The organism is Bacillus sp. LBG-1-113, from assembly GCF_020708615.1.
In the GTDB taxonomy this organism is placed as follows: Bacteria; Bacillota; Bacilli; order Bacillales; family Bacillaceae; genus Bacillus; species Bacillus mojavensis.
In genome coordinates this window covers 1-57267 of the sequence record NZ_JAJFDG010000002.1, presented here as the reverse complement: position 1 = coordinate 57267, position 57267 = coordinate 1, and the positions used below count along the sequence as shown (strand labels likewise).

55 protein-coding genes, 17 tRNA genes, 2 rRNA genes, 3 pseudogenes and 1 riboswitch (1 of these 78 only partly in view) are annotated in these 57267 nt (G+C 43.9%); of the genes and pseudogenes, 13 read left to right on the top strand and 64 right to left on the bottom strand.

Features of this window, described 5'->3' with window-relative positions:
* From LJF29_RS06365 to LJF29_RS06315, 11 genes are all read right to left on the bottom strand, one after another.
* Positions 1–973: the 5' portion of a phospho-sugar mutase gene (locus tag LJF29_RS06365; RefSeq protein ID WP_229147614.1), read on the bottom strand. The gene continues 773 nt to the left of window position 1, outside the view; only the first 973 of its 1746 coding nucleotides appear in the window; it begins with the start codon at positions 971–973; its stop codon lies beyond the left edge, outside the window.
* Positions 974–1105: 132 nt separating this feature from the next.
* A complete protein-coding gene (glpD, locus tag LJF29_RS06360; protein WP_229148167.1) occupies positions 1106–2773 on the bottom strand; it encodes a glycerol-3-phosphate dehydrogenase in 1668 nt (555 codons plus the stop codon).
* 140 nt (positions 2774–2913) lie between these two features.
* On the bottom strand, positions 2914–4404 hold the full coding sequence (gene glpK, locus LJF29_RS06355) for a glycerol kinase GlpK (protein WP_010333529.1): 1491 nt from the start codon (positions 4402–4404) through the stop codon (positions 2914–2916).
* A gap of 16 nt (positions 4405–4420) precedes the next feature.
* The gene (locus LJF29_RS06350; protein ID WP_229147613.1) at positions 4421–5245 is read right to left on the bottom strand and encodes an MIP/aquaporin family protein; all 825 of its coding nucleotides are present in this window, start codon (positions 5243–5245) and stop codon (positions 4421–4423) included.
* 169 nt (positions 5246–5414) lie between these two features.
* Positions 5415–5990: a glycerol uptake operon antiterminator GlpP gene (gene glpP, locus LJF29_RS06345; protein WP_029441192.1), complete on the bottom strand. Its 576-nt coding sequence runs from the start codon at positions 5988–5990 to the stop codon at positions 5415–5417.
* A gap of 30 nt (positions 5991–6020) precedes the next feature.
* A complete protein-coding gene (locus LJF29_RS06340) occupies positions 6021–7373 on the bottom strand; it encodes an aspartate aminotransferase family protein (RefSeq protein ID WP_229148166.1) in 1353 nt (450 codons plus the stop codon).
* Between the two features lie 134 nt (positions 7374–7507).
* Positions 7508–8422, bottom strand: a complete 915-nt coding sequence (locus tag LJF29_RS06335; RefSeq protein WP_229147612.1) for an AEC family transporter — start codon at positions 8420–8422, stop codon at positions 7508–7510.
* Between the two features lie 113 nt (positions 8423–8535).
* Positions 8536–10077 carry a bifunctional GNAT family N-acetyltransferase/carbon-nitrogen hydrolase family protein gene (locus LJF29_RS06330; protein ID WP_229147611.1) on the bottom strand — a complete coding sequence of 514 codons (1542 nt, stop codon included), beginning with the start codon at positions 10075–10077 and terminating at the stop codon, positions 8536–8538.
* A 15-nt stretch (positions 10078–10092) separates the two neighbouring features.
* Positions 10093–10755 (bottom strand): HAD family hydrolase, encoded by a 663-nt coding sequence (locus LJF29_RS06325; protein WP_010333524.1) that lies wholly within the window; start codon positions 10753–10755, stop codon positions 10093–10095.
* Between the two features lie 122 nt (positions 10756–10877).
* Positions 10878–11300, bottom strand: coding sequence for a CBS domain-containing protein (locus LJF29_RS06320; RefSeq protein ID WP_229147610.1), 423 nt, complete (start codon positions 11298–11300; stop codon positions 10878–10880).
* A gap of 137 nt (positions 11301–11437) precedes the next feature.
* Positions 11438–11833 (bottom strand): YhcU family protein, encoded by a 396-nt coding sequence (locus LJF29_RS06315; RefSeq protein ID WP_229147609.1) that lies wholly within the window; start codon positions 11831–11833, stop codon positions 11438–11440.
* 111 nt (positions 11834–11944) lie between these two features.
* Here LJF29_RS06315 and LJF29_RS06310 point away from each other — a divergent pair, with 111 nt between their 5' ends.
* Positions 11945–12853, top strand: coding sequence for an RluA family pseudouridine synthase (locus tag LJF29_RS06310; RefSeq protein WP_010333521.1), 909 nt, complete (start codon positions 11945–11947; stop codon positions 12851–12853).
* Positions 12854–12885: 32 nt separating this feature from the next.
* On the opposite strand, the gene srtA is transcribed toward LJF29_RS06310, so the two are convergent.
* Positions 12886–13482, bottom strand: coding sequence for a sortase SrtA (gene srtA, locus LJF29_RS06305; RefSeq protein ID WP_229147608.1), 597 nt, complete (start codon positions 13480–13482; stop codon positions 12886–12888).
* On the bottom strand, positions 13479–17051 hold the full coding sequence (locus tag LJF29_RS06300) for a 5'-nucleotidase C-terminal domain-containing protein (RefSeq protein ID WP_420709687.1): 3573 nt from the start codon (positions 17049–17051) through the stop codon (positions 13479–13481). The genes srtA and LJF29_RS06300 overlap by 4 nt, the downstream gene beginning before the upstream one ends.
* Positions 17052–17195: 144 nt before the next feature.
* Here LJF29_RS06300 and LJF29_RS06295 point away from each other — a divergent pair, with 144 nt between their 5' ends.
* Entirely contained in the window at positions 17196–17852 is a 657-nt protein-coding gene (locus LJF29_RS06295; protein WP_229147607.1) for a spore coat protein, read from the top strand.
* Here the strand turns inward: LJF29_RS06295 and LJF29_RS06290 are convergent.
* Both LJF29_RS06290 and LJF29_RS06285 read right to left on the bottom strand, forming a co-directional pair.
* Positions 17778–18753 (bottom strand): annotated as a pseudogene (locus tag LJF29_RS06290) (hypothetical protein); the annotation flags it as partial. The gene LJF29_RS06295 and the pseudogene LJF29_RS06290 sit on opposite strands and share 75 nt — an antisense overlap.
* 122 nt (positions 18754–18875) lie before the next feature.
* Positions 18876–19445: a YhcN/YlaJ family sporulation lipoprotein gene (locus LJF29_RS06285; protein WP_010333516.1), complete on the bottom strand. Its 570-nt coding sequence runs from the start codon at positions 19443–19445 to the stop codon at positions 18876–18878.
* A gap of 154 nt (positions 19446–19599) precedes the next feature.
* Here LJF29_RS06285 and LJF29_RS06280 point away from each other — a divergent pair, with 154 nt between their 5' ends.
* Positions 19600–20034, top strand: coding sequence for a hypothetical protein (locus LJF29_RS06280; RefSeq protein ID WP_229147606.1), 435 nt, complete (start codon positions 19600–19602; stop codon positions 20032–20034).
* 42 nt (positions 20035–20076) lie between these two features.
* On the opposite strand, the gene LJF29_RS06275 is transcribed toward LJF29_RS06280, so the two are convergent.
* Positions 20077–21468: an L-cystine transporter gene (locus LJF29_RS06275; protein ID WP_229147605.1), complete on the bottom strand. Its 1392-nt coding sequence runs from the start codon at positions 21466–21468 to the stop codon at positions 20077–20079.
* A 172-nt stretch (positions 21469–21640) separates the two neighbouring features.
* Between LJF29_RS06275 and LJF29_RS06270 the strand changes: the two genes are divergently transcribed.
* The gene (locus LJF29_RS06270) at positions 21641–22720 is read left to right on the top strand and encodes a diguanylate cyclase (protein WP_229147604.1); all 1080 of its coding nucleotides are present in this window, start codon (positions 21641–21643) and stop codon (positions 22718–22720) included.
* Positions 22721–22722: 2 nt separating this feature from the next.
* On the opposite strand, the gene LJF29_RS06265 is transcribed toward LJF29_RS06270, so the two are convergent.
* Positions 22723–23553 carry a MetQ/NlpA family ABC transporter substrate-binding protein gene (locus LJF29_RS06265; protein WP_229147603.1) on the bottom strand — a complete coding sequence of 277 codons (831 nt, stop codon included), beginning with the start codon at positions 23551–23553 and terminating at the stop codon, positions 22723–22725.
* A gap of 446 nt (positions 23554–23999) precedes the next feature.
* On the opposite strand from LJF29_RS06265, the gene cspB reads away from it, so the two are divergent.
* Entirely contained in the window at positions 24000–24203 is a 204-nt protein-coding gene (cspB, locus tag LJF29_RS06260; RefSeq protein WP_010333511.1) for a cold shock-like protein CspB, read from the top strand.
* A gap of 92 nt (positions 24204–24295) precedes the next feature.
* Here the strand turns inward: cspB and LJF29_RS06255 are convergent, their stop codons facing one another.
* The 18 genes and pseudogenes from LJF29_RS06255 to queG form a co-directional block, all read right to left on the bottom strand.
* Complete coding sequence (locus LJF29_RS06255; protein ID WP_168747275.1) at positions 24296–25237, bottom strand: ABC transporter permease; 942 nt, start codon at positions 25235–25237, stop codon at positions 24296–24298.
* Complete coding sequence (locus LJF29_RS06250; RefSeq protein ID WP_229147602.1) at positions 25230–26147, bottom strand: ABC transporter ATP-binding protein; 918 nt, start codon at positions 26145–26147, stop codon at positions 25230–25232. Before LJF29_RS06250 ends, LJF29_RS06255 begins: the two co-directional genes overlap by 8 nt.
* Before the next feature lie 16 nt (positions 26148–26163).
* On the bottom strand, positions 26164–26862 hold the full coding sequence (locus LJF29_RS06245; RefSeq protein WP_229147601.1) for an ABC transporter ATP-binding protein: 699 nt from the start codon (positions 26860–26862) through the stop codon (positions 26164–26166).
* Positions 26859–27230 (bottom strand): GntR family transcriptional regulator, encoded by a 372-nt coding sequence (locus LJF29_RS06240; protein ID WP_010333507.1) that lies wholly within the window; start codon positions 27228–27230, stop codon positions 26859–26861. The genes LJF29_RS06245 and LJF29_RS06240 overlap by 4 nt, the downstream gene beginning before the upstream one ends.
* 5 nt (positions 27231–27235) lie before the next feature.
* Complete coding sequence (locus LJF29_RS06235; RefSeq protein WP_229147600.1) at positions 27236–28015, bottom strand: hypothetical protein; 780 nt, start codon at positions 28013–28015, stop codon at positions 27236–27238.
* Positions 28016–28184: 169 nt separating this feature from the next.
* Entirely contained in the window at positions 28185–28559 is a 375-nt protein-coding gene (locus LJF29_RS06230) for a hypothetical protein (protein WP_010333505.1), read from the bottom strand.
* A gap of 12 nt (positions 28560–28571) precedes the next feature.
* On the bottom strand, positions 28572–29102 hold the full coding sequence (locus LJF29_RS06225) for an NAD(P)H-dependent oxidoreductase (RefSeq protein WP_010333504.1): 531 nt from the start codon (positions 29100–29102) through the stop codon (positions 28572–28574).
* 22 nt (positions 29103–29124) lie between these two features.
* The gene (locus LJF29_RS06220) at positions 29125–30729 is read right to left on the bottom strand and encodes an MFS transporter (protein WP_010333503.1); all 1605 of its coding nucleotides are present in this window, start codon (positions 30727–30729) and stop codon (positions 29125–29127) included.
* Positions 30730–30769: 40 nt separating this feature from the next.
* Positions 30770–31436: pseudogene (locus tag LJF29_RS06215) on the bottom strand (HlyD family efflux transporter periplasmic adaptor subunit).
* Between the two features lie 35 nt (positions 31437–31471).
* A complete protein-coding gene (locus tag LJF29_RS06210; RefSeq protein ID WP_010333501.1) occupies positions 31472–31936 on the bottom strand; it encodes a MarR family transcriptional regulator in 465 nt (154 codons plus the stop codon).
* Between the two features lie 159 nt (positions 31937–32095).
* Positions 32096–33274, bottom strand: coding sequence for a sporulation protein YhbH (gene yhbH / locus LJF29_RS06205; RefSeq protein WP_010333500.1), 1179 nt, complete (start codon positions 33272–33274; stop codon positions 32096–32098).
* A 178-nt stretch (positions 33275–33452) separates the two neighbouring features.
* Positions 33453–35348: a serine/threonine protein kinase PrkA gene (gene prkA, locus LJF29_RS06200; RefSeq protein WP_010333499.1), complete on the bottom strand. Its 1896-nt coding sequence runs from the start codon at positions 35346–35348 to the stop codon at positions 33453–33455.
* A gap of 357 nt (positions 35349–35705) precedes the next feature.
* Complete coding sequence (locus LJF29_RS06195; RefSeq protein WP_229147599.1) at positions 35706–36413, bottom strand: hypothetical protein; 708 nt, start codon at positions 36411–36413, stop codon at positions 35706–35708.
* Between the two features lie 10 nt (positions 36414–36423).
* Positions 36424–37137 (bottom strand): bactofilin family protein, encoded by a 714-nt coding sequence (locus LJF29_RS06190; protein ID WP_010333496.1) that lies wholly within the window; start codon positions 37135–37137, stop codon positions 36424–36426.
* Entirely contained in the window at positions 37128–37769 is a 642-nt protein-coding gene (locus tag LJF29_RS06185) for a YhbD family protein (protein ID WP_229147598.1), read from the bottom strand. The genes LJF29_RS06190 and LJF29_RS06185 overlap by 10 nt, the downstream gene beginning before the upstream one ends.
* A 116-nt stretch (positions 37770–37885) precedes the next feature.
* Entirely contained in the window at positions 37886–38368 is a 483-nt protein-coding gene (trmL, locus tag LJF29_RS06180; RefSeq protein ID WP_168747270.1) for a tRNA (uridine(34)/cytosine(34)/5-carboxymethylaminomethyluridine(34)-2'-O)-methyltransferase TrmL, read from the bottom strand.
* A gap of 38 nt (positions 38369–38406) precedes the next feature.
* Positions 38407–39336, bottom strand: coding sequence for an amidase domain-containing protein (locus LJF29_RS06175; protein ID WP_229147597.1), 930 nt, complete (start codon positions 39334–39336; stop codon positions 38407–38409).
* Positions 39337–39415: 79 nt separating this feature from the next.
* The gene (gene queG, locus LJF29_RS06170) at positions 39416–40561 is read right to left on the bottom strand and encodes a tRNA epoxyqueuosine(34) reductase QueG (protein WP_229147596.1); all 1146 of its coding nucleotides are present in this window, start codon (positions 40559–40561) and stop codon (positions 39416–39418) included.
* Between the two features lie 83 nt (positions 40562–40644).
* Here queG and LJF29_RS06165 point away from each other — a divergent pair, with 83 nt between their 5' ends.
* Positions 40645–41268 (top strand): hypothetical protein, encoded by a 624-nt coding sequence (locus LJF29_RS06165; RefSeq protein ID WP_229147595.1) that lies wholly within the window; start codon positions 40645–40647, stop codon positions 41266–41268.
* A 90-nt stretch (positions 41269–41358) separates the two neighbouring features.
* Here the strand turns inward: LJF29_RS06165 and LJF29_RS06160 are convergent.
* Positions 41359–41432, bottom strand: a tRNA-Gly gene (locus tag LJF29_RS06160).
* Between the two features lie 193 nt (positions 41433–41625).
* On the opposite strand from LJF29_RS06160, the gene LJF29_RS06155 reads away from it, so the two are divergent.
* Positions 41626–41826, top strand: a complete 201-nt coding sequence (locus LJF29_RS06155) for a helix-turn-helix transcriptional regulator (protein WP_168749409.1) — start codon at positions 41626–41628, stop codon at positions 41824–41826.
* Between the two features lies 1 nt (position 41827).
* The gene (locus LJF29_RS06150) at positions 41828–42301 is read left to right on the top strand and encodes a hypothetical protein (RefSeq protein ID WP_229147594.1); all 474 of its coding nucleotides are present in this window, start codon (positions 41828–41830) and stop codon (positions 42299–42301) included.
* Positions 42302–42318: 17 nt separating this feature from the next.
* Here LJF29_RS06150 and rpsN read toward each other — a convergent pair whose 3' ends face one another.
* The 6 genes and pseudogenes from rpsN to LJF29_RS06120 all read right to left on the bottom strand — a co-directional run bounded on the left by rpsN (position 42319) and on the right by LJF29_RS06120 (position 47088).
* On the bottom strand, positions 42319–42588 hold the full coding sequence (gene rpsN / locus LJF29_RS06145; RefSeq protein WP_229147593.1) for a 30S ribosomal protein S14: 270 nt from the start codon (positions 42586–42588) through the stop codon (positions 42319–42321).
* 108 nt (positions 42589–42696) lie between these two features.
* Positions 42697–43228: pseudogene (locus tag LJF29_RS06140) on the bottom strand (hypothetical protein).
* Between the two features lie 90 nt (positions 43229–43318).
* A complete protein-coding gene (gene ssuD, locus LJF29_RS06135; protein WP_010333487.1) occupies positions 43319–44455 on the bottom strand; it encodes an FMNH2-dependent alkanesulfonate monooxygenase in 1137 nt (378 codons plus the stop codon).
* A 19-nt stretch (positions 44456–44474) separates the two neighbouring features.
* Positions 44475–45308 carry an ABC transporter permease gene (locus LJF29_RS06130; protein WP_229148164.1) on the bottom strand — a complete coding sequence of 278 codons (834 nt, stop codon included), beginning with the start codon at positions 45306–45308 and terminating at the stop codon, positions 44475–44477.
* A complete protein-coding gene (locus LJF29_RS06125) occupies positions 45302–46303 on the bottom strand; it encodes an aliphatic sulfonate ABC transporter substrate-binding protein (RefSeq protein WP_229147592.1) in 1002 nt (333 codons plus the stop codon). Before LJF29_RS06125 ends, LJF29_RS06130 begins: the two co-directional genes overlap by 7 nt.
* A 17-nt stretch (positions 46304–46320) precedes the next feature.
* On the bottom strand, positions 46321–47088 hold the full coding sequence (locus LJF29_RS06120; RefSeq protein WP_229147591.1) for an ABC transporter ATP-binding protein: 768 nt from the start codon (positions 47086–47088) through the stop codon (positions 46321–46323).
* Positions 47089–47486: 398 nt separating this feature from the next.
* On the opposite strand from LJF29_RS06120, the gene katA reads away from it, so the two are divergent.
* The gene (gene katA, locus LJF29_RS06115) at positions 47487–48938 is read left to right on the top strand and encodes a catalase KatA (RefSeq protein WP_010333483.1); all 1452 of its coding nucleotides are present in this window, start codon (positions 47487–47489) and stop codon (positions 48936–48938) included.
* A 39-nt stretch (positions 48939–48977) separates the two neighbouring features.
* Here the strand turns inward: katA and LJF29_RS06110 are convergent, their stop codons facing one another.
* The 3 genes from LJF29_RS06110 to LJF29_RS06100 form a co-directional block, all read right to left on the bottom strand.
* Positions 48978–49163: an FbpB family small basic protein gene (locus LJF29_RS06110; protein ID WP_229147590.1), complete on the bottom strand. Its 186-nt coding sequence runs from the start codon at positions 49161–49163 to the stop codon at positions 48978–48980.
* Between the two features lie 142 nt (positions 49164–49305).
* Complete coding sequence (thiC, locus tag LJF29_RS06105; RefSeq protein ID WP_010333481.1) at positions 49306–51078, bottom strand: phosphomethylpyrimidine synthase ThiC; 1773 nt, start codon at positions 51076–51078, stop codon at positions 49306–49308.
* Positions 51079–51210: 132 nt separating this feature from the next.
* Positions 51211–51318: riboswitch (TPP riboswitch) on the bottom strand.
* Between the two features lie 68 nt (positions 51319–51386).
* Positions 51387–52079, bottom strand: coding sequence for a Type 1 glutamine amidotransferase-like domain-containing protein (locus LJF29_RS06100; RefSeq protein ID WP_229147589.1), 693 nt, complete (start codon positions 52077–52079; stop codon positions 51387–51389).
* Positions 52080–52180: 101 nt separating this feature from the next.
* Here LJF29_RS06100 and LJF29_RS06095 point away from each other — a divergent pair, with 101 nt between their 5' ends.
* The 3 genes from LJF29_RS06095 to LJF29_RS06085 are packed head-to-tail and all read left to right on the top strand — an operon-like array spanning position 52181 to position 53918.
* Positions 52181–52405, top strand: coding sequence for a hypothetical protein (locus LJF29_RS06095; RefSeq protein WP_010333480.1), 225 nt, complete (start codon positions 52181–52183; stop codon positions 52403–52405).
* Complete coding sequence (locus LJF29_RS06090; protein ID WP_211090770.1) at positions 52402–52761, top strand: spore coat protein; 360 nt, start codon at positions 52402–52404, stop codon at positions 52759–52761. Before LJF29_RS06095 ends, LJF29_RS06090 begins: the two co-directional genes overlap by 4 nt.
* Before the next feature lie 20 nt (positions 52762–52781).
* The gene (locus tag LJF29_RS06085) at positions 52782–53918 is read left to right on the top strand and encodes a zinc-dependent alcohol dehydrogenase (protein WP_168747259.1); all 1137 of its coding nucleotides are present in this window, start codon (positions 52782–52784) and stop codon (positions 53916–53918) included.
* A 40-nt stretch (positions 53919–53958) separates the two neighbouring features.
* Here LJF29_RS06085 and LJF29_RS06080 read toward each other — a convergent pair whose 3' ends face one another.
* Complete coding sequence (locus LJF29_RS06080) at positions 53959–54156, bottom strand: hypothetical protein (RefSeq protein ID WP_010333477.1); 198 nt, start codon at positions 54154–54156, stop codon at positions 53959–53961.
* A gap of 152 nt (positions 54157–54308) precedes the next feature.
* Here LJF29_RS06080 and spo0M point away from each other — a divergent pair, with 152 nt between their 5' ends.
* A complete protein-coding gene (gene spo0M, locus LJF29_RS06075) occupies positions 54309–55085 on the top strand; it encodes a sporulation control protein Spo0M (RefSeq protein ID WP_168747258.1) in 777 nt (258 codons plus the stop codon).
* A gap of 95 nt (positions 55086–55180) precedes the next feature.
* On the opposite strand, the gene LJF29_RS06070 is transcribed toward spo0M, so the two are convergent.
* From LJF29_RS06070 to LJF29_RS05985, 18 genes are all read right to left on the bottom strand, one after another.
* Positions 55181–55262: transfer RNA gene (locus tag LJF29_RS06070), tRNA-Leu, on the bottom strand.
* A gap of 254 nt (positions 55263–55516) precedes the next feature.
* Positions 55517–55605 (bottom strand) — tRNA-Leu (locus tag LJF29_RS06065).
* Between the two features lie 7 nt (positions 55606–55612).
* Positions 55613–55683, bottom strand: a tRNA-Cys gene (locus LJF29_RS06060).
* A gap of 5 nt (positions 55684–55688) precedes the next feature.
* Positions 55689–55763 (bottom strand) — tRNA-Gly (locus tag LJF29_RS06055).
* A gap of 47 nt (positions 55764–55810) precedes the next feature.
* Positions 55811–55882 (bottom strand) — tRNA-Gln (locus tag LJF29_RS06050).
* 9 nt (positions 55883–55891) lie between these two features.
* Positions 55892–55967: transfer RNA gene (locus LJF29_RS06045), tRNA-His, on the bottom strand.
* Positions 55968–55991: 24 nt separating this feature from the next.
* A tRNA-Trp gene (locus tag LJF29_RS06040) sits at positions 55992–56065 on the bottom strand.
* A 5-nt stretch (positions 56066–56070) separates the two neighbouring features.
* Positions 56071–56155: transfer RNA gene (locus tag LJF29_RS06035), tRNA-Tyr, on the bottom strand.
* Between the two features lie 22 nt (positions 56156–56177).
* A tRNA-Thr gene (locus LJF29_RS06030) sits at positions 56178–56250 on the bottom strand.
* 5 nt (positions 56251–56255) lie between these two features.
* A tRNA-Phe gene (locus tag LJF29_RS06025) sits at positions 56256–56331 on the bottom strand.
* Positions 56332–56343: 12 nt separating this feature from the next.
* Positions 56344–56420 (bottom strand) — tRNA-Asp (locus LJF29_RS06020).
* Between the two features lie 59 nt (positions 56421–56479).
* A tRNA-Met gene (locus LJF29_RS06015) sits at positions 56480–56556 on the bottom strand.
* 7 nt (positions 56557–56563) lie between these two features.
* Positions 56564–56639 (bottom strand) — tRNA-Val (locus LJF29_RS06010).
* Positions 56640–56648: 9 nt separating this feature from the next.
* A tRNA-Glu gene (locus LJF29_RS06005) sits at positions 56649–56720 on the bottom strand.
* A 34-nt stretch (positions 56721–56754) separates the two neighbouring features.
* A tRNA-Ser gene (locus tag LJF29_RS06000) sits at positions 56755–56846 on the bottom strand.
* A gap of 5 nt (positions 56847–56851) precedes the next feature.
* Positions 56852–56926, bottom strand: a tRNA-Asn gene (locus LJF29_RS05995).
* A 9-nt stretch (positions 56927–56935) separates the two neighbouring features.
* Positions 56936–57051 (bottom strand): 5S ribosomal RNA (rrf, locus tag LJF29_RS05990).
* Between the two features lie 107 nt (positions 57052–57158).
* Positions 57159–57267, bottom strand: a 23S ribosomal RNA gene (locus LJF29_RS05985); the annotation flags it as partial.

Below are 57267 nucleotides of genomic sequence, written 5' to 3'. Positions count from 1 at the left end.
CTGTCAGCACTGTATATTCGCCTTCATCATTTTTCACCGCAATGCCAAGGCGGTCCGCATCTGGATCTGTTGCGATAAGAATATCTGCATTTTGTTCTTCGCCAAGCTTAATAGCGTATTCAAATGCAGCATGCTCTTCCGGGTTCGGAGATGTTACAGTTGAAAAGTCCGGATCTGGCTGTTCCTGTTCCTTCACAACCGTGACATTTTGATAACCAAGAGCTTCGAGTCCGCGTCTGACCGGTTTGTTTGCGGTTCCATGCAGCGGAGTGAAAACCACTTTCACATCCACTTCTCCGGATAACTCAGGATGAACGGAAATAGATGTCAGTTTTTCAGTATAGACCTTATCAATTTCTTCACCGATGATCTTGATTAAGCCTTTTTCTTTTAGCGCTTCTTCATCGTCAACTGTAATTGTCAGCTCATTTTCGATGGCGTTTACCTGCTCAATGACGATGTCTGCTTCCCGCGGAGGAAGCTGGCCGCCATCATCACCGTACACTTTGTATCCATTGTATTCAGGCGGGTTATGGCTCGCCGTCACAACAATTCCCCCATAAGCGTTCAATTGTCTGACAGCGAATGACAACTCTGGCGTCGGGCGAAGCTCATCAAATACGTACGTTTGGATGCCTTGTGTAGCAAGTGTTTTTGCCGCTTCCATCGCAAACTCCGGTGATTTATGGCGGGAATCATACGCAATGACAACGCCCCGTTTTTTTGCTTCCTCACCCTGCTGCAAGATGTATGCCGCGAATCCCGCTGATGCCTTGCGCACCGTGTAAATATTCATCCGATTCGTACCGGCGCCAATTTCTCCACGCATTCCCCCAGTTCCGAATTCAAGGTTTTTATAGAAGCAGTCCTCAAGAGCCTGATCATTTCCCTCTAATTCAGTGAGGAGCTTTTTTAATTCAGGATCTAAATTTTCTGTCTGTTTCCAACGTTCATAGCTCTTTCTCCAAGTCATAATTCGTCCTCCTATGTATTAGCCATATGCCATTATTTTAATATGAAGAGAGCGCCCCTGTCACTTGATATCTTGAGACTGGCGCTTTCTGGCTCATAAAAGAAAAAACGGGCTGCAGACAGCCCGTTTTTTTTATTGCTCGATCGGCACAACCGCATCGTGTAATAGCTTGTTGAGGTTTTCTGTATGTTTATTTTGCGTCTGCTCATCCCACTGGAATCGCTCGCTCATAAAATCAATAACGGCGTCTTTATATGTTTTTACCCAATTAATATCAAAAAATAAACGTCCTGTTCTGCGGACAAAGAAGTCAGCAGGCGTTGCAGTCAATTCTTCTTCAATGCTGTATTCCGCTTCGGCAAGGATATGAACCGGGATATTTCGCTTCACCGCCTCGTCTTTCAGCGCCTCGACTCGATTAAAGACACGCTCTACGTTGGAGCCGTATCTGATAGCCAGCTGTTTCGCATCTTTTTCTGATAAGCCGGCTTCAATGCCTTCTTTCGTTTTCGCTGTCACAAAGGATGCAAGGTTTTTAGATCCTCCGACATGCCCGCCTGAAATCGGCATGTTTTTTGTTTTGCATGGGCCGAAGTCCTTTTCGCCTTCCTCTTTTAACCGATCACGAACAAGATCGACAATGTGCTCCGCCATTTTTCTGTACCCGGTCAGCTTACCGCCGGCAATAGTGATCAAGCCTGAATCTGACGTCCAAATTTCATCTTTGCGTGAAATCTCGGAAGGATCCTTTCCTTCTTCATGAATGAGCGGACGCAGGCCAGCCCAGCTTGATTCGATATCATCCGCTTTAATATTCAGTTCCGGGAACATGTAATTAATTGAATTGATGACGTAATCACGATCCTCAGTTGTCATGCGCGGATGCTCCAGCGCCTCTTTGTAAACGGTATCGGTTGTGCCGACGTATGTTTTGCCTTCACGAGGAATAGCAAACACCATGCGGCCGTCCGGTGTATCGAAATATACCGCCTGTTTCAGAGGGAAGACAGATTGGTCAAATACAAGGTGAATACCTTTTGTATGCTGAAGGTGCTTTCCGTTTTTAGAATGGTCTTTTTCTCTAAGCTGGTCTACCCAAGGGCCTGTCGCATTGACGATTTTTTTCGCATATACTTTATATTCTTTTTTGGTCAAAACGTCTTCAATTAATACACCGACTGCTTTGCCTTTTTCGTAAAGGAGTTCTTTCACTTTGGAATAATTCACAGGCTCTGCCCCGAATTTGACCGCTTCCTTCATGACTTCGATTGTCAGTCTCGCATCGTCAGTGCGGTATTCAACATAGTAGCCGCCGCCTTTTAAGCCGTCTTTTTTCACCAAAGGCTCTTTTTGCAGCGTTTCTTTTGCTGAAAGCATACTTCTGCGTTCTGATTTTTTTACGCCGGCTAAGAAGTCATAAACTCTTAAACCGATAGAGGTTGTGAAAGAACCGAATGTGCCGCCTTTATGAAACGGAAGCAGCATCCATTCCGGTGTGGTGACGTGCGGGCCGTTTTCATAGACAATCGCCCGCTCTTTCCCTACCTCAGCGACCATTTTCACTTCAAATTGTTTTAAATAGCGCAAGCCGCCATGAACCAATTTTGTTGATCTGCTTGATGTTCCAGCCGCGAAATCCTGCATTTCGCTGAGTGCGACCTTCATTCCCCTTGATGCCGCGTCAAGAGCTGTACCTGCTCCTGTAATTCCTCCTCCGATAATAAATAGATCATATGTTTTTTTCGTCATGTCTGTCAGCATGCGATCCCGCTCAAGACTTGAAAATTGATTTTTCATTATTACGTTTCCTCCTTGTTGTCACGGTAAATAGAAAAAGAGACCACAACAGCCAAAGTGCATGTTCACACTTTGGTGCTGTGGTCTCTCCTCATCTCAGGACCGTTCTTATTAACTTGTCACCATTATAACATACTCTTATCTTATTTAAAAGCCATAGCTGCTTTAACGGCTTTTTGCCAGCCTGTATACAGCTCATTTCGTTTTTCTTCTTCCAATTTAGGTTCATAACGCTTATCCAGTTTCCACTGGTTGATAATTTCAGAACGATCCTTCCAGAATCCCACAGCGATACCTGCCAAATATGCCGCGCCAAGCGCAGTTGTTTCATTGATTTCCGGTCGTTCCACAGGCACATCCAAAATATCCCCTTGAAACTGCATCAAAAAGTTATTTTTAACAACACCGCCATCCACACGAAGCGTTTTCAATGAAATCTTAGAATCCGCTTCCATTGCATCAAGCACATCTTTCGTCTGATAAGCCAATGACTCCAGCGTGGCACGGATAAAATGTTCTTTTGTTGTGCCTCTTGTCAGGCCGAAAACAGACCCGCGCACATCGCTGTCCCAGTAAGGCGTTCCCAAGCCGACAAAGGCCGGAACGACATATACGCCGTCAGTTGAATCAACCTTTTCCGCGTATGATTCGCTAAGTGAAGAGTCTTGGAACATTCTCATTCCGTCTCTAAGCCATTGGATGGCTGAGCCTGCGACAAAAATACTTCCTTCTAAAGCATATTCAACTTTACCGTCAATGCCCCAGGCGATCGTTGTCAGCAGCCCGTGTTCCGACTTAATTGCTTTTTCCCCTGTATTCATCAGCATGAAACATCCTGTACCGTATGTGTTTTTCCCCATGCCTGCTTCAAAGCACGCCTGGCCGAACAGCGCGGACTGCTGATCGCCTGCCGCTCCCGCAATCGGAATATTTTTTCCGAAGAAGTGATAATCAACTGTCTCCGCATACACATGAGAGGACGGTTTGACTTCAGGAAGCATTGATTTCGGCACGCCTAAAATCTCAAGCAGCTCATCGTCCCATTTCAAATCGTAAATATTAAACATCAGCGTTCTTGAGGCATTGGAATAATCCGTCACGTGCGCTTTTCCGCCTGACATTTTCCAAATGAGCCATGTATCAATCGTTCCAAACAAGAGCTCGCCTTTTTCCGCTTTTTCTCTGGCGCCTTCCACATTGTCTAAAATCCATTTCACCTTCGTGCCAGAAAAATATGGATCTATCAAAAGGCCTGTTTTATCTCTGAAAGTATCATTATATCCTTTTTCACGAAGCTCCTCGCAGATTCCAGCCGTTTGTCGTGACTGCCAAACGATCGCATTATATACAGGCTTTCCTGTATCCTTATCCCAAACAACCGCTGTTTCCCTTTGGTTGGTAATGCCGATTCCGGCAATTTGAGAGGCGCTGATTCCCGATTCCGAAATGACTGATGCGATAACAGCAAGGACAGAGCCCCAAATTTCATTTGCATTATGCTCAACCCATCCTGGATGCGGGAAGTATTGTGTAAATTCCTTTTGAGCAGAGTGAACGATCTTGCCTTCTTTATCAAACAGAATCGCTCTTGAACTTGTTGTCCCTTGATCTAAGGATAAAATGTAAGTTTCCATAAGATGTCCCCTTTGCCTAAATATATTTTGAATTTGATAGTGTTTTAGCTGCATGTTTTTTCGTATAGCCATAGAGTCCTAACAATACCACAACTAATACAACGCTTACAATCCAGAAACTGCTCGTGATCTGCCCCCGAAACGCGGCGTTGTAAAATACACCGCCGAATGATCCGCCCAAAATCGGGCCGGCAACAGGAACCCATGCGTACTTCCAGTTTGATGATCCTTTCCCCGGAATCGGCAGAAGTGCGTGGGCAATCCGCGGACCTAAGTCGCGGGCGGGATTAATTGCATATCCCGTAGTTCCTCCAAGAGAAATACCGATAGCAACAATGAGAAAACCGACGATTAAAGGGTTAAGTCCCTCTGTAAACTCATTTGCCCCAATCGCCAAAATTCCAAGCACAAGGACAAATGTCCCAATAACCTCACTTAAAACGTTTGCAAACGTATGCGGAATGCTGGGTCCGGTTGAGAAAACACCCAGCTTGGCAGCGGGATCATCGGTAGACTTCCAATGCGGCAGGTAATGAAGGTAAACAACCACCGCACCGATCATTGCTCCGACCATCTGCGCCGCAATGTATACCGGAACCTCTTTCCACGGAAAATCACCAATAAAAGCAAATGCTATTGTTAACGCGGGATTGAGATGGGCGCCGCTGATGCCGCCGACCGCATAAGCGGCCATTGCCACACCCAATCCCCATCCAAATACAATAACAATCCAGCCAGATTGATATGAAAGCGATTTCTTTAAATTAACTCCTGCACAAACACCTGCGCCAAAAATAACAAGCAGCATCGTACCGATTAGTTCTCCCCAAAATGCTGTCATAGATAATTCCTCCTAAGGTTGCGATTAAGAAGTATGATAGGGAATAAAAAAACCACAACAAACCGCTTTACGGGTGTATAACCTTTACCGTAAAGAGCTGCTGTGGTCTCCGGATTCTCCATCACATTGTATTAACCTAGTGCAATTGTATCAGTGGATGAAAGCGGTGTCAATCACTTTCTGTCAAAAAGTTTTCATATTTTTTCCATAATTTGGTGTTAGATGTTGTGACAGCAACGGCACCAGCTTTCAGGGCCTGTTCTACATCCTGTTCTGTGCGGATGAAACCTCCCGCAAAGATAGGGATACCTGTTTTCTCTTTAATTTCCTGAATAAGTGACGGCACGATGCCCGGCAGCACTTCAATGAAGTCAGGCTTATGCTTGCCGACAAACTCCATGCTTTTTTCCATTGCGCTTGTATCAAGCAGAAACAAACGCTGGATCGCGTAAATTTTTTTCTGCTTCGCTTTTGCAATCACGTTTGATCTAGTTGAGATAATCCCCGCCGGCTTAATATCCTGGCAGATAAATTCCGCTCCGTATTCATCATGTTTGATCCCTTGAATTAAATCAACATGGACCATCATCTTCTTCCCGTGCTTTTGCGCCTCTCTGATCACACCCTTTAATTGTCCGAGATGAATATCAAGTATCACGCCGTATGAAAACGAACTGTTTAAAAACTCATCAAATTGCTTCATATTACGAATAGCCGGTAAAATAGGCTGGTTGTGAAAACTCATAGTGTGCTCCTTTAACAAATCACTTTTGTATCAAATCGTAAGTATGCTTTCCTTCACTGTTTTTACGATAAATGCAAGGTCCTCTTCTGTCAGACAAAATGGTGGGGCGAGCTGAATGACATTGTTGAATCCGGCGACTGTATCACCGTTTTTGCCGATGATCAGCCCTTTCTCTTTGCATGCTGCAACCACTTGGTTCACTTGGTCAGCGCCAGCCGGCTCTTTAGTCAGTTTATCTTTGACGAGTTCGATTCCGACCAGCAGCCCTTTCCCCCTTACATCCCCTACTGCAGGGTGTTCTTTCAATGACTGAAGCTCACCTAAAAGCTCTGCTCCGAGATCGCGGGATCGCTGAATCAGATGTTCATCCTCCATAATTTGCAGGTTTTTCAAAGCCAATGCGCAGGCTGCCGGGCTGCCGCCGAATGTGTTGACGTGGCGGAAACGGTCATAGGGAGCTTCTCCTTGGTAGGCTTCAAAAATCTCCCGTTTAACCGCGGTCGCTGACAATGGCAGATACGCGCTTGTAATTCCTTTCGCCATTGTAATGATATCGGGCTTCACGCCGTAGTGCATATATCCGAACGGCTTGCCAGTCCGCCCAAATCCGCAGATGACTTCGTCACAAATCAGCAGGGCGCCGTGACGGCGGCAGATTTCCTCCACTTTCTTCATATATCCGTCCGGCGGCATTAAAATGCCTCCGCCTGTAATAATGGGCTCCATAATGACACCGGCAATCGTTTCGCTTAATTCCCATGTCATGATACGGTCAATTTCATTTGCGCTCTCTAGCGTATCGGCGTCTTCAGGATTTCGGTAGACATCAGGCGGGGCGGCGTGCAGGAATCCTTGGCTTAACGGTTCATATTTATATTTCCGCTGTGCCTGACCGGTGGCAGAGAGCGCTCCCAACGTATTGCCGTGATAGGCTCTATATCTAGAGATGAATTTATAACGGCTGTGGTCGCCGTTTTCCAGATGGTACTGGCGAGCGATCTTAAAAGCGGTTTCATTCGCTTCCGATCCGCTGTTGGAAAAGAAAATCACATAATCGCCGCCAAGCCACTCATTCAGCTTTTCCGCCAATTGAATCGCAGGTGCGTGACTTTGCGTTAACGGGTAATACGGCAATTCCTTTAATTGTTCATAGGCAGCTTCCGCAAGCTCTTTTCTGCCATAACCAATATTAACGCACCATAAACCGGACATCGCATCAAGATAGCGGCGTCCGTCTATATCAGTCACCCAGGCTCCTTCCGCCTTTTGGGCAATCAGACTGTCCGCTTGATGCGCTCCCTTCATAGCATGCCACACGAATTGCTCATCCTTTTGCTTTAATCCCTGATTTTGCTGAATGTTTTCCATCCCCATCATCTCCATTTCATTAGCGTTCAAATAAATTGAAACAGACCTTCTCTTATGTGATGTCTAGGTGATGATTTCCCTGACTTCAATATAAAGCCAGACGACAAAGGAGTCAATAAACCGCCGGGTAATTAAAACATCCTCTTTCATCAAGAAGAAAGAGGATGCAGCATCCAAAGCAGGACCGGCAAAGTGACTATGCTCAGCATTGTGCTGATAAAAGTGGCACTGGAAACGACTTCGGGCCTTGTATTAAACTGAACGGCCATTAAGGTCGTATTGGCAGCGGTCGGCATGGCCGCTACGAGAATCATAATTTGCTTCGTCATGTCATCCACAGGCAAAATCAATGTGAAGGCCAGCGCAATGAACGGTGATACCATCAGCTTCAGGAGCAGAGAATAAGAAATTTTTCTGTATTCAATATTCCTGAAAGAGATCAGTGCAAGCTGCATGCCAAGAATAATCATAATCGTCGGAATCGTCGCATTTCCGACCAGTTCAATGCCTGTCATTAACTCTTTAGGGATTGAAATATGCATAAGCTGAAGTATTGCGCCTAAAAGTGCTCCGTACGCCACAGGCATACGGATAACCCGAGTCATCACCGTTTTACATCCGTCTTCCTCCGAACCTCCCTTTGCAGCGTAATACATGCCGATGGTACTCATAATTAACTGCTGCAAGACCATTAACACAACAGCTGTATCCAGCCCCGCCGTTCCAAACACAAGCAGTACGACAGGCGTGCCGTAATTGCCGTTATTCATAAAGGCTGATGAGAGAATCATGGCACAGCGATCTTGGTTCGAATACTTATGAAAAAAGGATAAAAAGGAGACCAACAGCACTAGAACCAAGCATAGACCCAGCACAAAAATAGACAGATACACATAGTCCATCGTCAGCTCGTTTGAATAAAACGTATCAAAAGCCAAAAAAGGAGACATTAAATATAAGGACATTTTGGACAGTGTCTGTATATCAAAACCGAGTGTTTTCTGTCCGATATAACCAATTGCGAAGATTCCGAAAACAGGAACTAAAACAAGCAGAAACTCCATAAGGCACCTTCTTTTCCGATGTACACATATTTATTTCTATTGTAGAGAAAGCGCGGCAGCGTTTCAATTCCGCTTTTTAAAAAAAAGCCCGCCAATTCAGGCGGGCCTTCTCATTATTTCTTATAGTGTATGTGGTATATATCACGGCGTCTGTCTTTGAGCTGGCGCACCGTTCCGTTTTGGCGCTGTCTTCTGAGAATTTCTAAGTCAACATCGCCAATGACGACCATTTCAATATTCGGGTTGGTTTCCCCAACGATGCCGTCTCTTGCAAATTCAAAATCAGAAGGGGCAAAGATGCCTGACTGAGCATATTGGATATCCATATTTTCCGTTTGCGGCAGGTTTCCAACCGTTCCGGAAATGACGGTATAAATTTGATTCTCGACCGCTCTTGCCTGTGAACAGTATCTGACACGCAAGTAGCCTTGACGGTCTTCCGTACAAAATGGCGTAAAAATAATTTTGGCGCCTTTATCGGCCGCAATGCGGGCAAGCTCAGGAAATTCAATGTCATAGCAAATTTGGATCGCAATTTTTCCGCAGTCCGTATCAAACACACGCACCTGGTCGCCCGCACTGATTCCCCACCATTTGCGTTCATTCGGCGTAATATGCAGTTTATATTGCTTCTCAATTGTTCCATCGCGTCTGAACAGGTAGGCGATATTATAAATTTTCCCTTCCTCTTCTACGAAATGAGATCCGCCGATGATGTTGACATTATATTTAACTGCCAAGTCTGTAAACAGACTGATGTAATCCTCAGTATACTCAGTAATTCTCTGTACCGCCAAGCTTGGTGAACGTTCCTCAAGGAAGGACATCAGCTGGGTTGTGAAAATTTCCGGGAACATTGCAAAATCGGATCTCGCGTCAGACGCAACATCGACATAGTACTCTACTTGATTCGCAAATTCCTCGAAGGAATAGATTTTTTTCATTTCGTATTGGATGACACAAATTCTCACAGGGAAGGCCGATTTATAATAACGCTTTGTCTGCTGCGGCAGATAATCGACATTATTCCATTCCATCAGCGTCGCATATTTGAATGAAGCTGTATCATCCGGGAGATAATCCGGGTTAATCCGCATCAGGGTAAAACCGTTCATCAGCTGAAAAGAAAGAACCGGATCGTAAATTTGATGGCGTGTTACCTGTTCAACATACTCTCTCGCCGTCATTTCATCAGCATATTTATGATAGTTCGGTATCCGTCCGCCTATGATGATGCTTTTCAGATTTAAGCGTCTTGCCAAATCCTTTCTTGCCTCATACAAACGATGGCCGATTTTCATCCGTCTGTAATCAGGATGCACCATGACCTCGATCCCGTACATGTTTAAGCCATCCGGATTGTGATTGGTGATGTATCCGTCATCTGTAATGTCCTGCCACGTATGGCGGTCATCATATTCATCAAAGTTAATTAAGAGGCTTGAGCACGAACCGATGATTTCACCTTCGAATTCTGCACAAAACTGCCCTTCGGGAAAATGCTCCAGATGGCTAATTAAATGCTCGCGCTTCCACGGCTCCATGCCTGGAAAGCAGTCCTTTTGAAGGTCGATAATGTTGTCGATATCTTTCTCTTCGATATTACGGATGACCATTTTCTTTTCAAAACGGGTCAAATCTAATTTCTCAGACAATCTACTCGCTCCTTTCTATTTTTGTGCGTTTAGATGATCAAGCAATAGGGTAAGTTCCATCTCCGCCATTGATTCGAGCCTGTGATCATATTCTTCAAACATCAGGGTGCCTGTTACTTGATTCGGAACGATGACACACTTCATGCCCGCTCGCTTGGCAGCAATCGAACCATTGACGGAATCCTCGAATGCGAGACATTCCGACGGCGATACTCCAAGATTCTTTGCCGCTAACAAATACAGCTCGGGATTGGGCTTGACCTCTTCTACATCATCAGCTGTCTGAATCACTTCGAATTCGTCAAACAGGCCCAGTTGCTTCAAATGGCCGGATACCCATTTATAATCTGAGCTGGAAGCCAGACCTACTTTTAAGCCTAAATCCTTTGCCGCATTCAGATACGCTTCAACACCTGGTCTCGCTTTTTCTGTTTCCATGCGTTTTGCAAACCGGTCTCTTCTCAGTTTTGTCAGCTCTTCATGGTTCAGCTTTTTGCCTATCTGCTCTTCTAAGTATTCAAATGGCCGAAATCCCGCCGCTGTTCCGATAACCTTTCCCCATACGGATAGTGGCAGTACTGAGCCATGTTCCTCAAAAATTTCCTGAAGGACTTCATATTCATGCGTTTCTGTATCAAGAATAAGCCCGTCAAAATCAAAAATTAACGCTTTTATCACTGCGTACAACTCCTTTGGCCCGAATTGAGACATATGTATACACTATACCCCGAAACGTCTCTGCTTTCAAAAAGTAAGGGTCTATGTGAAGAAAGAGCCTGCACACTGCAAGCTCTTTCTAATTAATGCAAGTTTTGATGAGAAATGTTTGTCAGCGCTTCTCCAGCAGACTCGTTCGACATCTGATTGACAGCCAGGTCTCCAAGCGCAACGATCCCGACTAGATTGTTTTGATCTACAATAGGAAGGCGGCGGATTTGGTGCTGGGCCATCAGCTGCGACGCGTCTTCCAGACTCATATTAGGGTTTCCTGATACGAGGTCTGTTGACATCACTTCTGAAACGGGTGTCTGGCCATCTCGGCCCTGAGCTGTGGTTCTCAATGCAATGTCACGGTCAGTCAGCATTCCTTTTAAAACACCGTGCTCTACAACGGGAATCGCCCCGACGTTATGCTGTTTCATCAGAGAAGCCGCTTCCTGAATCGTTTGATTCGGAGAAACGGTTGCTACCTGCGTTGTCATTGAATGTTTAACTGAACTCATTGGTCAGCACCCCTTTCAATCATTAGTATGTTCAGACACCGGATGATTAAAAAGGGAGTTGCAGGAAAGGTTTTGTGGTATGATTTCTCTGATGCAAAAAGAGCTTTTCTTGAAACGGAAAAGCGCTTGCTGCGAGATTATATCAGTCTTCTGTGACCGGATAAAGCTTTATTTGTTTTCTTTTGAAAATCAGATAAAGCAAACGGGAAATATATTCCGCAATCATTCAGCAACTTGCTGTTTTTATTAAAAATGGCTTGATCACTTAAGTCATCGTGCGGTGAAGGCTTTGTCAGGATAATATGTATCATTTGCAGACAAGCCATAATTTGAAAAGCTTCTTTTAATGTTCCTTGGTAATATTGGTTATTTAAAGACAGAACGCCTTTCTTTTTAAAGCGCTGAATGTCCAGTTCGGAGAAATAAAGAGGAAATACATGATGGAAAAGCTCCATTGACAGTTCCTTGATAAAGCTTTCCTGTTCTTCAGTTGCTGCGTTCATAATTCTCACGTCTATCACCTTTCTTGCCATCGAATATCCAAAGTCTTTCTCAAGAATATCACAGAAAAAAACGCGAATGTTAAGGTAAGTGTTTCCTATGAGAATCAACGGCCTTTCACGCGAAAAAGGAGCCATTTGATCATGAAAGAAAAAGGCAAAGGGCTAGAGCTGATAATCAGTGAAAAACAGGACGGACAATGGCTATTTTCCGTGCTGAAAACAGAGCTCAAAGCTTCGAAACCCGTTATCCAAGAATGGATGACTCATCACAATATAAAAATCAATCATGAGGCTGTCAAAAACAACATACTCGTGAAAAAGAATGACCGCCTGTTTATTGATCTTCAGGAAAACGAAGAATCCTCTGTCATACCTGAGTATGGAGAGCTTGATATTTTATTTGAAGACCGCCACATGTTAATCGTCAATAAACCAGCCGGTATTTCCACTCATCCCAATGAAGAAGGTCAGACCGGTACGCTCGCCAATTTGATCGCATACCACTTTCAGGTAAATGGCGAAACAATCAAAGTGCGCCATGTCCACCGTCTTGATCAGGATACATCGGGCGCTGTCGTATTCGCCAAGCACCGTTTGGCGCATGCCATCTTAGATCAGCAGTTAGAGAAAAAGACGCTGAAGCGTACATATCTCGCAATTGTTGAAGGAAAGCTGAAGCCCAAAAAAGGCAAAATTGATTCGCCGATTGGAAGAGACAGATCACACCCGACAAGAAGGCGGGTTTCACCAGGCGGACAAGCCGCCGTCACCCATTACCGTACCCTTACTGTCAATGCGGGAGAAAAGCTCTCGCTTGCTGAATTAGAGCTGGAAACGGGCAGAACGCATCAAATTCGTGTGCATATGGCAAGCATCGGCCATCCGCTAACGGGCGATACACTTTACGGAGGCGGGAGCCAATTTCTTAACAGGCAGGCGCTTCATGCCAAAAAGGTACAGGCTGTTCATCCGATTACCGGAGAACTGGTCGTTGCCGAGGCACCGCTTCCTGCTGATATTGAAAGTCTTTGCCATACTTATTTATCATGAAAAAAAGCCGCAGAGATTGACCTGCGGCTTTTTTATGAAATACGTTTTCCGTAAATAATATAACGTTTCGGGGCATTTCCGACATATGAAAAAGGATAACAGGTGGTCAGTATGAGCTCTTCCTTTTCGTGCTGCAGCGTAATAATGGACGTATCATCCTTGTCTACAATTTTTGTTTTTTCAATTTCATATGTGAAATCACCATATGAAAGGATGATGTTGAGCCGGTCACCTTTTTCAAGCTCTCCCGTCCGGCGAAACACAGTATCACGATGTCCTGACAGCACAATTTGTCCGTTTTCATCTGGATAATAGCTGTCCTTGTAGTGCCCCACACCTTTTTCTAAGTCATCAGCATCGGTTCCTTCCACGATTGGAAGCTCCGCATTGATTTTAGGGATTTCCAGTATGCCGCTCGCTTGACCGGTTTTCGGCTTAAACGATGATTTTTTTTCGGCTTGATTAGCGTTTTTCTTCGTGCCTGTAATGGCCGGCGGCTGTTCAGCCGCCTTTTTTGCTTCTTTTAATGTTTGCTCAGTTTTCATGCTGGTATCAATCAATTTAAAGCCCCCGTATCCAGTGATCGCAAGACCGATCACAATGATTACAAGAGGAATATATTTTTTCACGTTGTAGCGGCACTCCTTTTCCTTCTGATATATAAATACGTTCCGGACAGTGAGACCGCTGCACCGATCACAATAAAGTTGTAGTATCCTGCTGACGTATCCGGGAGCTTAGGATCAGAGCCGCTTTCCTTACCTTCTTTATGCAAAGGCAGTGTGTTTAAACGGCCGGCGGCAGTAGCAGGCTGATTGGTCTTTGTTGTAAATTCTTCAAAGGTCGAAATGACTGCAGGCGGGAGTTGATGGATCGGAGCAATGCCCGGGGTCTCTTTTAGATCAGGCTGTTCTTCCCCAGGTGTCGGATTTACCTTGCCTGGATCGTCTGTTCCCGGACTGTCTGCCGGGTCTTTAGTGACTGGGTCTTCGGCATGACTGTCTTCAGCCAGTTTAATTCTGCCTTCTTTCATATATGAAATCGGCTTTTCAAAGCTTTTTACATACTCTACAGTCGCTTCTAAATCCTCAGGCCCTGTAACCGGATGTTTCCCAAGCAATCCGATTGGCTGGTATTTGGCTCCTGTCGCCGTCGCCATAAAATGATTAACGGTCAATGTGTATGTGGCATCCGGCTGGATTTCGGTTCCATCTGCCATCTTTATCTCAACTGCTTTGCCTGTATCTTTATCCCACGTATACGTAAACCCGCTTATGCTGTAGTCAGGGCCGAAAACCGGTGAGATTTGCGCATTGATGATCTCCCGTAAATCTTTTCCTTTAATCTCAAGCTTTGTCAACACATTTCCGAACGGCTGAATGTTAAAAAGATCCCCCCATGTAATCGGGCCTTTCTTCAGTCCTTCCCGTATCCCGCCGCCATTCATTAGCGCAAAATCAGTTTTCATCGCCGCTCTCATGCCATCGGCAATCAAATTCCCAAGAGGCGTGTCGCCATCATTAGAATAACCGCCTTCCATATCAACAGCCGCTTCACCGACTACTTCGCTGATAATCGGTTCAGCAAGGGCCTGATACTTACTTAAAATAGCTGAGGCGCTGGCATCAGGTTTTTTCTTGCTTTGATCGACGTATTCGATTTCAGCCGACTTTTTGACGATGTCTCTTGTCTGTTTATTGATTTCCAGATCAACGACACCTATCGCTTTTCCGTATTCAAACGCCTGAACGATCAGCTTGCCGTTCACTTCACCATTGACGACCTTATGATTATGCGCTGCAAAAATGATATCTATCTCAGAATCAGATTTGTTTGCAAGGTCAGCGGACTCACCTGTTATTGTGCTGCCGTTTTGTTCGGCAGACATATGTGCGAGCACCGCAATTGCCCTGATGCCTTTTTTCTTCAGCTCTTCGGCAGCAGCATTTACTGCTTTTACTTCATCGGTAAACTCAATATCCTTTATTCCGTCAGGCATTACCATTCCGGCCGCCGACTGTGTAACAACTCCAATAAAAGCAACGGGTATGCCCTCCACATTTATGATGTCATAAGCCGGCAAAAAGGGTTCTCCGGTAGACTTCATTTTACAATTGGCGCACACGAGGGGAAAATTTTGCCCGTCATAGCCCCTAGTGCCTTTCGGATGATCTCCCCCTTTTAACATTCTCATGAGTTCATCCGTCCCTTCATCGAACTCATGATTGCCCACAGTTCCAATATCAAATCCGATATCCTCCATCAGTTCGACAGTTGGTTCGTCTTGAAGAAGGGATGATACAGGCGAACTGCCTCCGATCATATCACCGGCGTGCACAGTGAGCGTATTTTTCTTTTCTGCCTTTTTCTCTTTCAAATAAGCAGCTGCATAGTCCATGCGTCCGAATGTGCCATCTGGAGTGCCGTCTCCATCAAGATCAAGCTGATATTGCTGATCAATTTTCCCATGCAAATCATTCATGCTTAAAATCCTAAGCGGTATATTTTCTTGGGGAGAGGTTTGCTTTTTCTTGTAACCGGCACTCTCTGCTTCAGCTTCTGAAGCAAAGAATATCCTGTTTTCCACAGCCACCTGCTTCCAGTCTGCTGGCGCAACATAGGTCTTGTTTGATGAGTCTCCCACATACCTTGTCAGCCCTTTTCCCTGCTCTCTGGCTCTAAATTCAAACGGCATTTCCATAAGAGGATCCGCTTCATTCCAAATGCCTTTTTGCTCTTTTTTTGCATTGGCGACTGCGGCCTGAAATTCCTGATAATCCTCTTCATTTTCAACTGGCCAAATAAAATATGTTGGAGCATAGCCATTTTTCACGAGTTCTAAATTCACATTTGACCCTGTCTCAGTCACAACCTGCCCAAGAAGTCTGCCATAGCTGTCCTTGGCTTCACTGCCGACTTTTACAGTAATGTGATCTCCTGGAGACAAAACAGTTTTTAAATAGTCAGATGCTTTCTTTCCAAATCTTAATTGATTTTCATCTGCTTCATTTTTTGGTGTGTGGTACGTTTCTGGCGTGTCTACATTTACAAAACGAATTTTTGTCGCACCAAGTATCGGTTTTTTGACATGAATGGTATCACCGTCTACAACGCGATCAACCACAGTTTCATATTCGCCTTCTGAAGACGGCGGGGCAGGCTGCTCTTGAAGCAGCTTGATGTCTGCTGATTTTCGCGGAAGAAGCTGAAGGGATAGATATCTGCTCAACACGCCTGTGATTTCATACCATTTATCCTCAGTCAGTCCATCAATGATACCTGTCTCATTCATAACACGTAATGTCATTGCGTGGTGATCGTTATCAATCATTGTTACATTGTAACCGCCGCCCGCTTGAGAATTTGGAATGGAAGAAATATAAGCTTTGACCGTCACAAGACGCCCTTCATATTGATCACCCAAGCTGCCATTGACCAGTTCATTGATCGTTGAAGGTTCAGGGACAGGGAGAGGCCGATTGGATTGGGTAATACGGATGCCGGATGTATCTGGAACAATTTCAGTAAGCCCTTGGTAAGTTGCTATTTTCCCTGTTACCGTAATATCCATTCCTTCTTTTAACTCAGGGAACTTCTCTGGCGCTGCCGAATAAATGTTGATGCCGCCTGTGTCATCCTGCATAAAGGTCGACAGCTTTCCGCCTCCGATTGCGTTTTGATCGGCAGTAACAACACCTTTAATCGTGACATGCTGATTCATTCTGCCGCGCGCTTCCTGTATTGTAATAGGCTGTTCTATCGGCGGAGATTCAGCATCATCCTTTAAGACCATCGACTGAACCTTCTTAAGACCTGTCGTATTAAAATAATGTTCAAGCTCTCCTTGAACAGCTATCTTTTTCCCAAGAAGCAGCGGGTTCGTTTGCAGTCCGAATTGGCTTCTGAACGCGGAGGGTATTTGCACGGGAAGAATGTGATTGGGTGATGTCTCGTTTTTGCTGTCTGCTATAGCAACGTTATAATCATTTGAAAAAGGACTCCTCAGATTATAATGCTGAGATGAAACGGCTTGGCCGATTGTATATCCTTCGACAAGAGCTTGTCCCTCTTTTTGCTGTATCGCTTTTTCAACCGATATTGCTTCTGCCGGCTCAGCAGCCCTTACAGCTTCATAAGCGGACATGACATTCAAGAAAATGAAAAGCATGATCAAAACAACATGCAAAAAACGCCTCATCAGTTTTCCTCCCTTACATCTTGCATGATTCGTTTATTTGTTAATCACTTCGACAATCAGCATATAATTCCTGTCAGTCACTGCATAAAACACAGCGGACAGGCACAAAATACAGCTGATCTGAAAAAAAAGGAGGAATTCGGTTTGGATCAGCAATTTCAGCAGCAATCACAGAACAAAGGGATACCAGGTAAACCGCATCAGAATCACGGCGGACATGAAATGTTTGATATGCACGAGGTGCTTTCCGGAACGCTTACTGTGCTTGATCAGTTTATGATGCTGAGACAATTCTGTAAGGATCAGGAATTATTAAACATCCTTGACCGCCAATATCAATTCATTACATCTCAATATAACTTAACAGCAGAGTGCTTCAAAACAGGAAGCGAGCCTTCACAAAAAACGGCAACTTATATGATGAAGGAAGACAACCAGACTGTTTACGGCATGCAGCCGGCACAGCCTAAGAAACCTGTTCAATCTATGAATGATATTGATGACAGCATCATCAGCCGCCAAATGCTTTGCGCTGTTAAGGCACAGGCATCTATGCTGACGATGGCTTCTCTAGAAATGACAAATCCGGCCGTCAGACGTGTACTGTCTGCGCAAATTCAGCAGTATGTCGAAATGGCTTTTGAGATTTTCCTTTACCAAAACAAACATGGTTACTACCAAGTTCCGCAGCTTGACGCGCAGGATATGGAACAACTGAGAAATTCCTTTGCCCCTGCACAAGGACAAATGCCTCCGACTCAAGCAACTCAAGGCGGTATGGGTCAGCAAGGACTTCATTAATAAAAAAAGGCATTGGATAGGTTCTATCCAATGCCGCATTTTCTTCAAACGATCTGGTGAAATCTTCTTCAAATTGATCAAGACTATCCTGTGTCGCCGCTTTAAACCCTTTTTTAAAATCCCCTTTTTTCGCTGTTTCCTTTATAATCTCCAAAATAATGTCTTTCCCGTATGTTTCCGTCAGCTCATTGACCATATAAAAACTTTGCAAATAAACATCAGTTTCATATTCCGATCGAGCTTCCTGCCAGTCCTGATCTGTCTGCAAACGGTCAAACGGCACGACAGTAAACGTGATCGGATCTATGAGCAATTCATAGTTCGCGATCCACTCGCTTAATCCTTCATGGAACCATAAAGGGAACTCATCAGGATCTGCTTCGAGCTCCCGTAATTTTTGATGAAACGCATGGTGTGTGTACTCATGAATCAATAATCTCTGATACAGATAAACCGCTACCTCATCACCTTCTAAAAGCTGCTTTTTCTCTTCAGGCAATAATCCGATCAGCTGCTCCCGCTCAGAATAAAAGCCGACAACATCCATTAAACCGGAATAAGCCTCCATCTGTTTTTCATTAGGAAAAAAAATAATATCAATAGGCTTCTGATTCGAATATTCAAGCATGACCTGATTAATACTCACCGCATATTCAAGCGTTTCTTTCGTTAATGGCAGTAAGGATTTTTCCTTAGAAGTGTAATAAACATCGGCCTGTGTAAATGACTCTTTCTTCATGTGCTTCGTCACTTGTTCTTTCGTTATCCCAGATGCCTGCTGCCCTGGTAAAGACAGAATATACATCGTGCTTGATACGATGGCCGAGCTTACGGCCAGCATCACAAGGACTCCGCACAGGAATAGAGCGGATGCCGCACGCTTTCCTATGCCACCCTGCAAACGTCTCCCTCCCTGAGCCGGTCCGTCTTGTACCTTTTTATTTTTACTCTATGCAGCCTTAGTTCACAGCGTGTCATTTCTGCAAAGAAAAAAGCCGCACAAGTTATGCGGCTTTTTATCTTTTATTCAGCTTGCGGAAATACACGTTGTACGGTTTGACTAAATTCATCAAAGAATCCTGCAATCGGATCACCATTTTGGATTCGTTTGCCATACCCCTGCATCCGGTCAACAAAGTCTGGATTTGCAGAAACATACACGTTGTCCATGTTCTTATCAGTATCTTTTACTTTATCGGAAATTTTCTTTTTCAGATCTTTTCCAACTTCTTCTTTTCCATTTGTTAATACAACCGCAACATACGCTTGATTTCCGGCAACAATTACATTTGCGTGTTTCACTTCTTTCATTTCGGTAATTTTATCGGCAGCATCATCAGCAACTTCCAACTGACGGTTATCATTACCGTTATTGTTATCACCATTATTCGTCATATTATTGTCGACGTTGTCACGGGTATCATTTGCATTGTTGATATTTCTTGTACCGTTATCATTTCCCGGATTGCGGTAGTTAACATTTTCAGGCTCTGCATTATCACGTCTGCCCTCACCCTGATTGGCCATACCACAGCCAGTCATAAGCAAAGGGATAAGAAGCATGGACGCAAGGACTTGTTTTTTTCCAAGCATGTGAATTCCTCCTTTATCACTTTACTTATAGGTTTTTCTAATTGGATCTAAATATGCATGAAAAAATATCGGAAATGCTTTCCCGGGAAATAAAACGGTTAATTTGTCTAATGAGCGGGGAAAATATCAATACACTTATAAAGGAGGGATCACGTTGTTCAAACAGCGAAAAGGAATCAGTCCGACAGCCTTAGTTATCGGTTCAACTATGCTTGTTGCTGCTTTATCACCACAGATCCGGCAAAAAATCAGCGGGTTTATTACAGGCCAAATGAACAACCGAAATGCTCAAAATAAGTCGGTTGATCTTCCTAATGTTGGAGATATGATGAAACAGGCGTTTGGCGGAAATAATCAAGATCAATCTCAAAATCGTCAGCAAACTGGCCGTCAGCATCAGCATGCAGGCCAGCAGCAAAGCCAGCCTCAACAGCATCAGTCTCAGAAGCAAAATCGTCAAACGGACACAACAACCAGAAATAGACAGCAGCAATATGCAGAGCCAATCCATTTCGATCAAAGCGCAATGAATGTAATGGATGACAACACTGTAATGGAAATGCTGGAAGACTTAGAACCCGGCCGTTAAAAAAACGTGTAATCCTCTGACGGATTACACGTTTTAATATGCCTAGGCTTCTTCCGCTTCGATCACATTGGATCGATCTTGGAATACACCAGAATCTATTTCCTTCGTGACTTTGCTGGTAATCAGGCCTGATGTCATACTTCCGCTGACATTCAGCGCAGTACGTCCCATGTCAATCAACGGTTCGATAGAAATTAATAAACCGGCGAGCGCGACAGGCATATTTAACGCTGATAAAACGAGCAGCGCTGCAAATGTAGCTCCGCCGCCAACCCCGGCGACACCAAACGAGCTGATGGCAACAACCGCGATAACTGAGATGATAAACGCCGGATCAAACGGCTTTTGGCCGATTGTCGGAGCAATCATCATTGCCAGCATAGCCGGATAAATGCCGGCACAGCCATTTTGGCCGATAGATAGCCCGAACGAGCCGGCGAAGTTCGCAATTCCTTCCGGCACACCCAAGCTCCTTTGTGTTTTAATGTTCAGCGGCAAAGCGCCTGCGCTTGATCGTGACGTAAATGCAAACACGAGTACAGGCAGTGCTTTTTTCAAATAAACAACCGGATTTAATCCGCTGATCGTCAACAGAAGCAAGTGGATGATAAACATTACAATCAACGCGGCATATGAAGCAATGACAAACATACCAAGTTTCAAAATGCTGTCAATATCACTTGTCGCAATCGTTTTTGTCATAATGGCCAGCACACCGTAAGGCGTCAGTCTCAAGATGAGAGTAACAACCCGCATGACAATGGCGTAAACAGCATCAATCAATTTTTTGAACGTTTCTGCCTGTTCAGGCTGTTTCCGTCTCACACCTAGAAAAGCAATGCCTAGAAAAGCGGCAAAAATAACGACTCCAATCGTTGATGTCGGTCTAGCCCCTGTAAAATCCAAAAACGGATTTCCCGGAAGCAGTTCAATCATTTGCTGCGGCAGTGTTTTCGCTGTCATCTCCTCTGATTTCTGTTCAAGCTCCTGTCCCCGAGAAAGCTCTGTACTTCCTTGGTCAACCTGAATCGCCTGAAGATCAAAGGAAAGGGCGGACACAATACCAACCGCCGCGGCTACAGCTGTAGTCGCAACCAAAATCCCGATAATCAAACCGCTGATTTTCCCGAGATTTTTTGTCAGCTTCATCTTTGTAAAAGCGCCTAGAATGGAAATGAAAACAAGCGGCATGACAATCATCTGAAGCAATTTGACATATCCGCCCCCGGCAATATTAAACCAGTCGGCTGTTTGAACCACAATGTTTGAAGTCGGACCGTATATCAGCTGAAGCGCAAACCCAAAAACGATTCCCAGCCCCAGCGCAGTAAACACACGTTTTGAAAAAGAAACATGTTTCTTCTGCATGGCAAAGAGCCCAATAATGAGTAAAAGTAAAATAAATACATGCAAAATGACTAGCAAAGTCTCCAATTGAGGCAAACTCTCCCTTCAAAATTTTTCTTATATACTATATTACACAAATTCCGATAGTTCAAGTAAGAATTATTCCAGCATCAATATTTGGATAAAAAAAACCAATGAATACCGTTTTTGTTCTTTTCATTCCCCCCTTTCTTTAGTAACTTATAAAAGGGTGATAATATTGCTGAAAGAACTGTTCGTAAACTTGACTATTTTAATCACATTTAATTATCTGTTCACCCACCTGTTTAAAGAAAGGTTAATACATAAAAAAGACCGCCTTTCCTTTCAGCTAGTAAAAGGAGCTGCTTGCGGTCTCCTCGGGGTTATTCTTATGAATTTTGGTTTGACGTATCACCATTCAATCATAGATTTTAGAAATATCCCTATTATGATCGCCGCTCTTTATGGAGGCTGGGTGTCTACGGTGACAGCCCTGATAATAATTGCAGCAGGCCGCATGCTGATCAGCTTGAATGAATCAGCGCTGTATTCCATGATTACAATTTGTATCGCTGCTGTGCTGTCACTTATTGCATCAAGGAGAGAAGAAGTTCAGCTGAAACACGTACTATTACTTTTAATCATTTCAAATGGGTTCATCTCCTTTTTCTTCTATGTATTTGTTGATATCCATTCACTTAAGCTGCACTTTTATTTTTGGCTGATTTCAATTATCGGCGGCATGCTCAGCCTATATATTATCGAGCATGAAACCAATGCACATCTTTTATTTAAACAATATAAGTTCCAGGCGCACTATGACTTTTTGACAGGTATTTATAACCGCAGAAAGTTTGAAGAAATCACACAAGACCTGTATCAACAGGCTGCACACACTCCATCTTTACAATTTTCGCTTATTTATATGGATATCGATCACTTTAAAACCATTAACGATCAATATGGCCATCATGAGGGAGATCAGGTTCTGAAAGAGCTGGGATCCCGACTAAAACAAAATATCCGCAACACTGATCCTGCCGCACGGATCGGCGGCGAGGAATTTGCCCTCCTCTTGCCAAATTGCACGCCCGAGAAAGCAGTCCAAATCGCCGAACGGATCAGGCACTCGATCAGTAATACACCGATTGTATTAACAAACGGAGAAAAGCTTGCCGTTACGGCCTCACTGGGAGTAGCCCATTACCCCCGAAACACAGATAAGCCTGAAACCTTGCCTGTTCTTGCTGATCAAATGCTGTATAAAGCGAAAGAAAACGGCCGAAACAAAGTATGGTTTACCATAAAAAAAGAATGAATTCATTTTTTGAATTCATTCTTCCAATCTGAAAGACGATGTAAAGGCAAAAAAGCGGGAACAAGCATCCCTTGATACTCTTGTTCAATAAATGCCGCTGTATCATCTGATTGATAGAGTTCAAGGATGGTTTGCAATGTTTCGCGATCTCTGTCCTCAGCCCTGACAACAATTACATTCATATCTTCCTTCACGGTTTGCCTGCCGCCCTTTAGTGTATGCTTCTGCGGGTTCAGCCCCGCTTTTTTTGCGGCGGCTGTTTTCATCACAAACACATCAGCTCCGCTCATTGCATCCTGTTGGCGTACGGTTTTCAATTTCAAGTGTTTCGGATTATCTTTTATCACATCAATTGAACCGGTTCCATTAAAACCGTTCTTCAAAGTAAGCAGTCCCGCTTCCTGCAGGAGTGTAAGGGCTCGCCCAAAATCGAGCGCTTCATCCGGGACAGCAACAACAGCACCGCGCGGAATATCTTTGATTTGCCGATACCGTTTTGAATAAATGCCCATAGGCGCTATGTATGTCGTGCCAAGCGGTGCCAGTTTATGTTTGTATTTCTTTGAGAACGACTGAAAATATGAAATGGATTGAATAGCATTGGCATCAATCTCTTTGTTTGCCAGCGCTATATCTGATTCTGCATAATCAGAGAATAGAATCAGCTGAATATCAAGCCCTTCCGCTTCAGCCTTTTTTACGATATAGTTCCATATCGCTTCGTCCGACTCAGCAATTCCTATTTTTATCGTTTCATGTTCTGCTGACCGTGAGCATGCAGTAAATGAAACGAAAAGAACAAGAACAAAACTGCATACAAGCCACTTTTTCATTGTGACACCATACTCCTATCTATCTTATTAGAGCATGCAAGCAATATCAGACATAAAAATCAGACGCTCTTAGTTGATAAACGTTGTCATTTGTAACATTGGTTAACTTTACCTTACTCATATCAGATAGGGTTGTCAATTACTATTACCCCTACCTTTCCGTAAGGAGATACAAAAGAAAAAAGTCCTGCAAACATATGATCACGTATCGAAAAAACAGATACATTTCGGCAAATAAATATCAAAATGAAAAATAATATGTTATTTTCCGAAAAAAGTTTCGTTTAACAGTTGTTTTTTCTCGAAATTACTGGTAGAGTAAAGGTAATTATTTTTGTTCGAACTATCTTTAAGAAGAAAGTTTTGTAAGAGTTTTCGTCTTGGAAGTTTGTTTTAGAGCAAGAATAGTGAATTTAAGCGTTATGATCGCTTTAGGAGGAAATTTCATGTTAGAAGGTAAAGTAAAATGGTTCAACTCTGAAAAAGGTTTCGGATTCATCGAAGTAGAAGGTCAAGACGATGTATTCGTTCATTTCTCTGCTATTCAAGGCGAAGGCTTCAAAACTTTAGAAGAAGGCCAATCAGTTTCTTTCGAAATCGTTGAAGGAAACCGTGGACCACAAGCTGCTAACGTTACTAAAGAAGCGTAAGCATAAATTGATAATAAGAACTGCAGGTGCAAGCCTGCAGTTCTTATTTTAAAGAAAAAGCTGTTTTGCTTATGCAAAACAGCTTTTTTTCATTAGTTCGCAATATCCCGTTTCATAAAGATTCCGAAAGCAAGCAACAGGAAGACAACAAAATAAATCACCAGCATCACAATGGAGAATGTCATTGTCATCCCTTCGACTAACGGTGTTCCCTCTACATACTGCATCAAATTAACATTCGCAAATAAAATATACTTCGCCCAGTCAAACTTCACCGCCATAAACGCAGTGGCTGTCGTGCCCGTTACCAATAAAAAGATGGAGAACCCTACAGCAAGAGAGCTGTTTCTAAATACTGCGGACAGCATAAATGCCATCGTAGCCAGCATTAAAGCCGCAACAGATTCTGAGAGATACGTTTTGGCCAAATATCCCAACATATTTTGCTCCAATACATGACCATCCTTATAGATTAAATGAACATTCGCGGCAGTGTCCCCGCCTGTTCCAAAAAAGACCAGTCCCAGCAAAGTTGAACCTATAAATAAAATAAACAGCAATAAGAGACCAAATAAAAGAACGGTAATATATTTAGAAAGCAGAATTTGAAAACGGCTGAGCGGCCGGATCATTAACAGCTTAACCGTACCCCAGTTAAATTCGTTTGCGACGATGCCAGCTGCAATTATAATCGTGAACAGCCCAGTAAGGATTGTAAAACCGGCAGAATCCGTTACATAAGACCAAACGGTATATCCAGTGTCACTCGGGATATTATGTTCAATTCGATAGTTATTGATTGTGATCGTTTCTTCATATTGTCCTTTCAGGGAAGGATCTTCTTTCATTGCCTTCTTCAAATCACTATTTTGTGCTTGAAGCGTCTCTTTCCACTTCGGATTTGCTTCATCGGTTGAAAAGTGGTTTGTTAAAAATGCCCACCCGATCATTGTCAAAGCAAGAATTCCGATCATCACCCATGTTCCAACACGGCTGAAAATTTTGATCCACTCATTATAAATCAAATTAAGCATGTTGAACCTCCTCTTTTGCTTCGCCTGTGATTTCTAAGAAACGGTCCTCTAATGATTTTGTAATCACTTTGACTTCATAAATGCGGATTTGCTGCATGACCAGCAATTCAATCACTGCAGGGACGTCTTCTTTAGCCAGTTTGATTTCCAAACCGTTTGTCTTGATTAACGAATCATATTCTCTTAGAATCGCAGCAGTTTCCTTCGGCTGCTCCACTTGGAAGAAATATGTATCCTTTTCATCAGTTATTTCATCTCTTACATTCTGAATATCGATAAGCTTTCCTTTTTGGATAATCGCAATTCGGTCACACATTAGTTCCATTTCTGACAGCAGATGACTTGATACGATGACAGCCATTCCTCTTTCTCGCGTCAGCTTCTTTAAATGGTCTCTGATTTCTCTGATTCCCGCCGGATCAAGGCCGTTTGTCGGTTCATCCAAAATCAGCACTTTCGGATCGTGCAGAAGGCATTGTGCCAAGCCGAGACGCTGTCTCATCCCCAGTGAATAGGTTTTCACTTTATCATGGATTCTATCTTTGAGGCCGACTAGTTCCACCACTTCATCAATTTTTTCCTTCGTGACACCCTTTACCATCCTTGCGTATTGCTGGAGATTTTTATATCCGCTTAAAAATTTATACAGCTCTGGATTCTCTACAATAGCCCCGATATGTTTGATTGCCTTGGCATAATCTTTCGTGATTGATTGGCCGCAAATAAGCACATCACCTTGTGACAGCTTCATTAAACCGACCATCATTCTGATTGTCGTCGTTTTCCCCGCTCCATTCGGTCCCAGAAATCCAAATACTTCGCCTTCGCGAATCGTAAAACTCAGTTGATCAATGATCGTCCGGCCTCTGATGTTTTTTGTCACATTTTTTAATTCCAATACTGTTTTCATCAAATTCCTCCTCTTTCTAGTAAACTTTCATATTCGTTTTAAACCATTGCAGCACGGACATACCTTCCTGCTCGCGAATCTCTTCCACATTACGCTGTGCCACTTTTTCTCCGTCGGCGAGTACGATGACCTCGTCAAGCAGGGTTTCAATTTCATCAATTTCGTGTGTGGCTATGACAACGATTTGCTGCTCAAAATCAATATAAGAAACGAGGCTGTTGACAATTGAATCCCTGACCATCGGATCAAGACCGGAAAAAGGCTCATCCAATAGAATGACGGAAGCTCTTCTTGATAGTGCCAGCACGATTTTAAGACGGCCTCGACTCCCCTTGGAAAGCTGCTTTATCTTTTTTTCAGGCTTCAGCTGCATTTCTTCAAGCAGCTGATAGGCTTTTTCCATTTGAAAGTCAGGGAACTGTGATTCGTAAAAATCGAGCATATCTTTCACCGTAAATCCGGGATAAAACATGTCTAGCTCTGTTAGATAAGCCGTGTACTTGATCATGTGTCTTGTTACAGGCTGTTCACCTGCTTTCACTGTACCTGAAGTAGGGAACATCAGTCCGGCGATTAATTTTAAGGTTGTCGATTTCCCGCTGCCATTCGAGCCCAAAAGCCCGTAAATTTTTCCTGGGAATAAAGTAAAGGATATTTTATTCACCCCCGTATGGCCGCCGTATCTCTTAGACACATTGTCAAATACAATATTCATTCCTGTCCTCCTTTCGTGTATTTTTTAATCCCTGCCAGCATTTCTTCTTTTGTTAATCCCAGCTCTGCCATTTGATGAATAAAACTTTCAAACACTTCACGGGTAAGCCTCTCTTTCAGTTCATCCACGATTTCAGCTTTTTCAGCGATAAATGTGCCTTGCCCTCTTCTTGTCTCCACAATTCCCAGCCTTTCCATTTCACTGTAGGTTCTTTGAATCGTATTCGGATTTACTTTTGTTTGAATTGCCATTTCTCTGACAGACGGCAGCTTGTCTCCGGGAACAAGCTCCTTTCTGACCAGCCTATAAAAAATTTGATCAGCAATTTGCATATAAATCGGTTTAGAGGATTGAAAGTCTTGTTTCATTTTCTCTACACCTCAACTTTTCGCTGCAGGAGCCTGGAAGCCAGAAAAAGAAACACAGCTGCCAATACCAGCATGACAATAATGGACGGATATGGAAGATGGAAGATGTTTAATTCCACACGCCACCCTAAGGATCCCTTGTATGTAAAACCGACATCTCCATACGTTGTGAAATAATACAGTTTATCCAGCGGTGTCAGCCAAGGTATGATCAAATGGTCCTCTACATAAAACCACCCTACCCCCAGTAACATACAAATGAACCAGCGAAACCGTCTGATGAAGGAAGAACTTGATTTTAAAGAATGAAACACATTCCACAGCAGGATTACCGCACAGGAAAGATAAGCAGTAAATACCAGCCCATAAAGATTAAAGACCAGTATCGTGCCTGCAAGCGGGACTTGATCAGCAATGAGCGCTTTTGAGTCAAGGTATTGATAAAGAGAGATTCCGTAAACTGAAATCAAAAACTGAAAAATGAATTGATAGACAAGACCGGCAGTCAGCTTCGAGAGTAAAAGCGTGGCTGCGCCGTTCGGATTATATAACCATAGCTGGTTTTTCCCCTCTACACGAAGACAATTGTAGACCAGCAAAGGAGCTAAAAATACTTGAAAAATGGCAAGCACAACCCAGCATCCAAAAACAGCTAAAGGTTCTTCAGCCAATCGTTCGAATAAAAAGCTCCCGGCAGATAATAGTACGACTGCACAGAGACATGCAAAAAACCGCATCTTTGACAGTCTCAGATCCTTTTTTACTAAACCCCAAAACGGCTTCATTGTTTTTCCCCCTAAAAACACTTATAAAGTGTATGACTCAAATAGTACACTATGACTTCCCAAAATACAACATATTCCATGGATTTATTTAATAAATAACCAAGTTTTATACATTTAAACAGCATAAAAAAAGCAAACCCGCCAAGAGTAAACGGATTTGCCTTTGATATTATTTCTTTTTGTTTTTCATGGAGAGCAGCGCATCTCGATAACTGCTGTCCTGCATTTTGTCACTTTTTTCAGTGACCTCTTTTTCTTTCTGATCTTCCTCAGAATGCTTAAACTTTTGAAGCGCCTGCCGGTAGAAATCATCCCCAATTGAGTCACTTTTCTCTTTTCCAGAGTCAGTTTTTACAACGGCTGGGACATGCTCAGCAGCCCGTGCTTCAGCAGGGTATTTTGCTTCGTTTTTTTCCTCTTCTGGAGGGGCGATTTTTTCAGCTGTTTCTCGCTTCTCGAGTCCAGCAGAGGCGTTGCGGACATTATACGTGATAAGGCCCGCAATCACAATGACAGCAGCAATAATTGCTATTATAATGGCCATTTTAACCTCTCCTTACTGTCCGGCTGTTAAGTTTCCTGTGACTTGGCTGACGCGTCTTCCTAATGCGCGGCCCAGCTGAATACCTTCCTCAGACATTAACTCATCACTGTCTACTGGACAAGTGACGCCCGCTCCGTAGTAAGAACCGTACAGTGCGTTTTCAGGCACATTGCCAGGCAGACCCACAACAATCATCCCTTGGTGGAACATTGGCGTAATTAAGTTGTGCATTGTCATTTCCAAACCGCCGTGTGTTGTTGCCGTTGTGCAGAATACTGCGCCGACTTTGTTGATCAGCTCGCCTTCAGCCCACAAGTAGCCGAGTCTGTCGATCCAAGTTTTCAGACCTGCACTGATTGTTCCGAAATGCCCGGGGCATCCCCAAATAATCGCGTCCATGTCTTTAAGCTTGCGGATATCCGCCTGATCTACGTGGTCGATGAATACTTCAGCCGTGTCGTTTTCCCGAGCACCTTCAGCAATCGCTTCTGCCAATACCTTTGTATGTTCACCTTCACTGTCATACACTACATAAATTTTCATTTAGGAAACCTCCCTGTACAGTTTAAGATTCCTTCACTTCTTTTGGAGCCGGAAGCAATGAAAGCTCCTCTTTTTTCTTTTTCTCCGCACGCAATTTATCTTTTCTGACATCACGCAGGAAAAGACTGAGAATCACACCTGCCACACAGAATAATGTCGCCCACATAAAGGCGTCATTAATCCCCATGACGTTTGAATCGAGTGACGCGTGTTTGTAAATATGTGAGTAAACATACGTTTTTGCTGTCTCATAGGGTACATTCATATTCACCATTATATTCGAAACTGCATTTTGGAACGCATGGAGGAAGTTCGGGTCCGCCGTGCTTGTTTTATCTGCAATTTGTGAATAATGGAATGTCGTACGGTTTGTATAAATCGTCGTAATTAAGCTTGTTCCAATCGATCCGCTGATTTGGCGGAGCGTGTTGCTCATCGCTGTTCCGTGACTGTTCAGACGGGCAGGAAGCTGGTTCATCCCAGCCGTCATGACAGGCATCATTAAGAGTGACATACCGAATGCGCGAATTGAGTATACAAGCATAATGTGTGTATACGGTGTATCAATGGTCAATTGCGTATATTGGAATGTTGTCACCACTGTCACGACCAGTCCGATAATCGCAAGCGGTCTCGGGCCGAATTTATCAAACAAAATACCTGAGATCGGTGACATGATCAGCATCACGATCGCACCCGGAAGCAGAAGCAGACCGGATTGAAGCGCCGTAAATCCGACCAGGTTTTGCAGATAGATCGGTAACAGGAACATACCAGTGTAAAGTGCCACTGTAATAATGATATTAATAACACTTGAGAGTGAGAAAATGTCGTATTTAAACACTCTGAAATCAAGCATCGGATCATCATGACGCAATTGCTGAACAACAAAAGCAATAATTGCAATGACGCCAATTATAACTGTAGACAGTACAACCGGGTCGGTCCAGCCGTCAGAACCCGCTTCACTGACTCCGTATAATAAGGATGCGAATCCGACAATCGAGAGGATCGCTCCAAGAGTGTCGAGTTTGATTTTTTGCGGCTCCACCAAATTCTTAAAGATGAAGAAAGCCACGATGATAACAATTGCGCCGACTGGCACAAGTCCGTAAAACATGATGCGCCATGTGTAATGCTCAATAATCCACCCGGAAAGAGTCGGGCCGACCGCTGGAGCAAACATCATCGCAAGTCCGAAAATCCCCATTCCTTTCCCCCTGCTTTCAGGCGGGAAGATTAACAGAATGGTTGTCATAACAAGCGGCTGCAAGATACCTCCGCCCACGGCCTGGATTAAACGGCCGATCAGCATTGTAGAGAAGTTAGGTGCGATACCGCAGACTAACGTACCGAGCGTAAAACAGAACATGGCGACGAGAAAGAGACTCCGTTGGCCAAAGCGTGTAATCAGGAAGGCAGATAACGGAATTAATACGCCGTTTACAAGCATGTAACCTGTTGTGAGCCACTGAATCGTCGTTGCACTTACGCCAAATTCAGTCATTAAGTGCGGCATTGCGACGTTAAGCAATGTTTGGTTTAGTATTGCCAAGAATAAACCCGACATTAGCACAATCAGCAATGTCATAGGGCTTTTTGTATTTTTTTCTTTGCCTGTAGCCATCTAAGACAACCTCCTTTCATGGTTTGATGACTGATCTGTTTTACTCAGAGATTTTAACAGATGCATTCATACCTGGAAGCACCTTATCAGATGGGTTTTTGATTGAAATTTTAACTGGAACTTTTTGAGTTACTTTTGTGTAGTTTCCGCTTGAATTTGTAGATGGAAGCATATCAAAAGTTGAGTTAGTCGCATAGCCAATTTCTTCTACAGTACCATCAAATGTTGTATCAGGATCTCCGTCGACTACTACGTCTACACTATTTCCTACTTCAACATCTGCAATATCTGTTTCTTTAATATTTGCTGTGATATAAAGGTTGTCCATGTCAATCGTTTGCGCAATTGTTGTGCCAGCTTGTACGGTTTGTCCGTTTTTCACTTCGTTTTTCACAATTGTTCCATCCATGATGGATTTTACATCAACAGTTTGTTCACCTTTGATTTTTGCAACTATGTCGCCTTTTTTCACTGTTTTTCCTTCTTCAAGATCCCAGTCGGATACTTTACCTGCTGCCGGAGCTGAAATAGCTGCCATATCGCCGGCTACTTTTGCTTCATCTGTTTTTACGTAGTTTGTGCTTTGATAATAGTAGTAAGCACCTCCGCCTATAATTGCAAGAACAACAATCAAACCGATAATGTTGGTCAGAATTAAACGTCCTCTGTTCATTTTGTTTTTCTCCTTTCGTTTCTTCCTCTATCATTTTGTGGAAAGCTGGTGAAAATATGTGGGATGTTTTTAATTACCGCTTTTTTCTGCACAGCCTTCAGCAAGCTTTGATAAACTTCCGGCAAGCTTACGCAAATATTGAAGCTGAGACGTGTCAAGCTTCTGATACAGGCTCGCGCCCATTTTTGCGTATTGCACAGCGGCTTCTTGTAAAAGTTCTTCCCCCTCTTCGGTTAACTGAATCATTACGATACGGCGGTCATCCGGACTGTCATACCGATTCATCAATTGCCGGTTATATAGGATATCGGTCATCCGGGTCACAGAAGCAGGCTTAAGATCTAGAGACATGGCCAGCTTGCTGAGCGGCGTGCTTCCGCTTTGATGAATTTTAAACATCAGTAAATATTGAAGGACTGTAATATCAAAAGGCTCAAGCACAATCTCCAATATCTTCTTCTGTTTTTTATAGATAGCCCGAGACGTATCGAAGAGCTGTTCAAAAGTGAGCAAAGCACGTTCTGATTCAGTCAACTCCTTTTCACCTCATTCCTCAATAATAGTTCACAAGATAAAATATTAATAAATGAAAGAAGATTTGTCAAAGGAAAAATCTCTTTTTCCCTCTTATTTTTTTCGCAATCGCTTTCTTACTTTTTTTAAATAAAAAAAAGCCCTGAAATGGGCTATTCACTAGGATAATTGATGGCTGATGCCAGCTTCTTCATTTCTAAAAAAGTTCTTCAGCGCCTGAAAAACGTCTGACTTTTGTTTTAAAATATAGTATTTGAATTTCTCGTCTTTTACATTTTTATAAGCCGACATTAACGTCGAATGTCTGTTGTATTGATTGACCTCGCCATAGCAGAACAAATTCGCTTTCTTCATAATATCATTCACCAATTTCACGCAACGCGCATTATCAGATGTCAGATTGTCGCCGTCAGAGAAGTGAAAAGGGTAAATATTATAACGGGCGGGGCTGTATTTTTCATCAATCAGTTCAAGTGACTTTCGATATACGGAAGAACAGATTGTTCCGCCGCTTTCTCCTTTTGAAAAGAAATCTTCCTCAGACACAACTTTTGCTTCTGTATGATGAGCAATAAATTCAATTTCAACTGTTTCATATTTCGTCCGTAAAAAGCGGGTCATCCAGAAAAAGAAGCTTCTCGCCATATACTTTTCCCACACGCCCATACTGCCGCTCGTATCCATCATTGCTAACACGACAGCTTTTGACTCAGGCTTCGTGACATCGTTCCATGTTTTATATTTTAAGTCCTCCGGATAAATCGGATAGAAAGACGGCTTCCCTGTCATCGCGTTGCGTTTAAAAGCCGACATCATTGTTCTTTTCTTATCAATATTACCGGTTAACCCTGTTTTTCGGATATCGTTAAACTCGATATCCGTGTGAATGATATTATCTCTTTCTTTTTGCTGGAGATTCGGAAGCTCTAATTCTTTGAAGAGCGCTTCTTCTAAATCCATTAGTGAAACTTCTGCTTCATAATAGTCCTCGCCCGCCTGATCTCCGGCTCCCTGTCCTTTACCCGGCCCCTGTTTTTTGTCTGATCCGTCCCGGGCTACAACATCTCCAACCTGGCTGTCGCCGTCCCCTTGCCCTACGTGTTTATTTTTATCGTAGTTATAGCGGATTTTATACTCATCCAGTGAGCGGATAGGAATTTTCACTACATCTTTGCCGTTAGACATAATAATGCTTTCCTCAGTTACGAGATCCGGCAGATTGTTTTTGATGGCTTCCTGTACTTTTTTCTGGTGGCGCTGCTGGTCATCGAAGCCTTTGCGATGGAGGGACCAGTTTTCCTCAGAAATCAAAAAATGGCCGCTGTCATTTTGGGACATGAATTCCCCTCCTTAACCATTTGTGGTCGTGATACATACCTATTCCGGCTTGTGCCAGATTATGAAACAAGTCTTTCGAAAAGATTTATATTCATCATATGCGCATAAGTACAGTTAATTGACAAACTATTTAGAAAATGGTACAAAACAACCCGCCCTGTCCGGACGGGTCACTTGCTTATCGGTTCAGCAGGCTGCCGACGTATTTCAGCAGCTCATTGGCACTCGTCGAGTTGTAGCCGTGCTCATCAATTAAACGGGCTACGACTTCATTTACTTTCTTCAATTGCTGCTCATCAGGGGTTTTCGTTGAGGTCGTAATTTTAACAACATCCTTCAAGTCAGCAAACAATTTTTTCTGAATGGCTTCACGCAGTCTTTCGTGGGAATTGTAGTCAAACCGCTTTCCTTTTCTCGCATACGCGGAGATGCGGATTAAAATTTCTTCGCGGAACGCTTTTTTAGCGTTTTCGGAAATGCCGATCTGTTCTTCGATTGATCTCATCAGCTTTTCGTCCGGATTCATTTCTTCTCCTGTCAAAGGGTCACGCAGCTTATTTTTATTGCAATAAGCCTCTACGTTGTCGAGATAATTATCCATCAGCGTTTTGGCTGATTCTTCATAAGAATACACAAACGCTTTTTGGACTTCCTTCTTCGCAATATCATCATATTCCTTACGGGCTGCAGAAATAAGATTCAAGTACCGTTCCCGATCCTCGTTTGAAATAGACGGATGCTGATCAAGTCCTTCTTTTAAAGAACGGAGAACATCAAGGGAATTGATCGACTCCATATTTTTTCTGATAATGGTAGAAGAAATGCGGTTAATCACGTAGCGCGGGTCAATTCCGCTCATGCCCTCATCATTATATTCTTTCTTCATGTCCTCAACGTCCACTGAATTAAAGCCTTCTACACTTTCACCGTCATATAGTCTCATTTTCTTCACCAGATCAATATCAGACCGCTTCGGCTCTTTTAATCGCGTAAGGATTGAAAACATCGCGGCGACCTTAAGTGTGTGCGGAGCAATATGAACATCCGATACATCACTTTCTGCGATCATTTTTTCATAAATTCTTTCTTCCTCAGACACTTTTAAGTTATAAGGAACAGGCATCACAATGATTCTGGAGTGCAGGGCTTCGTTTTTCTTATTAGAAATAAATGAGCGATACTCCGTTTCATTCGTGTGAGCCACGATCAGCTCATCAGCGGAAATTAACGCAAATCGCCCGGCTTTAAAATTCCCTTCCTGTGTCAGTGAGAGCAAATGCCAGAGGAACTTCTCATCACATTTCAGCATCTCCTGAAACTCCATCATGCCTCGGTTCGCCTTGTTCAGCTCTCCGTCAAACCGGTAGGCGCGCGGATCAGATTCAGAACCGTATTCAGCAATGGTTGAGAAATCAATACTTCCCGTCAAATCGGCAATATCCTGAGATTTCGGATCAGACGGACTGAAGGTGCCGATTCCCGTACGCTTATCCTCAGAAAAGAAGATTCGCTCCACCCTCACATCTTCAATTCGCCCTCCGTACTCTTCCTCCAGCCTCATCACATTTAATGGTGAAAGGCTTCCTTCTATTCTAATGCCGTATTCTCTGTAAAAATCCTCCCGCAAATGATGGGGGATTAAATGAAGGGGGTCCTCGTGCATCGGGCAGCCTTTAATCGCATATACAGCACCATTATCCGTCAGCGTGTACGCTTCAAGACCTTTTTTGAGCATCGTGACCAGCGTTGATTTACCGCCGCTCACAGGACCCATTAAAAGCAGAATGCGCTTTCTGACATCAAGCCTTTTCGCGGCCGGATGAAAATATTCCTCCACAAGGCGCTCGAGGGATTCTTCAAGCCCGAACAGCTCGCGGTCAAAAAAGCTGTACTTCTTCCGTCCGTCAATCTCCTCTATCCCGCTGTCTTTTATCATATTAAAAACACGAGAATGAGCAGATTGCGCGACCATTGGATTTTCTTTAATAATCTCCAAATAATCAGCGAATGTTCCTTCCCATTTCAGACGCTGCTCTTCCTCTCTGTACTTTTCAATTTTCTTTAATATATCCATAAGGACCTCCTCTATCATGTTTGATGCGCTGTGCAAAAAAAGGTACTTTGATACAATCTATGCCGTCAGCCCGTGATACATGCTTTGGTTTCTTAAAAATAAAGATACCCTATGCAGCGTTGACAAGGCAGACTGCGTGCGTTCATAATAAAGAAAATACAGAATCATCCAGACTCGGACAGCAGGAAAAATTGAAGAGGGGGAGAGACGGTGAAAACAATCATCATGATGGGTGTCATTGTCACTTTTTTAGTATCAATTTTTACCGCAGGATACGATAGTAAGCCGGGAAAAGAATAAAAAGAAAAGGGTGCTCTCTCTTGAGAGCACCCTTTCTCTGTGTAACAGAACAATGTTTTACAACTTAACTCTTTTCATAACTTTTGAATGCTGATCGCATTCGCATTTGTTTTCAAATTCAATTGTGCCGATTTTACAGCCTGGCCCGATAACAACTTCTTTCCCTCTGACCACCGCCGCCTCGGTATGTTCCAAATAGATTTTATCTCCCTCAATCAGCTCCGCAGTTAGTCTCGCTTTTTTTCGCGTAAAAAAGCGCGCACGTTTTTTTACTGTAACAGACGTTCCGCCTATTTCCCGGACCCGGCTGGTATCATGACTCAATCCGATATCAATCTCGCCTGCATTCAGCAACCCTGTTACGTCCACACAGCCAGTGATATGAAACGATTCGATTTCACAATCGCCTTTAACGCTGAGCTTTCCTTTTGCTTCGCACGAATCCCCTGCCATATTGCCGCCGATCTCAGTCAGACCTTTCAGCTTCAATCGGCCAACATGAAGAGCGCCTCTGACTTGCATTGTCCCGTATATACTGATTTTGCCCGCACTCAAATCGCCTTCAAACTCGCTTTCTCCGAGTACTTTCAGCCGTTCAGTCTCCGCGTTCCCGAGAAAACGGCCTGTGCCGTATATGCGGCAGCCTGCAGCGGACAGTCCTTCTCCAATCACACCTTCACCTTTGATGCTGACATGGTGATAGGCGCCTCCCGAAGCGTGCCCGGCACCATATAATTTTAAATGTCCTACTTTTGCTGTTTCCATATGATCCTCCTTACATTCTTGTGTATGTGCCTACCGAAGCGTTCGGATCACAAGTGTAATCGCCGCTGTATTCCACAGTCTCAATCTGGCAGTTCGGACCGATTTTCACTGTGTTTCCCCGCACAATCTTGGCGTTCGTATGTGTCAGCTCAATCACGTCTCCCTCAATCAGTTCAGCTGTTAACACAGGCTGCGGCATCAGCTTCAGCAATGTCAGCATCCCTTTTCTGCCCGTCACTTGAAGATGGCGGCAGCCGATCTCCCGCACATAACTCTCTCCGGAAGAAAGCTTGATATTCACCTGATCAGCATTTAGGAGACCGCTGACTTTGCATTTCCCTTCAGTCTGAAATGTTTCCGTTTCGCAATCGGCTTCCATGACCGCCTTTCCGGTGATCACAATGTCATCAGCCTTGACTGCTCCGCCAAATGTTGATGATCCCGCGACCTTCAATTGTTTAGCGGCGGTCTCACCTTGGATAAAACCTGTTCCATTCATGCGGATGGATTCTGCATCAACATCCCCATGAATTTTGCCTGAGCCGCTGATGGTTACTGTTTTTGCCTTGACACTCCCGTCCGCTTTACCGGTGCCGTTGAATGAAAAAGAGTCACACTCCACGTCTCCGGCCACAGTTCCGCTGCCATTAATCTCAACTGATTGAAATTTTCCGCCCTTCGAACTCCCCGTACCGTTTATCACCAGATTATCCATTATTTCCATTGGTGGCCCTCCTGCATATATTTTGTCTTTAATTCCTCTGAAGCATTGGCTAAATCCACTCTTTCCACAATCTTAACGGACGACTCAAAAAGGATGCTGTCTGCGGCAGCCGCTATAAAACAAGTCGTTACACCCAGCTTGCGCAAAATGATCAGTTCCGTCTGTTTCTTGATCTCCGCTGTTTCATGCTTCTTCAATACGTCAGCAGCCAATTTCGCTTCTTCCGTGCTGACATTTCCGGACTGTAAAAGCCCTTCAAGCACATACAGCGACAGCAGATTTCGAGAAGAAAAAACCGTGTCTGCTCCGCCTTCTGAATAGACATGGAGAGCCGGCTTTGATATCAAGCCTTTCGTCAGCAATTCATCAGCCGTCATGCTCACATCCTTCATTTTCGGTGACAGCATCTCCCGCATCTCATCCAAAGACAAATTTTCTTTCATCTTTTGAATGATTGAAATGCGCTTTAAAATATCCTCTCTAGGAAAAAACGTCTCTTGCCCTGTAAATGTGGATTTACGTATAAACCACTCCTCAGGGATTAAATTTTTCCGTTTCCATCGATACAGCTGACCGTATGAGATGGATGTTTCTTCAAGCAATTCTTTTTTAGAGATTAATTGATCTTCCATAAGTCCAGCTCCTTTGATGGATACATTGTAACATAACACTGTTACGTTGTTAAGCCTAAAATAACAAAACACAGTTCTATAAAAAAACCCGCCCATACACATGGGCGGGTTTTTCACTATTTTAAATCTCGGTAATTTTGCTGACGCAGCGCCTCATACACTAGAATCGCTGCGGTATTGGACAGATTTAGCGATCTGACATGCTCTGTCATCGGAAGACGCAGGCATCGGTCCATATTATTTTGAATTAATTCCTTTGGCAAACCGCTTGTTTCTCTTCCGAACACAAAGAAATAATCCTCGTTAATATCCGTGTAGTCAAAAGATGTATGCGGCTTTTGGCCGAATTTCGTGATGAAGAAAAACTGCCCTTTTTTATATGCCTCAAATAATTCTTCTAACGAGTCATGATACACTACGTTTACAAACTCCCAATAATCAAGTCCGGCGCGCTTCAGCATTTTATCATCAGTTGAAAAGCCGAGCGGACGAATCAGATGGAGCGTTGTATCTGTTGCTGCGCAAGTACGTGCGATATTCCCTGTATTAGCAGGAATTTCTGGTTGATATAAAACGACATGTAATGCCACTGTGTTCACCTCTAATTTTTCTTATCCGCTCATCATTATATCATTAATTACTCTTTTGTCGTATCATCAACGATATGAAAAAAGGCATATCGGATAGACGGTGTGTATGCTGTTGAATCTTCGTAAGACCAATACCTCATCCGGCTGTCATAGGACTGGGCGTTGACAAGCGGCATATTGCCTTTATCCTTCGCCACCACAATCGTTGTGTGATTAAACCGGCCATCTCCTTCAAAATCATAGCAAATCACATCACCCGGCACCAGCTCTTCCGCTGATTTTACACGCACCGCCCGAAGGCCAGCCTTTGAATTCGTCAAATACATTTTCATCGAGTGAGCCACCGTCCAGCTATAGCTCCAAGAACTTTGTTTCATCCACCAGCCAGACCCTCTGTTCGGGTGGCCTCGCATTGGCGCTCCCCCTGCATGAAGACACTGAGAAATAAAATTCGTGCAATTATCGCTGAAATTTTTATAAGCCGGATTACGCTTGTTCCAATATTTTTCGGCATATTGTACCGCTCCGAGCCGGTCATATTGAAAAGCTCGGCCAAACGCCTCCCTTTCTTCCTGGGAATAGTCAATAATGCTTTGGCCTTCACTAAATCCCGCCGGTTTTTTTTTCACTTCCTGATCCTTAATCAGAATTTGATCATAAAGAAAAGCGACTCTTTCTTCTATATGCTCTTCCATATACAGAGTGTCGCCCTGCTCCTTGTATAAATATTCGAAGTGTATGATATACCTGATGCAGGTGGTTCCGTCATCCTCAATCTGCACATTGTCAATGACAGCTTTCGCTTTCGCTTTTATCATCTCAATCTTACGTTTTTCCAGAAGCTTCTTCTTACGTTCCATGACTTCCAGGTCTCCGACTTGAGGCTCCTGTCTCAGATCATGCCCGTTCACCAGATAGCTAAGACGCTCCTCCGCTAGTTGTTCTAATATGTGCTTCAAGTTCACCCCACCCGACATACTTTTTTATAGAGAAAAAACACTTGGCTGCATCTCAAGTGTTTTTTCCTTCTGCTCTATACGTATGTCAGGACAAGACTTATTTAGTCATGCCGGCTTTTAGCAATTCAATTCCTTTTTCAATTTCCTGCTTTGCCTCTTCATCATTTTCTTTTTCCAGTGCTTTTTCAAGCTCCTCCGCGTATGTGTTGTCTCCGATTTTCCCGATCGCCCAGGCAGCCGTCCCCCTGATGACCGGGCGCGGATCTTTATGCATAAGCTCCGTCAGTTCAGACAGTGCGGAGGTGTCTTTAAAGTGGGCAAGCGCCAGAATCGCATTCCGTTGAATCGGTTTTTTTCCGCGCCACGAGCCTGAAACATGTCCGAATTTCTCTTTAAATTCACGGTTGCTGATGGTTAAAAGCGGCTTCAATAATGGTTTTGCAATCTCGGGATCCGGTTCCATTTCAGGATGAAGATGAAAATCCTTCCCTTTATTGATTGGACATACCGTTTGGCACGTATCGCATCCATACAGGCGGTTTCCAATTTTCGTGCGGAATTCATCCGGCAAAAATCCTTTTGTCTGGGTCAGAAAAGATATACAGCGCTGAGCGTTAAGCTGCCCAGGGTTCACAAGCGCTCCCGTCGGGCAAGCATCTAAACATTTGGTGCATGATCCGCACATATCCTCAATCGGGACATCCGTCTCGAAAGGTATATTTGTAATCATTTCCGCCAAATACACATAAGACCCGTACTCCGGCGTTGTAATCATACAGTTTTTGGCGCTGAACCCAATTCCGGCCCGTTCCGCCACTGCCCGATCAGACAATTCACCCGTATCGACCATTGATTTTGTCCTGATATCCTCATGCTTGCTTCTCAGAAAATCCTCCAGAAGATCGAGCTTTTCCCGCAGGACGTCATGATAATCCTTTCCCCAGGAGGCTCTGCAAAAAATGCCTCTGCGCTCAGTTCGCGTGCTTCTTGGCGCATCCTTCATTCTCGAAGGATAAGCAAGTGCAATGGCCACGATTGATTTCGCTTTCGGCAAAAGCAGCGTTGGCGTCACTCTTTTTTCAATATCAGGCTCTTCAAAACCGGAAAGATATCCGAGTGAATCCTGAAGAATCAAACGGTCTTTTAAACTGTCAAATGTATCAGCGGTCGTAAAACCGATCTTGTCCACGCCAATGCTTTTTGCGTATTCAATTAATTCTTCTTTCAGCTGATAAACGTTCATGTTTTGCACAGCCTCCTTTCTTTGTGATAAAACAATAAGCCGTTGTATAATAGGTTGATATCCCGTAATTGGAGTGAATACATGTGAATATCAAACTTGATCCTGTTATTACTGAACGTGCGGCAGGAATAAATGCAGCCGCTGTGATATATGAAAATATTGAAGTCGGCTCCTCTCCGCAAATGCTGAAAGGCAGACTTCGTTTATTTCAAGAGTCTCTGTTTTTTGACTATGCGGACGGCGGAATATCGGACCAGCCTTTCGTCAAAGAATGGCAGACAATCTTTAAGCAGCTGGACCCTTCATTCGAGGGAGAAAAAACGCCGATGGAGCAAATGTTGATCCCCATATCCAAAGAACAATTCATGGAAAGCGAGGATTCAGCCCATGATACCATACATTTTTTCGCGTTAAAATATTCTCTCCCCATTATGATCTATGATGCCGGCAAGCTTCAGGAGCCAGTCCGGATTTCAATAGGAGAAAAAGCTAACATACTGATTTATTCTGATGAAAACGGTGTTTTCGGCGATTTCAAAAACAACGTCAATCAAAAACCCGTCATAGCAGATACAAAAAGCATGCTGCAAATCATCTTTTTCCCGCCATCGATTGAAAAAGAAAACGCCGTTAACCTTTTAACATCATTAACGAAAATGTTTGAACAAATTCACGGCGGCGGCCATACAGTACATTGGCTTACGTAAAAGAACACGAGATTCGTGTTCTTTTTTACATAAAAAAACGCAATACTTCGTTTATCTGAGAAACGAAACACTGCGTTAATAACGTATGTATGGAGCGGGTGATGAGAATCGAACTCACGACATCAGCTTGGAAGGCTGAGGTTTTACCACTAAACTACACCCGCATTTGTGATTGTCGGTGTCAGCACCGCTTTGACTTTTATTATGTTACACGTTTATTAAATTTTCGTCAAGGGAATATAAAAAATTTGTCGAAAAAAATTTTTGTTTTTGCAATATTGTTAAGTTACATTTACATAATGTTAAATAAACTATACAATGGAAGAAAGTGAGAATGTGAAGGTGGCATACGTCATGATGAAAAATAAAGTGAAAGAGCTCAGAGCGCGCTTCAGCTATTCTCAGGAAAAACTCGGAGAAACGGTCGGCGTTACGAGACAAACGGTAGCAGCAATTGAAAAAGGAGACTATGTTCCCTCACTGTTATTAGCATTAAAAATCTGCAAAGCCTTCTCCATGCAAATGGAGGATGTCTTTTGGCTAGAGGAGGAAGACTAATATGGGCATGAAAACAAAAGCAGCATTTCACCTCATTTTGTTCGGTCTTGCATGCTGGACACTTGTTGCATACTTTAAAGCTTCGGAAGGCATTGGAGCCTTTTTCAGCACAAAGAACGGCCAGATGATGTTTGAAATAAACATCACCCCGTTTATTCTTTTTATTGCGGCAGCTGCGGTTTATATGTATTTACAAAAGAAAAGCAGGCCTGTGTCAAAAAATCTCCTGCTGCCAGATGAATTTGAGGAACAGGATGAAAGAGAGCAGATGATGACGGCAAAAGCCTGCCGTGCGTCATATATCGCCGTCTACTTTTCACTGCCTGCCGCCGCTGTCCTGCTCATTTTTTATCCGCTGTTTCAGTCACACATTCCCTTTTTCCCTATTATTGTCGTATTTATCATCATGATCATCCAGCACCTATCCTACGTCATTTCCTTCAAGAAAAATGAAAAAAACTCCGGCGCGATGTAATCGTCCGGAGTTTTTTCTTACCAGCTTGCTTTTTTCACACCGGGAATGTGGCCTTTATGCGCCAGCTCCCTAAAAGCAATTCTGGACATTTTAAATTTTCTCATATATCCTCTCGGGCGGCCCGTTACCATACAGCGGTTATGGAGTCTTCCAGGTGCTGAATCTCTCGGCAGCTGACTGAGGGCTTTGTAATCTCCTTTTGCCTTTAACTCCTGTCTAATAGCTGCATATTGTTCAACAAGCTTCTGGCGTTTCAATTCTTTTGCCACTTTTGATTTCTTAGCCAAGAAAAAAACCTCCTTTAAATCGTAATGTTTACGATTTAAAATGTATCATGTTGTATTCTAAAATGCAAGCACATCGCTCGGTAAAACAGACGGTCTAAGCCGTCCATTCTATTTATGCAATTCAACATAATAAAGCAGAGCATCTTTATGTTTGATCAGTTCATTTTTGTTTTCAGAGGTTTTCATTGTACCGTTAGAATCTTTTATACTGCTGCCGATCAATACAGGTTTTCCGAAAGAAATCGGCTCCGCTGATGATATATTCTGAGTCATTTCCTGTGTACTGCTGACGTCACGCTGGAAACGATGAAGCAGCCGTGCTGCTCCCTTGTTCATCAACAATGCCAAAGTGAACGGTGCTCATTTTTTTCTTCTCTTCCTCATTCTCAAAATAAACAAATTGTAATGTGTCGGGATTTTCTTCCGCATAATCAGCAGTTATCGGACCTATCGTTTCAACAAGCTTTCCGTTTTGGTAATGTTCAATGTACATGTCAGCCTCAGAAATGCTTTCGTTGATATTAGTCACTTCCGCAGCGAAGGAATGTGGAGCCGCAATCTTCATTCTGTTTTTTTCAATATCTGAAACATCTGCCTCTTTGATTTCCATGTGCTTCGTATTTCCGCATGCAGACAGCATAACCATCAGAGAAAAGGCACTAATAAGTATTCTCATAAAAACAGCCTCCTTTTTTGATTATCATACCATGCTCGGAGGCTGTGTTTTCGCTTAAACTGATGCTTGATTCTCTTTGACAAAATAAGTGTTTCCGACGGCTTCTCCTCTTTTTTTCTGAAGCTTCCTTGTCCGCTCATTTTCGAACGGCAAAAGCGGAAAGACAAGCTCTGCAAAATAGTACGCTTCTTCTAAATGAGGGTAGCCGGAAAAAATAAATGATTCAATGCCAAGGGCCTGGTACTCCGCTATACGGTCGGCAATGGTCTGCGGATCTCCGACAAGAGCCGTGCCTGCCCCTCCTCTGACCAGGCCGATACCCGCCCACAGATTCGGGCTGATTTCAAGCTTTGTCCGATCGCCTCGATGAAGCTCCGCCATCCGCCTTTGACCCGAAGAATCAGCACGGCGCAAAGCGTCCTGTGCTTTGGCAATCGTGTCATCATCCAAATGGCTGATTAAACGCTCAGCCGCTTCCCACGCCTCATGTTCTGTTTCACGTGCGATCACATGCAGCCTGATGCCGAACCGCACAGTTCTTCCCTCTTTTTCCGCTTGCTTTTTGACTCTCTCAATCTTTTCTTTTACCTGCTCAGGAGGCTCCCCCCACGTTAAATACACATCTGTATGCTTTGCCGCGACTTCAATTCCAGCCTGTGAGGATCCGCCGAAATAGATAGGCGGGTGCGGTGTTTGCCGCGGCGGGAATAGCAGATTGCTGTTTTCCACTTTAATATGTTTTCCTTCAAAGGTAACCGTTTCTCCGCGCAAAAGCCCCCGCCAAACAGTTAAAAATTCGTCCGTTGCTTCATAGCGCTCATCATGACTGATAAACAGTCCGTCCCCGGCTAGCTCGTACGGATCGCCCCCTGCCACAACATTAATCAAGAGCCGTCCATCTGAAATGTGATCTAAGGTAGAGGTCATTCTGGCTGCAAGAGAAGGCTGCATTAACCCGGGCCGTACCGCGACTAAAAACTTTAAGTCTTTTGTTTCTCCCGCTAACGCCGAGGCGGTGAGCCAAGGGTCCTCGCACGATCTTCCCGTCGGCAGTAGGACGCCTGTATACCCTAGCCTGTCAGCGGCCTGCGCCACTTGTTTAAAGTATTCATGATCTGCCGTCCGTCCATCGCTTTCCGACCCTAAATACCTTGCGTCTCCATGCGTCGGAATAAACCAAAGAATGTCCATATCACTCTCTCCTTTTCGTCTATTTTCCCTCGTAACTGTTTCTCCACTTTAATAGCTTTCGTTCTAGCAGCCTGACAAAAGAATCCGTCAGCTTTCCAACCACCGCAAAAATGATAATCCCGGCAAACACTTTATTTGTTTGTGAGAATTGTCTGGCATCCATGATCATGTAACCGACCCCAGAACTCGAACCCATCAGCTCCGCTACAACAAGCCCAAGCCATGCAATACCTAGCGATAAACGAATGCCGAGCAATATATTGGGCAGGGATGCCGGCACAATCACTTTTGTCATCTGCTGGTGCCATTTAAATTCAAGCACCCGGGCAACTTCGAACAGCTTAGCGTCAACTCCGCGAATGCCGTTAAATGTATTGATATACACAGGGAAGAAAGCGCCGAGCGCAATCAGCAAAATTTTAGATATTTCATCAAAACCGAACCATAAAATAAACAGCGGCGTGACAGCCAGATGCGGAACGGTTCTGAGCATTTGCAATGATGCGTCAAGATACAATTCCGTCCGTTTAGAGAATCCGGCCAAAATACCGATCAAAAGTCCAAGACCCGCACCAAGTACAAAACCAAGCGCTGCGCGGTATATACTGATTTGCAGATGGCCAAAGAGCTCGCCTGTCAAAATGAGTTCTTTAAACGTCAGCAAGATCGCAACAGGAGTAGGGAGCACTGTCGCCGACACGATGCCAAGACTGCCGATCACCTGCCAGATGGCTATGAGCACAGCAGGCAGCAGAAGCCCCTTTGCCCACCCGTATTTGATTCTATGGGGCTTTCTTTGTATCGCTTCAGCATTTGCTTTCGGCAGTGAACCTGCAGCCTCTGCTTTCATGATGGATCACCTCCAGAGACGTTTTCCTTTAACGCTTTTTTGATAAATGAATTATCAACAACTTCTCTCACATCAATTTTCTTATCTATCGCTTTTGTTTTAAATTGAAAATCCGCTGTCTCCTGCTGCGCTTTTATAATGTCTTCACGAATAACCTCATTCAGAGGCTCCGTATTTTTCAGCACATTTTCTACGACCCTTTTATCGAGATCTTTTATTTTTGCATACAAGTCAGCCGCTTCATCCGGATGTTCCTTTTGCCATACAACCGCCTGGTTAAAAACCTTCAGAAAACGGACCACTTCGTCTGGATGTTCCTTAGAGAATGTTGTTCTCACTAATGTAAACCCTGGTGAATATAAATCGGTGCTTTCACCATTCACAAGAAGCTTTGCTCCGTGTTTGATTGTTTCTAAGGATAGGTACGGCTCCCAGATGGACCAAGCGTCAACCGAACCGTTTTCAAACGCAGAAGCCGCTTCATCAGGCTGCAGCTGAATAATCGTCACGTCATCAGCTGACAAACCTGATTGATCAAGCGCTTTATACAAAAAGTCAAAGCCGCTGCTGCCTTTCGCTACAGCAATTTTCTTTCCTTTTAAATCTTTGACCTCCTTAATCCCGCTGTCTGGATTCACAAGTATGCCGTTCGCCTTTAATCCGTCCTGAGACAAGCCGATTTCTTTAAAATCAATGCCTGCCGCCTGTCCAGCGATCACTGGTGAATTGCCGACTTGAGAAAAGTCAAGTTTATCTGCTGCAAGCCCTTCAAATTGTGGCGGCCCGCTTTGAAACTCCACCCATTTCACCTTGATGCCTTCTTTTTCAAAAGCCTTTTCAAACCATCCTTTTTCCTTGGCAATTAAAAGCGGGCTTAAGCTTTGCTGTATTCCGATCCGAATTTCTTTCAATGGTTTTTTATCACCGCTGGCTCCATTTGCTCCGCACCCTGCCAGCAGAAAAAAAATAGATGCCAATACAATGATTCCTTTTTTCATATCTGCTTCAGCCCTTTCTATATCCCTGATCCTTCTGCATACTCAACGTCTTCTGTTTTTTCGAATTCCGACAGCACCTTCTGTCTGATCGCTTGGAAATCAGGCGTCGTCCTGTTTCGGGGATAAGCCAGATGAATTGGCATCAGCTTATGAATTTTTCCCGGTTTGGCTTTTAGGATCTCAATCTCATTCCCTAAGTAAACAGCTTCATCTATATCATGAGTGACGAGTATCATCGTTGTTTTTTTCCTCCGCCATATATCCAGCAGCACGTCTTGAAGGTGTTTTCGAGTAAACGCGTCTAACGCACCGAACGGTTCATCCAAAAGCAGCACCTCCGGCTCCCGCAGAAGAGCTCGTGCGATGGCCACTCTTTGAGACATACCGCCCGACAGCTCACGCGGATATGCTTTCTCCGATCCTTTTAATCTGACAATCTCGATCAGTTCATCTACCTTCTGTTTGACTTTAGGATCTTTCAAATTCAAATCGGCGGCAATATTCTGCTCAACCGTCAGCCAAGGAAAGAGACGGTGTTCCTGAAAAATAAATCCTTGCTGAATACCTGGTGCAGTCACATGCCGTCCGTTAATTTCGATACGCCCGCTAAAATCAGAATCAAGTCCTGCAATTATCTTTAAAAGTGTGCTTTTTCCGCATCCGCTCGGTCCGATGAGCGTTAAAAACTCACCCGGTGCAATTGATAATTGAATATTCTCCAAGACCGCAGTTTTGCGGCCTTCTTGAGCAAATGCTTTTTCCTTGATACTGATGGTCACAGCCACTTTTATCCCTCTCCTTCTGCCAACCCCGCCTTCTAAAAAAACAAAAAGGCCCCCATCTCTGTTTTTTGTAGAGATGAGAGCCTTCGGCGGTCCGATCAGCTGCCCAATTGTTTTTTGTTTGAATATCATGTTAATTCAAATTATTCCGATATGTCAACTCTTTTTTATCCAATATTTTTTGTATTAATGTTTATCACTTACTTTTCATATTCGCAAATAGCGCTTTTTTCTTTGAAGCCTATATCATCTCTATTTAGCTGTTCTGCCAAGGGTTTTCTGCTTTATTTAATAGTTTTTATCGCATTATATAAATGATTATTTTATAATGATTATAAAATAATATTGACTTTTTACTTAGAGATGATATTATGTTCATATAAATTCCAAGAGGTGATGACATGAGTTCAAATAAACTGACAACTAGCTGGGGCGCTCCAGTTGGAGATAATCAAAATTCAATGACTGCCGGTTCTCGCGGACCAACTTTAATCCAAGATGTACACTTACTCGAAAAATTGGCCCATTTTAACAGAGAACGTGTTCCTGAGCGTGTCGTTCACGCTAAAGGTGCAGGCGCACACGGTTATTTTGAAGTGACAAACGATGTAACAAAATATACAAAAGCTGCTTTCTTATCAGAAGTCGGCAAACGCACACCTTTGTTCATCCGTTTCTCAACAGTTGCCGGTGAACTTGGCTCTGCTGACACCGTTCGCGACCCGCGCGGATTTGCTGTTAAGTTTTATACGGAAGAAGGAAACTATGACATCGTCGGTAACAATACGCCGGTATTCTTCATCCGCGATGCGATTAAGTTCCCTGATTTTATCCATACACAAAAAAGAGATCCAAAAACACACTTGAAAAATCCTACAGCTGTATGGGATTTCTGGTCACTTTCACCGGAATCTTTACACCAAGTGACGATCCTGATGTCTGACCGCGGAATTCCTGCTACACTTCGCCACATGCATGGTTTTGGAAGCCATACATTCAAATGGACAAATGCCGAAGGCGAAGGCGTATGGATCAAGTACCACTTTAAAACAGAACAAGGCGTGAAGAACCTTGATGTGAAGACAGCAGCAAAAATTGCCGGTGAAAACCCGGATTATCATACAGAAGATCTGTTCAATGCAATCGAAAACGGCGATTTCCCTGCATGGAAATTATATGTGCAAATCATGCCTTTAGAAGACGCAAATACGTATCGCTTCGATCCGTTTGATGTCACAAAAGTATGGTCTCAAAAAGACTATCCGCTCATTGAAGTCGGCCGCATGGTTCTTGACAGAAATCCGGAAAACTACTTTGCTGAAGTAGAACAAGCAACATTCTCACCTGGAACACTGGTCCCCGGTATTGATGTATCACCGGATAAAATGCTTCAAGGGCGTCTGTTTGCGTATCATGATGCGCATCGCTACCGTGTCGGAGCAAACCACCAGGCCCTGCCGATCAATCGCGCACGCAACGAAGTAAGAAACTATCAGCGTGACGGACAAATGCGCTTTGACAATAACGGCGGCGGCTCAGTCTACTACGAGCCAAACAGCTTCGGCGGACCGACTGAGTCACCTGAGGATAAACAAGCGGCTTATCCAGTACAAGGAATGGCTGACAGCGTAAGCTACGATCACAATGATCACTACACACAAGCCGGCGATCTCTACCGTTTAATGAGCGAAGAGGAACGCACCCGCCTTGTAGAAAATATCGTAAATGCAATGAAACCGGTAGAAAAAGAAGAAATCAAACTCCGCCAAATTGAGCACTTTTATAAAGCTGATCCTGAATACGGAAAACGTGTGGCAGAAGGCTTAGGTTTGCCGATTAAAAAAGAAGTTTAATCGCATAGAAAAAACCCGCTGTTTAATTCAGCGGGTTTTTTACATAGATTCACGGACTGCCGTATGCTTCTCGTCAATCTTCATATAAATTTTCTCCAATAACTCTTCATTATTCATTATCTCCCGCTTGTTCTGTTCAATAAGAAGCGCCAGCGGCAGCATCTGATTGCCATATGTTTTTCGTTTTCTGAAGTGTCTTCTCCCTTTCTCTTTTTTGGTTCCCATCATTTCTCCCTCCTTTAAAAATAAAAAGGCCCTTATCTCAAAAGATAAGAGCCTTCGGTGATCCGATCAGCAAATGGTGGAAATGTATATTAGCTATATTAAAACGTATTCAATTTAGACTGTCAATCGCTTTTGTATACTGTTACTTATAAAGTTTGCTGCCTTGTTTTACAAATTCCTCAGCTTTTTCTTTCATACCCTCTTGAATGGCATCCCACTCATTGAGCTCTTTGTCTTTGGCATAATCACGGATATCCTGAGAAATTCTCATGCTGCAAAATTTCGGCCCGCACATCGAACAGAAATGAGCCGTTTTTGCCCCTTCGGCAGGCAGTGTCTCATCATGATATTCAAGTGCTCTTTCCGGATCGAGCGACAGGTTAAATTGGTCTCGCCAGCGGAATTCAAAGCGGGCTTTTGATAAAGCGTCATCTCGTATTTGCGCGCCCGGATGCCCTTTTGCAAGATCAGCCGCATGCGCCGCAATTTTGTATGTAATAACCCCTTCCCGCACATCTTCACGGTTTGGCAGCCCTAGATGCTCCTTCGGCGTCACATAACAAAGCATGGCCGTTCCATACCAGCCGATCATCGCCGCGCCGATCGCTGATGTAATATGGTCATAGCCCGGTGCAATATCCGTCGTCAGCGGTCCTAGCGTGTAAAAAGGCGCTTCTTTACAGATTTCCATTTGTTTATCGACGTTCTCCTTGATTTTATGCATCGGCACATGACCAGGCCCCTCAATCATCACCTGAACATCATGCTTCCAGGCAATTTGCGTGAGTTCTCCGAGCGTCTCTAATTCAGCAAACTGCGCTTCGTCATTGGCATCGGCAATTGACCCTGGGCGAAGCCCGTCTCCAAGAGAAAAGGCAATATCATACGTTTTCATAATTTCACAGATTTCTTCAAAATGAGTATACAGAAAGCTTTCCTGATGATGAGCCAGACACCACTGTGCCATAATCGCTCCTCCGCGTGACACAATTCCCGTTGTCCGTTTAGCGGTTAACGGTACATATCGCAGCAAAACACCCGCATGAATCGTGAAATAATCCACACCCTGTTCAGCCTGCTCAATCAGCGTGTCACGGTAAATTTCCCACGTTAAATCCTCCGCTACACCGTTTACTTTTTCAAGCGCCTGATAGATCGGCACGGTGCCAACCGGAACCGGGCAATTTCTGATAATCCATTCACGCGTCGTATGAATGTCTTTCCCCGTGGAAAGATCCATCATCGTATCTGCTCCCCAGCGAATCGCCCACGTCATTTTTTCCACTTCTTCTTCAATCGAAGACGTAACCGCTGAATTTCCGATATTCGCGTTAATTTTCACATGAAAATTCCGGCCGATAATCATTGGTTCACTTTCTGGATGATTAATATTTGCTGGAATGATCGCCCTGCCGCTGGCTACCTCATCTCTCACAAATTCCGGAGACACATGCTCACGAATTGCGATAAACTCCATCTCAGGTGTAATGATTCCTTTTTTGGCATAATGCATTTGAGTGACATTTTGGCCCGCTTTCGCCCGCAGCGGTTTCCGCTTTAACCCGGGGTAGCTTACATTAGGGTTAGCCTTTTTATAGCCGTTGTCTTCTGGCTTCACAGCACGTCCATCGTATTCTTCAACATCGCCGCGCCCAGTGATCCACTTGTGACGGAGCGGTTTTAAACCTTCTTGAATATTAATCTTCACATCGGGGTCCGTATACGGTCCGCTTGTATCATAGACACGAACCGGTGCGTTTTCCTCTTCGCCAAATGATCCTGTCGTCGGACTAAGTTCAATTTCTCTCATCGGCACTTGAATATCCGGCGATGCACCCTCTACATATACTTTTTTACTCCCCGAAAAACTCGACATAATGGAAATGTTGGCTTGCTGCACTGAATGATTTTGCATTACTTATCCTTCCCCTCTCTTTGTTTGAAAGGACAAAATCAAGCCCATAACCAGCACAAAAAACCGGATTCAGTTGAATGAACCCGGTTACAGTCAGAAAGAAACATATTATTGCAGTATACGGCAACAATAAAAACAATTCCTCTACTTCCCCACGCTGGTACGAACCAGATCAGGTCCAAAGGGTTAAGAAGCATATCTTCTCTCTCAGCCCGCCAGCGGGCACCCCTAGTAACTATTAATTTCCCACTCATCTTATCATAAAAACAAACTGAAAAAAAGAGGAATGTATAAAATATTCAGCATATTCAAGACAAATATGTAATTGGCAATGCTGTTTCAGAGACACCATTTTCATGAAGCAACACCTCATACGTATTTGCATGAAATCTTGAACTTACAGCCTGAAAAAACTGATCATCAATAAAGTGAAGAGCTGCTCCATCATCCGCCGCATAACCGTTGCTCAACGCTTTCTCTAATATCAGGCGATGATATGAAGGTCTCCGATCCTTCTCCCCATCATAATGAGGACAAAAACTGCCTTGCAAAAAACCTAAGCTTTTCAAGCCGGTCAGCTGTCCGGCAGAATCCGTCACTCCTTCTTCAAACCAGCAGATCGCACCGGCACTTAGTCCCGCCAAAATAGTGCCGTTCTCCCAAGCTTCTCTTAATATATGATCCAGTCCCCACTCCTTCCACAGCACCAGTAAATTTCTTGTATTTCCTCCGCCGACATAAATCACATCTTTCTCCAAGATAAAGGAGGCTAAATCTGTTGTCGGCGGCTTAAACAAAGACAAATGAGACGGGTCACAATCAAGCTGTTGAAAAGCATGATAAAACCGCTGGACATAATTCTCTGCATCCCCGCTTGCCGTTGGCAGAAAACAAATGCGAGGTGAGGGCTGCTTTGACTGATTAATGATAAATTGATCAAGAACCAGATGATCTGGTTCCATTGAAAAACCACCGCCGCCCATCGCAATAATTTGTTTCATCATCCGACTCTCCCAAGAAAATATTTTATCCATTATAGCACTTTCGCATAAAAGCATGAGACAAGGCAAAAATACCTTTGAACCAGGAGGTGACCGAAAAAATGGAACAAGACCGTTTGGCAAACCACGAAACAGTTGATTTACACGAAATCCTCAACTTCAAAACCGTATGTTTACTTAAATCAAAAATGATGCAGGGGCTGGTGTTCGATCAGGAACTGAGAGCCCTTATGGAGAAGGATGTACAGCAGTCTGTACGGGACGTAACTGAACTTCAGAGCCTCTATCAAAAGGCTCCGACAATAACAGGAGGTGACGATCATTGAACGATTTCTTAGACCCGAAAAACGCAAAAGGCATGCCTGACCTTGCTGATTCGGCACTCGCCCTTGATTTCTTAATTTCCGTAAAAACCGGTATCAAAAATTATGCTGTCGCCATCACGGAAACCGCAAGCCCAGAACTCAGAACAGCATTGCGCAATCAATTGGACGCCGCCATTTACCTGCACGGCGAACTATCACAGCTCATGATGGAAAAAGGCTGGCTTTTCCCTTCTGACTTGGACAAACAATTTCAAATCGATATGAAATCAGCACAAACAGCCATTGATATCGCCGGGCTAAAACTTTTCCCTGATAACACGAATCGTCTCGGAACATTCGCAACACCCGATCACTAAATAATAAGGAGACATCATGCATGAAAGCTGTTACGTATCAAGGCATTAAAGACGTCCGCGTCAAAGAGGTAAAAGCGCCAGAAATCAAAAAACCTGATGATATCATCGTCAAACTGACAACCACAGCAATCTGCGGCTCTGACTTACACCTAATTCATGGCATGGTTCCCAATTTCCCTGAAGATTATATCATCGGCCATGAACCAATGGGCATTGTGGAAGAAACAGGCCCCGACGTTCACAAGGTCAAAAAAGGAGATCGTGTCATCATACCGTTTAACGTCAGCTGCGGCGAATGTTTCTTTTGCAAAAACCAGCTTGAAAGCCAATGTGACAATTCAAACGCAAACGGCGAAATCGGCGCTTATTTTGGCTATTCAGAATCAGCAGGCGGCTATCCCGGAGGCCAGGCTGAATACATGCGTGTCCCCTATGCTAACTTCACTCCCTTTAAACTGCCTGATGACTGTGAAATAGAAGATGAGAAATTAGTATTGCTTTCAGACGCTATGTCGACTGCCTATTGGAGCGTTGACAACGCAGGAGTAAAAGAGGGAGATACCGTCATTATTCTCGGCTGCGGTCCAGTCGGGCTGCTCGCGCAAAAATTCGCATGGATGAAAGGCGCCAAAAGAGTCATTGCAGTGGATTATGTAGACTACCGCCTTCAGCACGCCAAAAAAACAAACAATGTAGAGACCGTTAATTTCGAACACTTAGAAAACGCCGGATTATATTTGAAAGAAATCACACAGGGCGGTGCAGATGTCGTCATCGACTGCGTGGGAATGGACGGCAAAATGTCCCCGCTTGAATTTCTCGCCACCGGTGTTAAAATGCACGGCGGAGCCATGGGTGCATTAGTAACGGCGGCACAGGCTGTCAGAAAATGCGGCACAATTCAAGTGACAGGTGTGTATGGAATGAGATACAACGCATTTCCATTCGGAGACATCTTCCAAAGGAATGTAAATATCAGAACCGGGCAAGCCCCTGTCATTCATTATATGCCGTACCTGTATGATTTGATTGCTACAGGTAAAGTAGATCCGGGCGACATCATCACACATATTCTGCCGTTAGATCAAGCAAAGCACGGATATGAGGTGTTTGATACGAAAACAGACGGAGCTATCAAAGTGCTTCTGAAACCATAAAAAAAGGCGGTCTCTCATTTTGAGAAACCGCCTTTTTATTTTATTGCTCCACTCTTCTTAATGCTTCGTTTACTGTTTCTTTTATAAACGCATCTTCCCCCGTCAAACTGTCTAATCTGAGTTCGCCGCTTCTCAGTCTTTCTGAAAGATTGTTAATATCCTCCTCGACTGTAATTTGCAGTTCACCAGCTAAAAACATTCTATGTAATTCATCAGCGACCATCGTTTCTTTATTCATTCATGTCTCCTCCTTTACTCAAGCATCAATTTTAGTCTGTCCCTCAGATGAACGATTATAGGAAAAAAGGTTCATTTATTTCAAAATAAATGAACCTTTTTTCCTTCTTCCCACGTATAACTGTTGAGAAAAAGAAAAAGGGGAAGATCAACATGTCATTTTTCAAGAAACTTGCAGCAAGTGCCGGCATCGGCGCAGCAAAAGTCGATACCATTCTGGAGAAAGATGCGTATTGTCCAGGAGAAGAAGTCCGCGGAACTGTACATGTAAAAGGCGGAAAAATCGCCCAGGATATCCGCTACATTGACTTACAGCTCAATACAAAATATGTCATTGTAAAAGACGATGAAGAGCACCGGAAATACGCAACTATTCATTCTGTTCGGGTAACTGGTTCATTCACCATTCAGCCTGGAGAAGAACATCAATTTCCGTTCTCCTTCATCCTGCCTCTTGATACACCGATTACTGTAGGAAAGGTAGAAGTCGCAGTAGTGACAGACCTTGACATTCAAGGCGGTATTGATAAATCAGATCACGATCGTATCTTCGTAGAAGCACATCCCTGGGTTGAAAATGTGTTAGAAGCAATTGAAAACCTTGGCTTCCGTCTTAACGAAGCAGACTGTGAACAGGCATCTTATTTCCAGCGCCGCCTACCTTTCGTTCAAGAATTTGAGTTTGTTCCAACATCAGGCTATTACCGTCAGATGCTTGATGAATTAGAGCTTATTTTTCTTTTAGAGGAAGACGGTTTAGAAATTATTTTCGAAGTCGATCGCCGGGCAAGAGGCCTGCGAGGATGGCTGGAAGAGATGTATAATGACGGAGAGCAGCTCGTACGTGTCCGTTTCAGACAATCAGAGCTTGATGATATCGAACAACTTGAAGAGGTATTAGAAGAGATCATCGACCAATATGCTGAGTAAATAACAAAAAGGAGCCTATAATAAACATAGGCTCCTTTTTTTAATAAAAACAAAACCCTGTTTCTTACTTATGTAAGAAACAGGGTTCTATTGGATACCGGTGGTCGGGGTCGAACCGACACTCCAGAAGGAACACGATTTTGAGTCGTGCGCGTCTGCCAATTCCGCCACACCGGCAAGTTTTACGTCGTATCTAACCGACGAATATAAATATATCATGGATATGATAAAGTGTCAATGGATTTTAAAAAAGTTTTTTTGGAAATATAATAATAAGTAGCTAAAGCAATTTTCTATGAAATGCAGCCCAATGCTTACATCGACATATTCATACAATAAAAAAATGATCTACATAAGTAGATCAATGATATGATTAGCTTCATTATATTTTCAAGCACAAACACCAATTTAACTTATCAAGTAAGTAAAATTGGTGCCGAGGGCCGGACTTGAACCGGCACGGTAGTCACCTACCGCAGGATTTTAAGTCCTGTGTGTCTGCCAATTCCACCACCCCGGCAAAAGAAAGGCGACACCCGGATTCGAACCGGGGATAAAGGTTTTGCAGACCTCTGCCTTACCACTTGGCTATGCCGCCGTAATTGGAGCGGAAGACGGGATTCGAACCCGCGACCCCCACCTTGGCAAGGTGGTGTTCTACCACTGAACTACTTCCGCATCTTAAGGGACTTAATACATTATATGCAATTGATATAAAAGTGAGACTGGGCTAGCTGGATTCGAACCAACGCATGACGGAGTCAAAGTCCGTTGCCTTACCGCTTGGCTATAGCCCAATGATAATATGGGGCGATTGATGGGAATCGAACCCACGAGTGCCAGAGCCACAATCTGGTGCGTTAACCACTTCGCCACAACCGCCATAATCTCAAGATGTCATAAATTTGGCAGGGGCAGTAGGAATCGAACCCACACCGGAGGTTTTGGAGACCTCTGTTCTACCGTTAAACTATGCCCCTATAAATGGTGGAGGGGGGCAGATTCGAACTGCCGAACCCTGAGGGAGCGGATTTACAGTCCGCCGCGTTTAGCCACTTCGCTACCCCTCCACATTAAGTTTTGAAAAAACAGTGCCGGCAAGAGGACTTGAACCCCCAACCTACTGATTACAAGTCAGTTGCTCTACCAATTGAGCTACACCGGCATAGGTGGTGGCTCGGGACGGAATCGAACCGCCGACACACGGATTTTCAGTCCGTTGCTCTACCAACTGAGCTACCGAGCCTTATTATTTAAATGGCGGTCCGGACGGGACTCGAACCCGCGACCTCCTGCGTGACAGGCAGGCATTCTAACCAACTGAACTACCGGACCATTTTGATTTTAATTGGTTGCACCCTTTGGGCGCTCCTTATTTAAAAGGATATATTTTTTGGTTGCGGGGGCAGGATTTGAACCTGCGACCTTCGGGTTATGAGCCCGACGAGCTACCGAACTGCTCCACCCCGCGATGATAATGGTGGAGGATGACGGGCTCGAACCGCCGACCCTCTGCTTGTAAGGCAGATGCTCTCCCAGCTGAGCTAATCCTCCATCATATAATGACCCGTACGGGATTCGAACCCGTGTTACCGCCGTGAAAGGGCGGTGTCTTAACCGCTTGACCAACGGGCCCAGACTTTCAATTGTGATTATGTATAAATATCAGTGGCGGAGAGCAAGGGATTCGAACCCTTGAGACGGAGTTGACCGCCTACACGATTTCCAATCGTGCTCCTTCGACCACTCGGACAGCTCTCCAATAATGGCTCCGCAGGTAGGATTCGAACCTACGACCGATCGGTTAACAGCCGATAGCTCTACCACTGAGCTACTGCGGAATGAAGTCTGCCTGGCGATGTCCTACTCTCACAGGGGGAAACCCCCGACTACCATCGGCGCTGAAGAGCTTAACTTCCGTGTTCGGCATGGGAACGGGTGTGACCTCTTCGCCATCATCACCAGACAATTTCAGTGACATTTAACATTATACTATGTATATCTTAAAAAGTCAAGAGTTTTTTTGAGAGTGTTCTCTCAAAACTAGATAACAGATGTGACATCATTAGAAATTAGGTTAAGTCCTCGATCGATTAGTATCTGTCAGCTCCATGTGTCGCCACACTTCCACCTCAGACCTATCAACCTGATCATCTTTCAGGGATCTTACTTCCTTGCGGAA

Excerpts from the sequence above, each read along its gene's own strand:
- glpK (WP_010333529.1), bottom strand. The coding sequence starts at position 4,404 with ATGGAAACTTACATTTTATCCTTAGATCAAGGGACAACAAGTTCAAGA.
- LJF29_RS06350 (WP_229147613.1), bottom strand. The coding sequence starts at position 5,245 with ATGACAGCATTTTGGGGAGAACTAATCGGTACGATGCTGCTTGTTATT.
- glpP (WP_029441192.1), bottom strand. The coding sequence starts at position 5,990 with ATGAGTTTTCACAACCAGCCTATTTTACCGGCTATTCGTAATATGAAG.
- LJF29_RS06340 (WP_229148166.1), bottom strand. The coding sequence starts at position 7,373 with ATGGAGATGATGGGGATGGAAAACATTCAGCAAAATCAGGGATTAAAG.
- LJF29_RS06335 (WP_229147612.1), bottom strand. The coding sequence starts at position 8,422 with ATGGAGTTTCTGCTTGTTTTAGTTCCTGTTTTCGGAATCTTCGCAATT.
- LJF29_RS06320 (WP_229147610.1), bottom strand. The coding sequence starts at position 11,300 with ATGAGTTCAGTTAAACATTCAATGACAACGCAGGTAGCAACCGTTTCT.
- LJF29_RS06315 (WP_229147609.1), bottom strand. The coding sequence starts at position 11,833 with ATGGCAAGAAAGGTGATAGACGTGAGAATTATGAACGCAGCAACTGAA.
- LJF29_RS06310 (WP_010333521.1), top strand. The coding sequence starts at position 11,945 with ATGAAAGAAAAAGGCAAAGGGCTAGAGCTGATAATCAGTGAAAAACAG.
- LJF29_RS06300 (WP_420709687.1), bottom strand. The coding sequence starts at position 17,051 with ATGAGGCGTTTTTTGCATGTTGTTTTGATCATGCTTTTCATTTTCTTG.
- LJF29_RS06285 (WP_010333516.1), bottom strand. The coding sequence starts at position 19,445 with ATGCTTGGAAAAAAACAAGTCCTTGCGTCCATGCTTCTTATCCCTTTG.
- LJF29_RS06265 (WP_229147603.1), bottom strand. The coding sequence starts at position 23,553 with ATGAAAAAGTGGCTTGTATGCAGTTTTGTTCTTGTTCTTTTCGTTTCA.
- cspB (WP_010333511.1), top strand. The coding sequence starts at position 24,000 with ATGTTAGAAGGTAAAGTAAAATGGTTCAACTCTGAAAAAGGTTTCGGA.
- LJF29_RS06255 (WP_168747275.1), bottom strand. The coding sequence starts at position 25,237 with ATGCTTAATTTGATTTATAATGAGTGGATCAAAATTTTCAGCCGTGTT.
- LJF29_RS06250 (WP_229147602.1), bottom strand. The coding sequence starts at position 26,147 with ATGAAAACAGTATTGGAATTAAAAAATGTGACAAAAAACATCAGAGGC.
- LJF29_RS06245 (WP_229147601.1), bottom strand. The coding sequence starts at position 26,862 with ATGAATATTGTATTTGACAATGTGTCTAAGAGATACGGCGGCCATACG.
- LJF29_RS06240 (WP_010333507.1), bottom strand. The coding sequence starts at position 27,230 with ATGAAACAAGACTTTCAATCCTCTAAACCGATTTATATGCAAATTGCT.
- LJF29_RS06235 (WP_229147600.1), bottom strand. The coding sequence starts at position 28,015 with ATGAAGCCGTTTTGGGGTTTAGTAAAAAAGGATCTGAGACTGTCAAAG.
- LJF29_RS06230 (WP_010333505.1), bottom strand. The coding sequence starts at position 28,559 with ATGGCCATTATAATAGCAATTATTGCTGCTGTCATTGTGATTGCGGGC.
- LJF29_RS06225 (WP_010333504.1), bottom strand. The coding sequence starts at position 29,102 with ATGAAAATTTATGTAGTGTATGACAGTGAAGGTGAACATACAAAGGTA.
- LJF29_RS06220 (WP_010333503.1), bottom strand. The coding sequence starts at position 30,729 with ATGGCTACAGGCAAAGAAAAAAATACAAAAAGCCCTATGACATTGCTG.
- yhbH (WP_010333500.1), bottom strand. The coding sequence starts at position 33,274 with ATGTCCCAAAATGACAGCGGCCATTTTTTGATTTCTGAGGAAAACTGG.
- prkA (WP_010333499.1), bottom strand. The coding sequence starts at position 35,348 with ATGGATATATTAAAGAAAATTGAAAAGTACAGAGAGGAAGAGCAGCGT.
- LJF29_RS06195 (WP_229147599.1), bottom strand. The coding sequence starts at position 36,413 with ATGGAAACAGCAAAAGTAGGACATTTAAAATTATATGGTGCCGGGCAC.
- LJF29_RS06190 (WP_010333496.1), bottom strand. The coding sequence starts at position 37,137 with ATGGAAATAATGGATAATCTGGTGATAAACGGTACGGGGAGTTCGAAG.
- LJF29_RS06185 (WP_229147598.1), bottom strand. The coding sequence starts at position 37,769 with ATGGAAGATCAATTAATCTCTAAAAAAGAATTGCTTGAAGAAACATCC.
- LJF29_RS06175 (WP_229147597.1), bottom strand. The coding sequence starts at position 39,336 with ATGTCGGGTGGGGTGAACTTGAAGCACATATTAGAACAACTAGCGGAG.
- queG (WP_229147596.1), bottom strand. The coding sequence starts at position 40,561 with ATGAACGTTTATCAGCTGAAAGAAGAATTAATTGAATACGCAAAAAGC.
- LJF29_RS06155 (WP_168749409.1), top strand. The coding sequence starts at position 41,626 with ATGAAAAATAAAGTGAAAGAGCTCAGAGCGCGCTTCAGCTATTCTCAG.
- LJF29_RS06150 (WP_229147594.1), top strand. The coding sequence starts at position 41,828 with ATGGGCATGAAAACAAAAGCAGCATTTCACCTCATTTTGTTCGGTCTT.
- ssuD (WP_010333487.1), bottom strand. The coding sequence starts at position 44,455 with ATGGACATTCTTTGGTTTATTCCGACGCATGGAGACGCAAGGTATTTA.
- LJF29_RS06125 (WP_229147592.1), bottom strand. The coding sequence starts at position 46,303 with ATGAAAAAAGGAATCATTGTATTGGCATCTATTTTTTTTCTGCTGGCA.
- katA (WP_010333483.1), top strand. The coding sequence starts at position 47,487 with ATGAGTTCAAATAAACTGACAACTAGCTGGGGCGCTCCAGTTGGAGAT.
- LJF29_RS06110 (WP_229147590.1), bottom strand. The coding sequence starts at position 49,163 with ATGGGAACCAAAAAAGAGAAAGGGAGAAGACACTTCAGAAAACGAAAA.
- thiC (WP_010333481.1), bottom strand. The coding sequence starts at position 51,078 with ATGCAAAATCATTCAGTGCAGCAAGCCAACATTTCCATTATGTCGAGT.
- LJF29_RS06100 (WP_229147589.1), bottom strand. The coding sequence starts at position 52,079 with ATGAAACAAATTATTGCGATGGGCGGCGGTGGTTTTTCAATGGAACCA.
- LJF29_RS06095 (WP_010333480.1), top strand. The coding sequence starts at position 52,181 with ATGGAACAAGACCGTTTGGCAAACCACGAAACAGTTGATTTACACGAA.
- LJF29_RS06085 (WP_168747259.1), top strand. The coding sequence starts at position 52,782 with ATGAAAGCTGTTACGTATCAAGGCATTAAAGACGTCCGCGTCAAAGAG.
- LJF29_RS06080 (WP_010333477.1), bottom strand. The coding sequence starts at position 54,156 with ATGAATAAAGAAACGATGGTCGCTGATGAATTACATAGAATGTTTTTA.
- spo0M (WP_168747258.1), top strand. The coding sequence starts at position 54,309 with ATGTCATTTTTCAAGAAACTTGCAGCAAGTGCCGGCATCGGCGCAGCA.